52 protein-coding genes, 1 other RNA gene and 2 riboswitches (1 of these 55 only partly in view) are annotated in these 57671 nt (G+C 68.8%); of the genes, 25 read left to right on the forward strand and 28 right to left on the reverse strand.

Going from position 1 to position 57671, the window contains the following annotated elements; translation table 11 throughout:
* On the forward strand, window positions 1-193 hold the final stretch of the coding sequence (locus QAD21_RS15155; RefSeq protein ID WP_165629896.1) for an AMP-dependent synthetase/ligase. Its footprint begins 1616 nt before the window's first position; 193 of the gene's 1809 nt are visible here — the last part of the coding sequence; its start codon lies off the left edge, out of view; its stop codon occupies window positions 191-193.
* A gap of 25 nt (window positions 194-218) precedes the next feature.
* Here the strand turns inward: QAD21_RS15155 and QAD21_RS15160 are convergent, their stop codons facing one another.
* From QAD21_RS15160 to QAD21_RS15175, 4 genes are all read right to left on the reverse strand, one after another.
* The gene (locus QAD21_RS15160) at window positions 219-1343 is read right to left on the reverse strand and encodes a glycosyltransferase family 4 protein (RefSeq protein WP_065630042.1); all 1125 of its coding nucleotides are present in this window, start codon (window positions 1341-1343) and stop codon (window positions 219-221) included.
* The gene (locus tag QAD21_RS15165) at window positions 1343-2740 is read right to left on the reverse strand and encodes a hypothetical protein (protein ID WP_205333016.1); all 1398 of its coding nucleotides are present in this window, start codon (window positions 2738-2740) and stop codon (window positions 1343-1345) included. The genes QAD21_RS15160 and QAD21_RS15165 overlap by 1 nt, the downstream gene beginning before the upstream one ends.
* An 8-nt stretch (window positions 2741-2748) precedes the next feature.
* The gene (locus QAD21_RS15170; RefSeq protein ID WP_058253141.1) at window positions 2749-3786 is read right to left on the reverse strand and encodes an NlpC/P60 family protein; all 1038 of its coding nucleotides are present in this window, start codon (window positions 3784-3786) and stop codon (window positions 2749-2751) included.
* Window positions 3787-4016: 230 nt separating this feature from the next.
* Window positions 4017-4703, reverse strand: coding sequence for a C40 family peptidase (locus tag QAD21_RS15175; RefSeq protein WP_058253071.1), 687 nt, complete (start codon window positions 4701-4703; stop codon window positions 4017-4019).
* Between the two features lie 16 nt (window positions 4704-4719).
* Window positions 4720-4951: riboswitch (cyclic di-AMP (ydaO/yuaA leader) on the reverse strand.
* A 613-nt stretch (window positions 4952-5564) separates the two neighbouring features.
* Here QAD21_RS15175 and QAD21_RS15180 point away from each other — a divergent pair.
* Together QAD21_RS15180 and QAD21_RS15185 are read left to right on the forward strand one after the other, a co-directional pair.
* A complete protein-coding gene (locus tag QAD21_RS15180; RefSeq protein WP_065630044.1) occupies window positions 5565-7367 on the forward strand; it encodes a DEDD exonuclease domain-containing protein in 1803 nt (600 codons plus the stop codon).
* Between the two features lie 26 nt (window positions 7368-7393).
* Window positions 7394-7672, forward strand: coding sequence for an Lrp/AsnC ligand binding domain-containing protein (locus QAD21_RS15185; RefSeq protein WP_058253073.1), 279 nt, complete (start codon window positions 7394-7396; stop codon window positions 7670-7672).
* A 46-nt stretch (window positions 7673-7718) separates the two neighbouring features.
* On the opposite strand, the gene trpD is transcribed toward QAD21_RS15185, so the two are convergent.
* Together trpD and QAD21_RS15195 are read right to left on the reverse strand one after the other, a co-directional pair.
* Entirely contained in the window at window positions 7719-8789 is a 1071-nt protein-coding gene (trpD, locus tag QAD21_RS15190; protein ID WP_065630045.1) for an anthranilate phosphoribosyltransferase, read from the reverse strand.
* A 21-nt stretch (window positions 8790-8810) separates the two neighbouring features.
* Window positions 8811-9296 carry a hypothetical protein gene (locus QAD21_RS15195; protein ID WP_137808473.1) on the reverse strand — a complete coding sequence of 162 codons (486 nt, stop codon included), beginning with the start codon at window positions 9294-9296 and terminating at the stop codon, window positions 8811-8813.
* A gap of 153 nt (window positions 9297-9449) precedes the next feature.
* Here QAD21_RS15195 and QAD21_RS15200 point away from each other — a divergent pair, with 153 nt between their 5' ends.
* The 5 genes from QAD21_RS15200 to QAD21_RS15220 all read left to right on the forward strand — a co-directional run bounded on the left by QAD21_RS15200 (window position 9450) and on the right by QAD21_RS15220 (window position 15463).
* The gene (locus QAD21_RS15200; protein ID WP_065630046.1) at window positions 9450-10061 is read left to right on the forward strand and encodes a heme-copper oxidase subunit III; all 612 of its coding nucleotides are present in this window, start codon (window positions 9450-9452) and stop codon (window positions 10059-10061) included.
* 74 nt (window positions 10062-10135) lie between these two features.
* Window positions 10136-11032, forward strand: coding sequence for a cytochrome c (locus QAD21_RS15205; protein WP_058253076.1), 897 nt, complete (start codon window positions 10136-10138; stop codon window positions 11030-11032).
* A complete protein-coding gene (locus tag QAD21_RS15210; RefSeq protein ID WP_058253077.1) occupies window positions 11029-12186 on the forward strand; it encodes a ubiquinol-cytochrome c reductase iron-sulfur subunit in 1158 nt (385 codons plus the stop codon). The genes QAD21_RS15205 and QAD21_RS15210 overlap by 4 nt, the downstream gene beginning before the upstream one ends.
* Window positions 12183-13805, forward strand: a complete 1623-nt coding sequence (locus QAD21_RS15215) for a cytochrome bc complex cytochrome b subunit (RefSeq protein WP_065630049.1) — start codon at window positions 12183-12185, stop codon at window positions 13803-13805. The genes QAD21_RS15210 and QAD21_RS15215 overlap by 4 nt, the downstream gene beginning before the upstream one ends.
* 209 nt (window positions 13806-14014) lie before the next feature.
* A complete protein-coding gene (locus QAD21_RS15220) occupies window positions 14015-15463 on the forward strand; it encodes a bifunctional phosphatase PAP2/diacylglycerol kinase family protein (RefSeq protein WP_137808472.1) in 1449 nt (482 codons plus the stop codon).
* A gap of 114 nt (window positions 15464-15577) precedes the next feature.
* Here the strand turns inward: QAD21_RS15220 and QAD21_RS15225 are convergent, their stop codons facing one another.
* Window positions 15578-15994, reverse strand: a complete 417-nt coding sequence (locus tag QAD21_RS15225) for a cytochrome c oxidase subunit 4 (protein ID WP_058253080.1) — start codon at window positions 15992-15994, stop codon at window positions 15578-15580.
* Window positions 15995-15996: 2 nt separating this feature from the next.
* Window positions 15997-17094 (reverse strand): cytochrome c oxidase subunit II, encoded by a 1098-nt coding sequence (locus QAD21_RS15230; RefSeq protein ID WP_078112804.1) that lies wholly within the window; start codon window positions 17092-17094, stop codon window positions 15997-15999.
* Window positions 17095-17497: 403 nt separating this feature from the next.
* On the opposite strand from QAD21_RS15230, the gene asnB reads away from it, so the two are divergent.
* The gene (gene asnB / locus QAD21_RS15235; protein WP_065630051.1) at window positions 17498-19423 is read left to right on the forward strand and encodes an asparagine synthase (glutamine-hydrolyzing); all 1926 of its coding nucleotides are present in this window, start codon (window positions 17498-17500) and stop codon (window positions 19421-19423) included.
* 55 nt (window positions 19424-19478) lie between these two features.
* On the opposite strand, the gene QAD21_RS15240 is transcribed toward asnB, so the two are convergent.
* The 4 genes from QAD21_RS15240 to QAD21_RS15255 all read right to left on the reverse strand — a co-directional run bounded on the left by QAD21_RS15240 (window position 19479) and on the right by QAD21_RS15255 (window position 22750).
* On the reverse strand, window positions 19479-19793 hold the full coding sequence (locus tag QAD21_RS15240; RefSeq protein WP_068972093.1) for a multidrug efflux SMR transporter: 315 nt from the start codon (window positions 19791-19793) through the stop codon (window positions 19479-19481).
* A gap of 9 nt (window positions 19794-19802) precedes the next feature.
* A riboswitch (guanidine-III (ykkC-III) riboswitch) is annotated at window positions 19803-19869 on the reverse strand.
* Window positions 19870-19934: 65 nt separating this feature from the next.
* Window positions 19935-20912: a carbohydrate kinase family protein gene (locus QAD21_RS15245; RefSeq protein WP_189340143.1), complete on the reverse strand. Its 978-nt coding sequence runs from the start codon at window positions 20910-20912 to the stop codon at window positions 19935-19937.
* A 176-nt stretch (window positions 20913-21088) separates the two neighbouring features.
* Window positions 21089-21448 carry an iron-sulfur cluster assembly accessory protein gene (locus tag QAD21_RS15250; RefSeq protein WP_058253100.1) on the reverse strand — a complete coding sequence of 120 codons (360 nt, stop codon included), beginning with the start codon at window positions 21446-21448 and terminating at the stop codon, window positions 21089-21091.
* Window positions 21449-21664: 216 nt separating this feature from the next.
* Entirely contained in the window at window positions 21665-22750 is a 1086-nt protein-coding gene (locus tag QAD21_RS15255; protein ID WP_137808471.1) for a glycerate kinase, read from the reverse strand.
* A 226-nt stretch (window positions 22751-22976) separates the two neighbouring features.
* Between QAD21_RS15255 and QAD21_RS15260 the strand changes: the two genes are divergently transcribed.
* The 3 genes from QAD21_RS15260 to QAD21_RS15270 are packed head-to-tail and all read left to right on the forward strand — an operon-like array spanning window position 22977 to window position 26353.
* A complete protein-coding gene (locus QAD21_RS15260; RefSeq protein WP_058253102.1) occupies window positions 22977-23666 on the forward strand; it encodes a DUF3043 domain-containing protein in 690 nt (229 codons plus the stop codon).
* A gap of 3 nt (window positions 23667-23669) precedes the next feature.
* On the forward strand, window positions 23670-25538 hold the full coding sequence (gene cobT, locus QAD21_RS15265) for a nicotinate-nucleotide--dimethylbenzimidazole phosphoribosyltransferase (RefSeq protein ID WP_137808470.1): 1869 nt from the start codon (window positions 23670-23672) through the stop codon (window positions 25536-25538).
* Between the two features lie 17 nt (window positions 25539-25555).
* A complete protein-coding gene (locus QAD21_RS15270; protein ID WP_137808469.1) occupies window positions 25556-26353 on the forward strand; it encodes an adenosylcobinamide-GDP ribazoletransferase in 798 nt (265 codons plus the stop codon).
* A gap of 16 nt (window positions 26354-26369) precedes the next feature.
* Here the strand turns inward: QAD21_RS15270 and QAD21_RS15275 are convergent, their stop codons facing one another.
* Together QAD21_RS15275 and gcvT are read right to left on the reverse strand one after the other, a co-directional pair.
* The gene (locus QAD21_RS15275) at window positions 26370-27476 is read right to left on the reverse strand and encodes a branched-chain amino acid aminotransferase (protein ID WP_058253105.1); all 1107 of its coding nucleotides are present in this window, start codon (window positions 27474-27476) and stop codon (window positions 26370-26372) included.
* A 91-nt stretch (window positions 27477-27567) separates the two neighbouring features.
* Entirely contained in the window at window positions 27568-28677 is a 1110-nt protein-coding gene (gene gcvT, locus QAD21_RS15280) for a glycine cleavage system aminomethyltransferase GcvT (protein WP_068972102.1), read from the reverse strand.
* A 109-nt stretch (window positions 28678-28786) separates the two neighbouring features.
* On the opposite strand from gcvT, the gene QAD21_RS15285 reads away from it, so the two are divergent.
* The 6 genes from QAD21_RS15285 (at window position 28787) to QAD21_RS15310 (ending at window position 35948) form a co-directional block, all read left to right on the forward strand.
* On the forward strand, window positions 28787-30334 hold the full coding sequence (locus tag QAD21_RS15285; RefSeq protein WP_280359815.1) for a leucyl aminopeptidase: 1548 nt from the start codon (window positions 28787-28789) through the stop codon (window positions 30332-30334).
* Window positions 30335-30576: 242 nt separating this feature from the next.
* Complete coding sequence (gene sucB / locus QAD21_RS15290; RefSeq protein ID WP_280359816.1) at window positions 30577-32397, forward strand: 2-oxoglutarate dehydrogenase, E2 component, dihydrolipoamide succinyltransferase; 1821 nt, start codon at window positions 30577-30579, stop codon at window positions 32395-32397.
* Between the two features lie 37 nt (window positions 32398-32434).
* Entirely contained in the window at window positions 32435-33334 is a 900-nt protein-coding gene (locus tag QAD21_RS15295) for a TIGR01777 family oxidoreductase (RefSeq protein WP_280359818.1), read from the forward strand.
* A complete protein-coding gene (gene lipB, locus QAD21_RS15300) occupies window positions 33327-34046 on the forward strand; it encodes a lipoyl(octanoyl) transferase LipB (protein ID WP_280359819.1) in 720 nt (239 codons plus the stop codon). The genes QAD21_RS15295 and lipB overlap by 8 nt, the downstream gene beginning before the upstream one ends.
* The gene (gene lipA / locus QAD21_RS15305) at window positions 34043-35131 is read left to right on the forward strand and encodes a lipoyl synthase (protein WP_280359820.1); all 1089 of its coding nucleotides are present in this window, start codon (window positions 34043-34045) and stop codon (window positions 35129-35131) included. The genes lipB and lipA overlap by 4 nt, the downstream gene beginning before the upstream one ends.
* 76 nt (window positions 35132-35207) lie before the next feature.
* Window positions 35208-35948 carry a DUF4191 domain-containing protein gene (locus tag QAD21_RS15310; RefSeq protein WP_058253111.1) on the forward strand — a complete coding sequence of 247 codons (741 nt, stop codon included), beginning with the start codon at window positions 35208-35210 and terminating at the stop codon, window positions 35946-35948.
* Window positions 35949-36120: 172 nt separating this feature from the next.
* On the opposite strand, the gene QAD21_RS15315 is transcribed toward QAD21_RS15310, so the two are convergent.
* Window positions 36121-36627 carry an RDD family protein gene (locus tag QAD21_RS15315; protein ID WP_058253112.1) on the reverse strand — a complete coding sequence of 169 codons (507 nt, stop codon included), beginning with the start codon at window positions 36625-36627 and terminating at the stop codon, window positions 36121-36123.
* A gap of 322 nt (window positions 36628-36949) precedes the next feature.
* Here QAD21_RS15315 and glnA (QAD21_RS15320) point away from each other — a divergent pair, with 322 nt between their 5' ends.
* The gene (gene glnA / locus QAD21_RS15320) at window positions 36950-38383 is read left to right on the forward strand and encodes a type I glutamate--ammonia ligase (RefSeq protein WP_010841141.1); all 1434 of its coding nucleotides are present in this window, start codon (window positions 36950-36952) and stop codon (window positions 38381-38383) included.
* Window positions 38384-38524: 141 nt separating this feature from the next.
* Complete coding sequence (locus QAD21_RS15325; protein WP_068971686.1) at window positions 38525-38779, forward strand: hypothetical protein; 255 nt, start codon at window positions 38525-38527, stop codon at window positions 38777-38779.
* A 36-nt stretch (window positions 38780-38815) separates the two neighbouring features.
* On the opposite strand, the gene QAD21_RS15330 is transcribed toward QAD21_RS15325, so the two are convergent.
* The gene (locus tag QAD21_RS15330) at window positions 38816-39874 is read right to left on the reverse strand and encodes an alcohol dehydrogenase catalytic domain-containing protein (protein WP_068971685.1); all 1059 of its coding nucleotides are present in this window, start codon (window positions 39872-39874) and stop codon (window positions 38816-38818) included.
* Window positions 39875-39974: 100 nt separating this feature from the next.
* Window positions 39975-40934, reverse strand: coding sequence for a cyclase family protein (locus QAD21_RS15335; protein WP_068971684.1), 960 nt, complete (start codon window positions 40932-40934; stop codon window positions 39975-39977).
* A gap of 173 nt (window positions 40935-41107) precedes the next feature.
* Here QAD21_RS15335 and QAD21_RS15340 point away from each other — a divergent pair, with 173 nt between their 5' ends.
* The gene (locus QAD21_RS15340) at window positions 41108-41293 is read left to right on the forward strand and encodes a hypothetical protein (protein WP_065630063.1); all 186 of its coding nucleotides are present in this window, start codon (window positions 41108-41110) and stop codon (window positions 41291-41293) included.
* A gap of 41 nt (window positions 41294-41334) precedes the next feature.
* Here the strand turns inward: QAD21_RS15340 and QAD21_RS15345 are convergent, their stop codons facing one another.
* The 5 genes from QAD21_RS15345 to glnA (QAD21_RS15360) form a co-directional block, all read right to left on the reverse strand.
* The gene (locus QAD21_RS15345) at window positions 41335-41997 is read right to left on the reverse strand and encodes a biliverdin-producing heme oxygenase (RefSeq protein WP_068971683.1); all 663 of its coding nucleotides are present in this window, start codon (window positions 41995-41997) and stop codon (window positions 41335-41337) included.
* Window positions 41994-42329, reverse strand: coding sequence for an endonuclease/exonuclease/phosphatase family protein (locus QAD21_RS25370; protein WP_348534444.1), 336 nt, complete (start codon window positions 42327-42329; stop codon window positions 41994-41996). Before QAD21_RS25370 ends, QAD21_RS15345 begins: the two co-directional genes overlap by 4 nt.
* Window positions 42251-42943: an endonuclease/exonuclease/phosphatase family protein gene (locus QAD21_RS15350; protein WP_348534445.1), complete on the reverse strand. Its 693-nt coding sequence runs from the start codon at window positions 42941-42943 to the stop codon at window positions 42251-42253. The genes QAD21_RS25370 and QAD21_RS15350 overlap by 79 nt, the downstream gene beginning before the upstream one ends.
* Window positions 42944-43019: 76 nt before the next feature.
* The gene (locus QAD21_RS15355; RefSeq protein ID WP_137808467.1) at window positions 43020-46049 is read right to left on the reverse strand and encodes a bifunctional [glutamine synthetase] adenylyltransferase/[glutamine synthetase]-adenylyl-L-tyrosine phosphorylase; all 3030 of its coding nucleotides are present in this window, start codon (window positions 46047-46049) and stop codon (window positions 43020-43022) included.
* A 66-nt stretch (window positions 46050-46115) separates the two neighbouring features.
* Entirely contained in the window at window positions 46116-47456 is a 1341-nt protein-coding gene (gene glnA / locus QAD21_RS15360) for a type I glutamate--ammonia ligase (protein WP_065630066.1), read from the reverse strand.
* Window positions 47457-47781: 325 nt separating this feature from the next.
* On the opposite strand from glnA (QAD21_RS15360), the gene panB reads away from it, so the two are divergent.
* The 3 genes from panB (at window position 47782) to QAD21_RS15375 (ending at window position 51203) form a co-directional block, all read left to right on the forward strand.
* Complete coding sequence (gene panB, locus QAD21_RS15365) at window positions 47782-48627, forward strand: 3-methyl-2-oxobutanoate hydroxymethyltransferase (RefSeq protein WP_068971681.1); 846 nt, start codon at window positions 47782-47784, stop codon at window positions 48625-48627.
* Between the two features lie 31 nt (window positions 48628-48658).
* The gene (gene pip, locus QAD21_RS15370) at window positions 48659-49642 is read left to right on the forward strand and encodes a prolyl aminopeptidase (protein ID WP_068971680.1); all 984 of its coding nucleotides are present in this window, start codon (window positions 48659-48661) and stop codon (window positions 49640-49642) included.
* 67 nt (window positions 49643-49709) lie between these two features.
* Window positions 49710-51203, forward strand: coding sequence for a CYTH and CHAD domain-containing protein (locus QAD21_RS15375; RefSeq protein ID WP_068971679.1), 1494 nt, complete (start codon window positions 49710-49712; stop codon window positions 51201-51203).
* A gap of 9 nt (window positions 51204-51212) precedes the next feature.
* Here the strand turns inward: QAD21_RS15375 and QAD21_RS15380 are convergent, their stop codons facing one another.
* From QAD21_RS15380 to cobC, 6 genes are all read right to left on the reverse strand, one after another.
* Window positions 51213-52655, reverse strand: a complete 1443-nt coding sequence (locus QAD21_RS15380; protein WP_068971678.1) for an RNB domain-containing ribonuclease — start codon at window positions 52653-52655, stop codon at window positions 51213-51215.
* Window positions 52656-52681: 26 nt separating this feature from the next.
* An RNA gene (rnpB, locus tag QAD21_RS15385) (RNase P RNA component class A) lies at window positions 52682-53096 on the reverse strand.
* A 50-nt stretch (window positions 53097-53146) separates the two neighbouring features.
* On the reverse strand, window positions 53147-53839 hold the full coding sequence (locus QAD21_RS15390; RefSeq protein WP_068971677.1) for a histidine phosphatase family protein: 693 nt from the start codon (window positions 53837-53839) through the stop codon (window positions 53147-53149).
* A 4-nt stretch (window positions 53840-53843) separates the two neighbouring features.
* The gene (locus QAD21_RS15395) at window positions 53844-54581 is read right to left on the reverse strand and encodes a C4-type zinc ribbon domain-containing protein (RefSeq protein ID WP_058253125.1); all 738 of its coding nucleotides are present in this window, start codon (window positions 54579-54581) and stop codon (window positions 53844-53846) included.
* An 81-nt stretch (window positions 54582-54662) separates the two neighbouring features.
* Window positions 54663-55775, reverse strand: coding sequence for a Nif3-like dinuclear metal center hexameric protein (locus QAD21_RS15400; protein WP_137808542.1), 1113 nt, complete (start codon window positions 55773-55775; stop codon window positions 54663-54665).
* Between the two features lie 7 nt (window positions 55776-55782).
* Entirely contained in the window at window positions 55783-56925 is a 1143-nt protein-coding gene (gene cobC, locus QAD21_RS15405) for an Rv2231c family pyridoxal phosphate-dependent protein CobC (protein ID WP_068971675.1), read from the reverse strand.
* A 30-nt stretch (window positions 56926-56955) separates the two neighbouring features.
* Between cobC and QAD21_RS15410 the strand changes: the two genes are divergently transcribed.
* A complete protein-coding gene (locus tag QAD21_RS15410; RefSeq protein WP_068971690.1) occupies window positions 56956-57642 on the forward strand; it encodes an HAD hydrolase-like protein in 687 nt (228 codons plus the stop codon).
* Window positions 57643-57671 lie beyond the last annotated feature (29 nt).

Below are 57671 nucleotides of genomic sequence, written 5' to 3' on the forward strand. Positions count from 1 at the left end.
GCGCGCCGAGGTCCAGTCGGCCGTCGACCTCGCCAACAAGACGGTGTCGCATTCAGAGGCCATCAAGAAGTTCCGCATCCTGCCGACCGACTTCACCGAGGAAACCGGCGAGATGACGCCGACCCTCAAGGTCAAGCGCAACGTCGTCGTGGAGAAGTTCGCCGGCGACATCGAGGCGATCTACCAGCGGTGAGCTCCCCGCCGGCGCCGGTTGCTCCTCAGAGCAACTGGCGCAGGCGGGCCGCCATCTGGCTCCACTGCCAGTTCTCGACGACGTAACGCCGTCCGGCCCGGCCCATCTCGGCCGCGGCCGCGCGATCACCGAGGATCGCCAGGATCGCCAGGGCGACCGCGTCGACATCGGTCCCGTCGACGGCCGTGCCGGTGACCCCTTCCTCGATGGTCTCCGGCGCCCCACCGGACAACCCGGCGACCACGGGCACGCCCGACGCCGATGCCTCCAGGTAGACGATCCCCAGGCCTTCGACGTCCAGCCCGCGTCCCCTCGTCCGGGACGGCATCGCGAAGACGTCCGCGATGTTGTGGTACGCCGCGAGGTCGTCGGCGGGCACCGAGCCGGTGAAGATCACATGGTCGGCCACGCCCGTGTCGGCCGCGAGGTCGCGCAGGGTCTTCCCGTAGGGACCACCGCCGACGATGACCAGCGTCGCGTCGGGGATGGTGCGTCGGATCAGCGGCAGGGCGCGGATCAACACATCCTGGCCCTTACGGGGCACCAGCCGCGACAGGCAGAGGATCGTCGGACGCTCCCCTAGGTCGAGATGTTCGCGAAACCGCTGTCGCAGCACCGAATCCGGGGCGAACCGCTCGGTGTCGACGCCGGGGGGCAGGTGTTCCAGGGCCGCGCGGGCGCCGAAGGCCGACGCGAACCGGCCGCGGGTGTATCGGCTGACGAAGGTGATCACATCGGTGTGGCGGCCGATGTGCCCGAGCACCTGCCGCGCGCCCGGCAGCATCGACCACCCGACCTCGTGACCGTGCGTGCTGGCGATGATCCGCTGGGCGCCCGCGCGACGCATCGCCGGCGCCAGCACGGCCAGCGGCGCGGCCGCGCCGAACCACACCGTCGAGATCTGTTCGCGGCGCACGATCTCCGCGGCACGCCGCGCCACGAACGGGGTGGGGAGCATGAGCGTCGTCGGGTGCCGGTACACCCGATACGGGGCGGCCGCGTCGAACTTCTCGTGCGAGTCACCACGCCAGCGCGGCGCGTAGACGACCACGTCCTCCGGCGGCAGCAGGTCCACCAGATTCTGCAGGTAGGACTGGATCCCGCCCGGACGGGGCGGAAAGTCGTTGGTGAGCAACAACGTTCGAGACATCAACGGGCCTGCACTTCGAGCCACCGCTGCCACCCCGCGACCAGTTCGGCACGCGTCAGCCCGAGACTCGAGGCGATCGCCGTGTCCTGCGCCGCGGGCAGGGCCGACGCCGCGACCCCCATGTACATCTTCTTCAGCCGCGCCTCGTCGAATCGATCGGCGACGTAGGCGGCCAGCGACCACGCACTCTGATAAGCCACCTGTGAAGTCTGACCGTCCATCGCGAAGTCGGTGTCGGCGGGTGGCCCGGTCGGAACTCGACCGGCACGCACGGACGCGATCAGGTCGGGTGCGGCATCCGCGATCCTCGTGTGAGTCCCTTTGCGCCCGACGTATTCGGCCACGCCCTCGGTGATCCAGAGCGGCGCGTCGAGCGCGGTGTGAACGCGGGCCGCGACATGGGTCAACTCGTGCCGGAGAACCACCGCGAGCGTCGGTGCGGCGAGTTCCCGGGCCGCCGGGGTCAGGATGATGCGCTGTCCGGTCGCGGTGCGCTGGACCAGGTCGAGGCTGCTGAACACGGTCGCGGCCGCCGCGGTCCCGGTCGCCGCTCGGCCCTCGGGTACGAGGGCGGCGAACTCGTCGTCGGTCGCCGTGGCGACCACGACGGCGCGGCGATCCCAATCGTCGCCCCAGAAGTCACTGACGGCATCCACCGCCCCGGGCAGCTCCCGCTGCAGCGTCGCCACCGTCGAAGACGTTCGGGGATACGAGGCGACCACCGACGTGCCGCCTGCGGTCGCGGTGTTGGCCACCTGGAGTCCGGGCAGCTCCCACATCTGAGTGGGTGCGGATTCTCCTCCCAGGGCCGTGGCGTCTCCGACGAGGCGCCAGGCCTCGCCGTAGCGGGCGACCACGAACTGGGTGCCGACGACCACCTCGGCCTCGTCGACTCCCGGGACCCCCTCGCCGCCGAGCGCATAGCGCAACTCCACCGGAGCGACCCACGAGTCCGAACTCCCCCCGGCATCGAGGAGCACCTGCAACTCACCGGGTACGAGCACCTCCGCCTCTTCGGTGGGCGCAAGCTGATAACCGAACCGTGCGAGCCGCAGGGTGCCGCTGCCACCGTTCCGCGGCGTGAACCGGCTGGGCGCGAAACCCGCGGCGGCCGTGACGAATCTGTCCTTGAACGCCGGGGTGGCAGCGGTGTCGACGAGGGTGCCGATCGCCCGCACATCCCCGGAACGCACCGCTTCGGTGAGCGCGTCGAGCAACCGCGTCACGCCCGCCGCTCGATCACGCTCGTAGACGTTGACCGCGGCGCTCGACGACACGGGCGCGGCGGACGAGCCGGGCCCGTCGGGCACGTCGCCCGTGCCGCACGCGGTGGCAACTGCGATGACCAGAACGACCACGGCCGAGACGAGGCCGGCGCGCCCGCGCGGTGAGGTCACCGGTGGGACTAGAACCGGCGGGCAGAGTTGTACGGTCCGGCCTCGTCGAGCGGCTCGACCTTGACCGGCACACCGAAGGTCGAGGCGTGGATGACATAGCCGTCACCGACGTACATACCGACGTGATGGGCATCGGGATAGTAGATGACCAGGTCACCGGGCTTGAGGTCGTTCTTCTCGACCGGCTGACCGCCGGCCATCTGCGCCTGGCTCGATCGCGGGATGGTCTTGCCGGCCTGCCGGAACGCCCACACCATGAGTCCCGAGCAGTCGAACGAATTCGGTCCGGTGGCGCCCCACACGTAGGGGTCACCGATCCGGGTGAGGGCGGCGTGGGTGGCGATCAGTCCGGCGGCGGTGCCCTTGGGCACCAGTCGCGGATCGAAGTCGAAGGTCGGACCGCGCAGAGCCGCCAACTGCTTGCCGGTCATCGACTTGTAGATCGACCGGATCTGGATCGCCTGGAGCTGCAGGTCGGCTTGCTTCGTCTGGAGGTCACCACGGACCCGTTCGGCGCGGGAGACCGCCTCGGAGGCGGCCACCGCCGTGCGCTCGGCATCCTTCTTCGCGACAGCGGTCCTGGCCCGTACCTTCTTGATCGCGGTCAGGTCCACCGACGCCTGACGCGAGATCATGTCGAGACCCGACATCTGGTCCAGGAGCGCCTGCGGGGAGTCGCTGACCATCACGGCGTACAGTCCGCTGACCCGCGCGCCCTGATAGCTGGCGCGGACGATCGCGTCGACTCGGTTCTGGTGCACGGCGAGCTGGGCGCGGCTGGTGTCCAGCGTCTGCTGCGCCTCGGCCGCGGCTTTCTTGGCCGCCGCCACGATGCCGCGCTGCTTGTCGTACTCGATCTTGGCGTTGTGCATCGCCTCGGTGGTCTTCTCCGCGTCGATGCCCAGTTGCTTGTAGCGGTCGAGCAGCTGATCGGCCGAGCGCGCGGGCACCGCACGGGCGTCCCCGACGCCGCCGGCGACGGTCGGTGCCAGAACGGCGAACGCCGACAGGACACAGAGCGCCACCATCAGCGGACCCGAACGCATCCTCGGCCGCATCGCGCGACCACGCCCCTCCCCGATCAGCACGGTCTACTCACTCCCTCGTGTGTGCTCGTCGATCCCTGAGCATCCCGGGCCCCTGCACCCGTACCCCGCGTCCCGTCGACCACCCTAGGCGGCCGACCGGCCCCCGGGACTGGTTCGGGCGGATCGCAATCCACGCGATCCGCCCGTCCAGAGACCTTCGTGCTCAGTCTGTTCGTGTTCAGTTGTCGTCAGTACCGACGGATGCCCGTCAGGGTCCACTCCTTGACGGCGTCGCGCTTGACCGGCGTGCCGTAGTTGGACGAGTGGACGAACTGACCGTTGCCGACGTAGATGCCGGCGTGGCCGCCACCGTTGAAGATCATGACGTCGCCGGGCTTGGCCTCGGAGTACGACACCGCGCGTCCGCCGCCGAGCTGGCCGTAGCTGTCGCGCGGGATGTTCTTGCCGGCCTGCTTGTAGGACCAGTAGATGAGGCCCGAGCAGTCGAATGCGTTGGGGCCGGCGGAGCCGTAGGAGTACGGCGCACCGATCTTGCTCTCGGCGGCCTTTACCGCCTTCTGACCGGCGGTCAGCTGCGGCTGGCCCAGGGGCGCGCCGCCACCCTGCGGGCGGAACTGCTGCGGGATCTGCTCCGGCGCGATACCCGGCACGGTGAACTGCCCCAGGTTGGGGATCTCGACCGTGGCGGCGGGCGACTTCTTCACCGGCGTGGCCTCAGGCGCGGGCTTGGCCTCCGGGGCCTTCGCGCCGGGCAGGGCCGGGATCTCGAAAGTGCCCAGCGGGGTGTGGACCGGGGCGGCGAGAGCAGGGCCGGCGGCTGCGGCGAGCGAACCGAGTGTGATCGATCCAGCGATCACCGCCTTCTTGGCGACCGTGCTGCCACGATTGGGCTGTTCCAAACGATGTTTGGCCACGAAGCGAGTTCTCCTTCAGATCTTCCTCTACCGCCGACCGAGTTAGCTGTCGGGTTCGGGCCGGAAGAGTGGCCCTACACGTTTTCGCGCATGAGGTATCCACTGGACACTCATGCATGGCAACGCGATTCACCCCGATTCGGATCGGTTTCGACCGAGTCGCATCAGTGGTGATGCGCTCCGACGAGCCCGTCCGAAGGTTGTGGTTCCCCGGTTCGCCCGCGAGGGCGATTGAGCGGTGACTACTGCGGACCACTTCTGTTGAAGCGGGACGCTCCGCAAAGGTCTCAGAAAGGTTACGAAATCGGATGCGCTCTGTCCACTAAGCGACAGACAGCCAAACCTCGGCCGCTTCTCAGCCTGCCCTGAGGACGGTCACAGAAGCGCGTCGATCCGGCGCCTGAACTGCGGTTTTGGCTGATCTTGCAGATCGTGCAGCGCCGCTGGTCACCATTGCAGCAGCCTGCAGAACGTCGATGGCGAGGTCCAGTTCGGCATCCGCGTCCGAGGTGGCCGCCGTTACCGAACCTCCACCTTCGTGGGACATATCGTCCCAGCTCGGACCACCAAACAGCACTGTCATCATGCACCCGTCGCAAGCGACGGGACGAGCCGGGCAGCGCGCACAATCGACGTACATAATGTGATCTCCATCTCATCTGGCGAGGGTGGGCCGCGTCGGCCCCGTTACGGGTCGTTGTGACCGTGAGAAGACCGCATTTCTCACGTCCAGGTGGAGACTAGGGGCGCCCACCGACAAGTCCGTCGAACAGCGATCGACACAGCAGTCACACGGGTCACACGACACGATGTCGGAGCGTCGCGGTCGCGATGTCGGTGGATCGAACTAGTGTTCGCCGGGTGACGCAGACCAGCGTGGACGGCTCGCCCGCGGGGCAGCTCACCTTCGCCGACCTGGAGGCCGCCGACCAGGGGGCCACGGGTGAGACGACGAACGAATTCAGCGACCGGTCGCTCTTCGAGACGACCCTCGTCGTCGTCGACCTCGAGACCACCGGGTCCGACCCGGTCCGCGACCGGATCACCGAGATCGGCGCGGTCAAGATCCGCGGCGGCGAGGTGGTCGGCGAGTTCGCCACGCTGGTCGACCCCGGCCGGCCGATCCCCCCGCAGATCGTGACCCTCACCGGCATCACCACCGCGATGCTGACCGACGCCCCCCGGATCGAGTCGGTGCTGCCGTCGTTCTTCGAGTTCGCCCGCGGCTCGATCCTGGTGGCCCACAACGCTCGTTTCGACATGGGTTTCCTTCGGCAGAACGCGATCCGGCTCCACCTGCCGTGGACGTTCAGCCTCAGCCTGTGCACGGTGACCATGGCCCGGCGCATCCTCAGCCGTGACGAGGCGCCGACGGTCAAGCTCAGCGCGCTCGCCGACCTGTTCGACGTCTCCGTGCGGCCCACCCACCGGGCGCTCGACGATGCGCGCGCCACGGTGGAGGTCTTCCACCGGCTCCTCGAGCGCGTCGGCAATCAGGGCATCGCGACCGTCGGCGAGCTGACGTCGTATCTCCCGAAGACCGACCCGCGCCTGCGCGCCAAACGCGCACTCGCCGACCATGTCCCGGCCCGTCCCGGGGTGTACCTGTTCCGCGGCCCGTCGAACGAGGTCCTCTACGTGGGCACCGCGGTGGACCTCCGCCGCCGGGTCCGGTCGTACTTCAGTGGCAACGACCCGCGCCGCCGCATCGCGGAGATGGTGCTCCTCGCCCAACGGGTCGACGTCGTGGAGTGTTCCCACGCCCTGGAGGCCGCCGTCCGCGAACGCCGGCTCCTCGGCGCGCACGCACCGGCGTACAACCGACGATCGACCCAGCCGCACAAGGGTTGGTGGGTGACCCTGACCGAGGAACGCTTCCCCCGGCTCAAGGTCAGCCGAACACCCACCGACGAGTCGATCGGCCCGGTGGGCAACCGCAACAACGCGGCGACCGTCGCCGACGTGATCTCGGCGGCCGCCGGTCTGCGCACGTGCACGACACGGCTCGGCGCGACGGGCTACCACTGGTGTCCCGAGGCCGATGGGAGGCGGCGGCCGGGGTCCTGCCGGGCGGCCACGGCGCAGCCGCAGACGGTGCCGGACTACTCTCCCCGGGTCACCGCGGCCCGCCGGCTCATGCGAGGTGAGGCCGACGAGCTCCTCGACGGCCTCACCGCGCGCCTCACCGACCTCGCCAAGGCGCACATGTTCGAGACCGCGGCGCGGCATCGGGACCGTCTCGCGCTCACGATCGACGCCCTCGCCCGCTGCCAGCGACTGGCCGCGCTGTGCGCGATCGCCGAGATCGTGGTCGCCCGGCCCGACGGTGAACGCGGTTGGCAGTTCGCGGTCATCCGGCACGGACGGCTCGCCGCCGCCGGGCGCGCCCGACGCGGCGTCTCGCCCATGCCCGTCGTCGACGCGCTCGTCGCGGCCGCGGAGACCGTGTTACCGGGCCCCGGTCCGCTGCGGGGCGCGCCGGCCGAGGAGGTCGGCCTCGTGTACCGCTGGATGACCGAACCGGGCGCGCGCATCGTGTCGACGAGTGAGCCGGTCGCCCTGCCCGCCGGCTGCGCCGAACGCCGGCTCGGCTGGTCGCAGTCGGCGCACGACGCACGTGCGGCCAGACCCGTCGCCGACTCTCGCACACGGCAGGCGAGCTGAGGGCCACGCACCACTAGGCTGGCGGCATGATCACCGCCATCGTCCTCATCCAGGCCGACATCCACCGGATCCCGGAGACCGCCCAGGCCGTCGCCGACATCCCCGGGGTCGAAGAGGTGTACTCCTGTGCGGGCGACGTCGATCTGATCGCGAAGATCCGGGTCCGTGACCACGAACAGATCGCGACGGTCGTCACCGGCCAGATCAACCGCCTACCCGGGGTTCTCAAGAGCGCGACACACATCGCGTTCCGCAGCTACTCCAGCTCCGACGTCGAGGGCGGTTTCTCCATCGGCGAGAACTGACCCGCCGAACACTGAGCCCCACAAGGATTTCGGGACAGCGTGACCGTCAGGCGGGCGCGGCGAGCCGGCCGCTGAGCTCGGCCCACCGCTGCAGCAGGTCGGCGGCGGCACCGTTGTCGATCGCATCGGCCGCCCGCTCCTTCGCGGCGCCGAGGGCATCGGTCAGTTCCGCCGAGCTCATCGGCGCCTCCTGCTCGAACGCGACGATGGCCCCGGCCGAGTTCAGCAGCACCGCGTCCCGGACCGGGCCCGTGGTCCCGGCCAGCAACTCACGGGCGATCGCGGCGTTGACCGTCGCGTCTCCCCCCTGCAGGGCGGAGAGTTCCACGCGCGCGATCCCCAGATCCGTCGGGTCGACGGTGAGTTCGTTCACCTGCCCGGCGACGACCTGCCAGACCGTCGACGTGGTGGTGGTCGTCAGTTCGTCGAGACCGTCGTCGCCGCGGACCACCAGCGCGGAGCCGCCGCGCTCGGCGAAGGCCCGCGCCAGAACCGGCGCGAGGTCGGCGAAGGCGCAGCCGATCAGCCCCCGGCTGGGTGTCGCCGGGTTGGTCAGCGGCCCCAGCACGTTGAAGACCGTCGGGATGCCGATCTCCTTGCGCGGCGGACCGGTGAAGCGGAACGCCGGATGGAACACCGGCGCGAAGCAGAAGCCGATCCCGAGTTCCGACACGCACTGCGCGACCGCGGCGGCGTCGAGGGAGATGTCGACGCCGAGCGCCTCCAGCACGTCGGCACCGCCGCTCTTCGACGACGCCGCACGGTTGCCGTGCTTGACCACCGCGACGCCCGACGCAGCGATCACGATCGACGTCATCGTGGAGATGTTCACCGTGTGCGACCGGTCGCCGCCGGTCCCCACGACGTCGACGGCCGGGCGACCGACGTCCACGAGCGTCGCGTGGTCGAGCATCGCGCGGGACAACCCGAGGAGCTCCGCCGGTGCGGCACCTTTCATCTTCACGCCGACGCCGAACGCGGCGATCTGGGCTCCGGTCGCACTGTCGGTCATGATCTCGTTCATCGCCCACGCCGCCTCGTCGGCGTCGAGGTCGAGGCGATCGGTGACCTTGCCGAGGATCTGCGGCCAGCTGAAGTCAGACTGTGCGGTGCTCACGGGGAGTCAGCATATTCGTGTTCAGAGCGGCGGACGCTGGAGGACGGCCCACTCGCGTGCGAATCCGCCGTGCCGCGAACCGAGGCTCGCCATCCGGGACCGTTCCTGCGACAGATGCATCGCGTCGAGCATCTGGACCCGCGCCAGGACCAGGACCACGAGCCGGTCGTCGCGTGGCGCCGGCCTCGGCCCCCAGCGTTCGTCGTCGACGGACTCGTAGCCGTCGAGCGCCGCCACCGCGGCCGCATCGGCCCGCCGGGCGGGGGGCACCTCGACGACGTGCCGGAGAATCACCTCGTCCGCGGCTCGCCACGACGACGCGTCGAGCGCCACCGAACTCGCGATGGCGTCGTCGTCGGACCGCGCCACCACCTGCACCTGCTCGTGCAGCGTCAGCGGGCCGACACCGGCACGCGGGCGCAGCCGTGAGCGGAGCCGCGCCAGGCGACCCTGCTCGACGACTCGGCCGTTGAGATCACGGGGGCCGGGCGGCGCCGAACTGGACATGAACACACGGTAGCGAGCCGGGCGTCCGCCACGCCCTTCCCGGACACGCCGAGGATCACCCGATTCGCGCCCGGACCTGCGACGAGAGAAATAGTCGGAGGCAATTTCCGACCCGGGTGGCCACGGCTTACTACGAACCGTCATACTTCACTTGTGACAAGCGCTGTAGGTACCTCAGGAACAGCCATCACCTCGCGCGTGCACTCGCTGAACCGGCCCAACATGGTCAGCGTCGGCACGATCGTGTGGCTGTCCAGTGAGCTCATGTTCTTCGCTGGCCTCTTCGCGATGTATTTCGTCGCCCGTGCCAACTCCGCGGTCGGCTGGCCGCCGCCACCGACCGAGCTGAATCTCGCCCTCGCCATCCCGGTGACGACGATTCTCATCCTGTCGTCGGTGACGTGCCAGATGGGTGTCTTCGCCGCTGAGCGCGGTGACGTCTTCGGCCTCCGCCGCTGGTACGTCATCACCCTCATCATGGGAACGATCTTCGTGATCGGGCAGGCGTACGAGTACACCGTGCTGGTCGGCCACGGCACGACCCTCGCGTCGGATGCGTACGGCTCGGTCTTCTACATGACGACCGGGTTCCACGGCCTCCACGTGATCGGCGGTCTGATCGCGTTCGTGTATCTGCTCATACGGACCAAGCTGTCGAAGTTCACGCCGGCGCAGGCAACCGCGGCCATCGTCGTCTCCTACTACTGGCATTTCGTCGACATCGTGTGGATCGGGCTGTTCGTCACGATCTACTTCATCCGATGACGCCGGCCCGCTCCAGCACGACCGAGCGCAGCTCGATCTAACAACAGTCCGTCCCGCTTAGTAGAGAGTCACAGATGAGTTCATCTCCACCGCGTCCGTCGGATAGCGGCACCGAGGTCGGACCCGATGCCTCGGCCCGACGCTCCTCTGCACGCGACGCCGGCCGCCGCGCCAAGGCCCGACGCAAGCTCCGTCGGCGCGCAGGCGGCACCATCGTGCTGCTGGCCGGCCTCGTCATGGCGGGTGTGCTCGCCTCGGTGCTGACCCCCGAGCCGCAGGTCGCGGTCGCCGACGAGAGCAACGCCGCGATGATCGACGACGGTCGCAAGCTCTACGAGACCTCGTGCATCACCTGCCACGGCGCGAACCTCCAGGGCGTGCCCGAGCGCGGTCCCGCACTTCTCGGTGTCGGCGACGCCGCCGTGTACTTCCAGGTGTCGACCGGACGTATGCCGGCGGCGCGTGGTGAGGCGCAGGCCCAGCGCAAGCCGGCCAAGTTCACCACCGAGCAGATCGACCAGCTCGGCGCCTACATCCAGGCCGAGGGTGGCGGACCGCAGGTGCCGCGCAATGCCGACGGCACCGTCGCGATGGAGTCACTGCGCGGCGACAGCATCGGACGCGGCAGTGAGCTGTTCCGATTGAACTGCGCGTCGTGCCACAACTTCACCGGTCGCGGTGGCGCACTGTCCTCGGGCAAGTTCGCGCCGAACCTCGACGGGGTGAACGAGGCGCAGATCTACACCGCTATGCTGACCGGTCCGCAGAACATGCCCAAGTTCTCGAACCGTCAGCTCGATCCGGAAGAGAAGCGGGACGTGATCGCCTACGTCAAGTACGTGAGCGAGGCCAAGCCCAGTGGTGGTCTGGGCCTCGGTGGTTTCGGCCCGGTCAGTGAAGGCATGGTCATGTGGTTCGTCGGCGTCATCGCCATCGTCGCCGGCGCCATGTGGATGGGATCTCGAGCATGAGCGCGAACGACAAAGACGTCCCGTCGCGGGACGAACTCGAACAGATGAGCACCGATGAGCTCGTCAAACTCGGCACCAATCTCGACGGCGTCGAGATCATCCACCGGTCCGAGCGTTACTCGGTGCCGGGCACCAAGGTCGAGAAGCGGGCCGAGCGTCAGGTGGCCATCTGGTTCACCGTGGCCGGCGTGTCCGCCCTCGCGTGCCTCGGGATCTTCCTGTTCAACCACTGGGAATTCGCCCTCCCGGACGATCCGAACTACTGGTGGTACACGTTCAACACGCCACTCCTCGGCGTGACGTTCGGTCTGTCGGTGTTCGCCATCGGCGTTGCGCTGATCCTCATCACCAAGAAGTTCATCCCGGCCGAGATCTCGGTTCAGGATCGTCACGACGGTGGATCGACCGAGGTCGACAAGAAGACGATCGTCGGTCTGCTCCAGGACACCGGCGCCACGTCCACCCTGGGTCGTCGCAAGATGATCATCGGCTCCGCCGGTTTCGGTCTCGGCGCCTTCGCGGTCACCGGACTCGTGGCCTTCCTCGGTGGCTTCATCAAGAACCCGTGGGCCGAGGGCCCCGACTCGCCACTGTGGCATTCGGGATGGTCGCCGATCTACAACCCGCCGGAAGCGCCCAACGAGACCATCTACCTGCGGCGTGACACCGGCAACCCGTTCCAGGTCGCCCTGGTCCGGCCGGAAGATCTCGACGCCGGCGGTATGGAAACCGTGTTCCCGTGGCGTCGTTCGGACGGGTTCGGCGAGTCCGAGCACTCCCGCCATCTGCTGGAGGAGGGCCTGCACCAGGTCCGCAACCCCGTCATGCTCATCCGTCTGCGTCCCGAGGATGCGGCCCGTGCGGTCAAGCGCAAGGGTCAGGAGAGCTTCAACTACGGTGACTACTTCGCCTACACCAAGGTCTGCAGCCACCTCGGCTGCCCCGCCTCGCTCTACGAGCAGCGGAGCAACCGCATCCTGTGTCCCTGCCATCAGTCGCAGTTCGATGCGCTCGAGTACGCCAAGCCCATCTTCGGACCGGCCGCACGTGCGCTGGCACAGCTGCCGATCACGGTGAACAACGAGGGCTACCTCGTTGCCGCAGGCGACTTCATCGAGCCCGTCGGTCCGGCATTCTGGGAGCGTAAGTCATGAGCATCGCCGAACGCCTCGGCACTCAAGCCGAAGAAGTGGACTCGCGGTATCACCTCGCCGCGGGCATGCGTCGCCAGATCAACAAGGTCTTCCCCACCCACTGGTCCTTCATGCTGGGCGAGATCGCGCTGTACAGCTTCATCATCCTGCTGGTGTCGGGCGTCTACCTGTCGCTGTTCTTCGATCCGTCGATGACGCGCGTGGTGTACGACGGCGCCTACCAGCCGCTGAACGGCGTGATGATGACCAAGGCGTACGAGACGACGCTGAATATCTCGTTCGAGGTGCGCGGCGGTCTCTTCGTCCGTCAGATCCACCACTGGGCGGCACTGCTGTTCGCCGCGTCGATCATCATCCACATGATGCGCATCTTCTTCACCGGTGCGTTCCGACGCCCGCGTGAGGCCAACTGGATCATCGGTTGTCTCCTGCTGATCCTGGCGATGTTCGAGGGCTTCTTCGGTTACTCGCTCCCCGACGACCTCCTGTCGGGCACCGGCGTCCGCGCCGCCATGAGTGGCATCGTCCTCGGTATCCCGGTCGTCGGCACCTGGATCCACTGGGCACTGTTCGGCGGCGACTTCCCCGGCGTCATCATCATCCCGCGCCTCTACGTGCTGCACATCCTGCTCTTCCCGGGCATCATCCTGGCTCTGATCGGCGCACACCTCGCGCTGGTCTGGTACCAGAAGCACACGCAGTTCCCCGGCCCCGGCCGCACCGAGAAGAACGTCGTCGGCGTCCGCATCATGCCGGTCTTCGCCGCCAAAGCCGGCGCGATGTTCGCCTTCGTCACCGGCGTCCTGGCGATCATGTCGGGCGTCTTCCAGATCAACCCGGTCTGGAACATCGGTCCGTACAACCCGGCACAGGTGTCGGCCGGGTCTCAGCCCGACATCTACATGATGTGGACCGACGGTCTGATACGTCTGTTCCCGGCGTGGGAGCTCTACCTGGGCAACTACACGGTGCCGATGTCGAACTGGGTCGTGCTGATCATGACCATCATCTTCGGCCTGATGTTCGCCTACCCGTGGATCGAGAAGAAGCTCACCGGCGACGATGCACACCACAACCTGCTGCAGCGTCCCCGCGACACCCCGGTGCGCACGGCGATCGGCTCGATGGCGGTCTCGTTCTACATCCTGCTCACGATCGCATGTATGAACGACATCATCGCGTTCAAGTTCCACATCTCGCTGAACGCGACGACCTGGATCGGGCGTATCGGTCTGATCGTCCTGCCGCCGCTGGTGTACTTCATCGCCTACCGCTGGGCGCTCTCGTTGCAGCGCAGTGACCGCGAGGTACTGGCACACGGCATCGAGACCGGCATCATCAAGCGGCTGCCGCAGGGTGAGTACATCGAGATCCACCAGCCGCTCGGCCCGGTCGACAGCCATGGTCACCCGATCCCGCTCCCCTACGAGGGTGCGGCACTGCCCAAGCGGATGAACAAGCTCGGCTCCGCCGGTGCCCCGGGTACGGGTTCGATCCTCACGGCGGATCCGCCGGAGGAGCAGCTGCGCAACGTCGAACTCGAGCACGAGATCGAGGCCGGCGAGCGGAAGGCCCTCCGCGAGCTGCAGGCCAAGGGCGGCAACCCCTTCGGCGAGTAGTCACACGAGGTCGCACGACCCACCGCGGGCCGTCGAGCACCATCTGGTGCGCGACGGCCCGCGGTTCGTTGTGCATAGTGGCTCACGTCGCCGACCGACACCACTCCCCTCCCCCGGGGTGGCTGCCGGCGCGGGTCCGATGTGGCACGGTGTACCCCATGCACCGGTCACCTCCCCGAAGTTCCGGTCTGTCCCAGATCACCCGCGGGATGGGCACTCTCGATGCCGAGATCTACGATTCGATCGCCCGGTCCCCGAGCCCGCTCCTCGACGTGACGATGCCGATACTCACCCGGGCCGCCGACCATTCGAAGCTGTGGATGGCGATCGCCGCCGGGCTCGCCGTGTCCGGCCGTCCCTCGCTGCAGCGCGGTGCCGCACGCGGACTGGTCTCGCTCGCCGTGACGAGTCTGGTCACCAACCAGGGGGCGAAGCGGATCCGCAACCGCTCGCGGCCCTCCCACGGACTGATCCCGTTGTCCCGGCGGGGTCGTCGACGCCCGACGTCGAACTCGCTGCCGTCCGGACACTCGGCCAGTGCTGCCGCCTTCGCCGTCGGTGTGGCCGTCGAGAATCCGCCCGCGGGTCTGTTGTTGTCGGCACTGGCCGGGCTCGTCGGGCTGTCCCGGGTGGCGACCGGGGCACACTACCCCGGCGACGTGGTCGCGGGGCTCGGCATCGGCGCCGTCATCGCCACCATCGGTGCCCGTGTCGTGCCGCCCATCACCGAACCGTCGCTGTCCCTGGCCGCCCCGTCGGTCGTCGACGTGGGACCCAACCCCGACGGGGCAGGTCTGGTCGTCGTCGTCAACCCGGGCTCCGCGGACGGCCGTGGGCGCCGGGTCCTCGAGGAGATCCGTGGTCGGCTACCCGCCGCCGAGATCATCGAACTCGACGAGACCGACGACATGGCAGCCGTTTTCGCCGACGTGGCGGCCCGAGCGGAGATCCTCGGGGTGGCCGGTGGCGACGGCACCGTGGCATGTGCCGCCGCTCCTGCGCTGGCCGCCGACATTCCCGTCGCGGTCTTCCCGGCCGGCACGTTCAACCACTTCGCGCGTGACATCGGTTGCGGCACGGTGGACATTACGATCGACGCGATCCGTTCGGGTTCGGCGTCCCGTGTCGACGCGATGTGGCTCAACGACTCCCGCCTGATCCTCAACACCGCGAGCATCGGCGCGCACCCCGACTTCGTCCGGGTCCGCCGACGCCTGCAGCGGCGGATCAGCCGGCCGCTCGCGACCGCGGCGGCCGTATTGCACGTCCTCCGCAAAGATCCGCACGTCCGAATCGAGGTCGAGGGCCGTGTACTCGACGCGTCCCTGTTCCTCGTCGGCAACTCGATCTACCAGCCCACCGGATTCCTGCCGTCGCGACGCGTCCGGCTCGACGACGGCCTTCTCGACGTACGGATCCTCGAGACGAGCCATCGCTGGGCGACCCTGCGCCTCCTGGGTTCACTGGCGCTCGGTCGTCTCGAACGCTCTCACCTGTACCACGAGATGCAGGTCCCCGAGTTCCGCTTCACCGCGGTCGACGGCCCCGTCGCGGTGTCACACGACGGCGAGGTCGAGGAGTCGTTCTCGCAGGCCGACTTCCGCGTGGACTACCGCGTCCTGAAGGTCTTCCGGCCGGTCGGCCGGGAGCGTCCCTGACCGCTCACCGAGGGTCGCTCGGCGACGACACGAGAGCGCCCCACCGGAGATCCGGTGGGGCGCTCTCGTGGTGCGTGCGCGGCGCCGTGCGGCGTCGGCGTCAGTGCCTGTCGCTCAGTGCTTCTCGGGGCCGACGTGGTACTCGAAGACCAGTCCCGCCGCGGTGCCCATGATGACGACGGCCGCGAAGATCGCCAGCCAGAAGTTGCCGGTCGCGAAACCGACCGCGAACGTCGAGGCGCCGAGCGCGATCAGGATGGGCCACCAGGAGTGCGGGCTGAAGAAGCCCAGCTCCCCGGCGCCGTCCTCGACCTCGGCGTCCTCGTAGTCCTCGGGACGGATCTCGACGCGCCGGGCGACGAACCGGAAGAACGTGCCCGCGATGAGCGTCAGGCCGGCCGCGAAGAACAGGCCGACGACGCCGACCCACTCGATGCCCTTGCTGGTGAACGCGGTGAAGAGGGTGTATGCGACGCCCGTCAGAAAGAAGAAGGCGGTCAGCATCTCGAAGAGGCGTGCCTCGATCTTCATCGTCAGCTCACTTCCTTGGTGCAGTTGGCGAGGGTCGGGTTGTCGGGATCACCGGTGGCACCGACGGAGCCGTCGGTCGCGCGGCGGGTGTCGAACGGCACCGTGGTCACCGCTTCGGGTGCCTGGCAGATCGACGCGAGCGCTTCCGCATTGGTGGCGCTGGGGTTCGCCTCGCGGAACCGGATGTAGCTGTCGAAGTCCTCCGGCGAGACGGCGCGGACCTCGAAGTTCATCATCGAGTGGTACGTACCGCACATCTCGGCACAGCGGCCGACGAAGGCGCCGGTCCGGTCGATCGACTTGATCTGGAAGATCGGGTCGGTCGCGTTCTGCTCGGGGAACGGGAAGACGTCGCGCTTGTAGAGGAACTCCGGCACCCAGAACGAGTGGATGACGTCGGCCGAGGCGATGTTGAACTCGATGCGCTTGCCGGTCGGCAGCACCAGGACCGGGATCTCCGACGACGAGCCGACCGTCTCGATCCGGTCGAACTTCAGGTAGTCGCGGATGTCGTCGTCACGACCGCCGGCCGGACCGGGCAGCTCACCGTGCTCGCCGCCCTCGTCGCTGCCGGCGTGCTCGGTCTCGGCGCCGCTGCCGGTCTGGGCCTGGACCTCGAACGGGTTTCCGTTCTGCTCGAAGCCGTTGTAGGTGGTGCCGTCGGAGAACTCGACCTGGTTGTAGCCGAACTTCCAGTTCCACTGGAACGCGGTGACGTCGACGACGACCTTGGAGTCGTTGTTCTTGCCCTCGACGTTGTTCTGCACGATGACCGTGAAGTAGAAGAGCACGGCGATGATGACGAACGGGATCGCCGTGTAGGTGAGCTCCAGCGGCACGTTGTATGCCGTCTGGCGCGGGAACACGCCCTTCTTGGCGTCGTTCGCGCGGTGGAACGTGATCGTCCAGAAGATCAGCGCCCAGACCAGGACACCCATGACCAGCGCCGCGATGACCGACCAGGTCCACAGATCGACCATCTCTTTGCCGTCGGGCGTGACGCCCTCGGGCCAACCGAAACGCATCGCCTCACTGGCGCTGCAACCCGACATCAGCAGTGCGCCGAGGCCGAGAGCGGCGACGAATCCGAGTCGCTTCATCGTCCGCGACGCTGATGAGACACGCCTCGCTCGGGGCCGTCCACCGTGTGCCAATTTCACGCCTTCCTGCTCGCTCACCGGCGCCCTCGCGCCGAGGTGAGTGCATGCCACATGACCTGCACGGGGCAAGGTCTTGCCGTGGACACACAGCAATTCTTGCACCTAGTACTACGCAGCGTAGACCAACCCGCGGAAGCTGTCGGAATCGGGGCGCGATCGGCGTCGTGTCCCCCTCCCTCGGCCCCGCACCGGCGCCCACGGGTCGCGCGCGACAGTCGCGTTCGCTCGCACGGCCCACCGCGCCACATAGGAACTCCGCCCGCCGCTTCAGGCATACTCGGACGCGATCCGGCCCGGCGTCGGAATCGTGCGTGGACTGGCAACTGAACGGAGAGAACGAGACGTGTGTGGTCTGCTCGGCCTGCTGACATCCGACGGAACGGCCGCCGACGTCGTCGAACCGGTGGCGGTGGCCTCGCACTGCATGCGGCATCGTGGACCCGACGAGCCCGGCACGTGGCACGACGACGACATCGTGTTCGGGTTCAACCGCCTCTCGATCATCGACATCGAGCATTCGCATCAGCCGCTGCGCTGGGGCCCGCCCGAGAATCCCGACCGTTACGCGCTGGTGTTCAACGGCGAGATCTACAACTACCTGGAGATCCGCGCCGAGCTGGCGAAGGACGAGGGGGTGCTGTTCCGGACCGAGGGTGACAGCGAGGCGATCGTCGCAGCGTTCCACCACTGGGGCCCCGACGCGGTCAAACGGCTTCGCGGCATGTTCGCCTTCGCGATCTGGGACACCGAGAACCGCTCGCTCTTCCTCGCCCGCGACCCGTTCGGCATCAAGCCGCTGTTCGTCGCGTCGGGCCCCGGCGGGCTGATCTTCGGCAGCGAGAAGAAGAGCCTGCTCGAGCTGATCGAACGCGTCGGGCTGTCGACCGAGCTCGATCCCCGCGCGATCGAGCACTACACCGTGCTGCAGTACGTCCCGGAGCCCGAGACGATCCACGCGTCGATCCGGCGGCTCGAGTCGGGCTGCCACGCGACCGCCACGCCGGGCAGTCCCCTGTCGATCCGGCGGTACTTCACCCCGCAGTTCGGTGTTCGCCCGGTCACCGAGGCCACCCGGCAGAAGCGGTACGACGAGATCGCCGACGTCCTCGCCGATTCGGTCGCCAAGCACATGCGCGCCGACGTCACGGTCGGGTCGTTCCTGTCCGGCGGCATCGATTCGACGGCCATCGCGGCGCTCGCGATCCGGCACAACCCCGACCTCATCACCTTCACCACCGGCTTCGAGCGCGAGGGCTACTCGGAGGTCGACGTCGCCGCCGAGTCCGCGGAGGCGATCGGCGCTCGGCATGTCGTGAAGGTCGTCGGGCCGTCGGAGTTCATCGAGTCGATCCCGTCGATCGTCTGGTACCTCGACGATCCGGTCGCCGACCCGGCACTCGTCCCGCTGTACTTCGTGGCCGCCGAGGCGCGCAAGCACGTCAAGGTGGTCCTGTCCGGCGAGGGCGCCGACGAGTTGTTCGGCGGCTACACGATCTACAAGGAACCGCTGTCCCTCGCCGCGTTCGACCGGCTGCCCCGTGCGCTGCGTCGTGCGGCGGGCAAGGTGTCCGAGCGGATTCCGGAGGGGACCCGCGGCAAGAGCCTGCTGCACCGCGGGTCGCTCACGCTCGAGGAGCGCTACTACGGCAACGCCCGCAGCTTCGACGACGCGCGGCTCCGCGCGGTGCTGCGCGACTACCGTCCCGAATGGACCCACACCGACGTCACCGCACCGATCTACGCGATGAGCCAGGGCTGGGACCCGGTGGCCCGCATGCAACATCTGGACCTCTTCACCTGGCTGCGCGGGGACATCCTGGTCAAGGCCGACAAGATCACCATGGCCAACTCCCTCGAGCTGCGGGTGCCGTTCCTCGACCCGGAGGTCTTCGCGATCGCCGAAGGTCTCCCCCACGACGAGAAGATCGCGCACGGCACAACGAAATACGCGTTGCGCAAGGCGCTGGAGCAGATCGTCCCGGCGCACGTCCTGCATCGCAAGAAGCTCGGCTTCCCGGTCCCCATCCGCCACTGGCTGGCCGGCACCGAGATGTTCGACTGGGCGCACGACACGATCATGCATTCGCAGACCGATCACATCTTCGCCAAAGACGCGGTTGTCGCGATGCTCAACGAGCACCGAGAAGGCGTGGTGGACAACAGCCGTCGTCTCTGGACGGTCCTGATGTTCATGGTCTGGCACGGCATCTTCGTCGAGGGCACAATCGTCCCGGAGATCATCGACCACACCTACCCCGTGCGGGTCTGATTCCCCGACAACCGAAGCCGCCCACGAATCCGGGGCGGCTTCGGTGGCGACGGCGTCAGTGCGCGAGCTTGAGACCGATGACCCCGCCGACGATCATCACCAGGAACAGCGCCTTGAGCAGCGAAACCGGTTCCTCACCGGTGGCCATCGCATAGACGACGGTCAGCACCGCGCCGATACCGACCCACACCGCATAGGCGGTCCCGACCGGCAGATCGCGCATCGCATACGCCAGTCCGACCATGCTGGCGACCAGCGCGACCCCGAACACGGCCGTCGGACCCAGCTTGCTGAAACCCTCCGACTTGCCCAGCGCGGTTGCCCACACGGCTTCCAGGACACCGGACACGATCAGAACGATCCACGACATGACGCTCCCTCCGGGCCGTCTTGTCGCACACCGGGTACAGCACCCCTCGTCCGGGAGTCCTCGATCGGGACTCCGTTCCAACGTCTCACGCCGGGGCGGGGGTGGCAACGTCAGACGCGTCACCACCCCGGAGAACCGGACTCAGCCGGCGAACGCCGCCTTGATCTCCGCGGCCGCCTCGGCGCCGTAGGCGCCCTCGATCCGAGCCAGGGCCGAGTCCGGGTCCCAGGCCCAGTCCTGTGTCGAGACGGTCTCCAGCACGAGCACCGCGACCATCGAGCCGACCTGTGCGGCCCGCTCGAAGTCGAGCCCGCGCGCCAGCGCGGACAGGAACCCGGCGCGGAACCCGTCGCCGACACCGGTGGGGTCGACCTTCTCCGTCTCCGGCACGACGGGGACGTGGATGCGCGTGCCGTCGCGGTCGACGATCTCGACGCCGTCCTTGCCGAGCGTCGTGACGCGCACGCCGACCATCTCCGCGACCTGCGCCTCGGACAATCCGGCCTTCTGGCGCAGCAGTCCCCACTCGTACTCGTTGGTGAACAGGTAGGCGGCGCCGTCGATGAGCGTGCGGGTCTGCTCCCCGTCGAGGCGGGCCAGCTGCTGCGACGGGTCCGCCGCGAACGGGATACCGGCGGCCCGGCACTCTTCGGTGTGGCGGATCATCCCGGCCGGATCGTCGGCCCCGATGAGGACGAGGTCGGGCGTCCCGACCTCGGCGATGACCTCGGACAGCACGATCTCGCGGCTCTCGCTCATCGCGCCGGCGTAGAACGTGGCGAGCTGGGCCATCGTCTCGTCGGTGGTGCACATGAACCGGGCGGTGTGGTGGGTCTCCGAGACCCGCACGCCCCGGCAGTCGACCCCGTTGGCTTCGAGCCACTGGCGGTAGTCGTGGAAGTCGGACCCGACCGCGCCGACCAGAACGGGCGCACCGCCGAGCTGACCCATCGCGTAGCAGATGTTGCCGCCGACACCGCCGCGCCGCACGACGAGATCCTCCACGAGGAAGCTGAGGGAGATGTGTTCGAGGTGGTCTCCGAGCAGCTGCTCGGAGAACTTGCCCGGGAACTTCATCAGATGGTCGGTTGCGATGGACCCACACACAACGATTGCCACTGGAGATCTCGACCCTTCGATTGGTTGCCCGACGGATGTACCCAGCAGGTGGTCACCTCACCCGGACAGGTGATGACACAGACAGGTGTCCACGCTACTCACTCATCGGCAAACGACACCGGCCGCACCCCAAGTGGGATGCGGCCGGTACCGGAAAATTGCTGACGTGTACGGCGTCAGTTGAACGAATCGCCGCAGGCGCAACTGCCGGTGGCGTTCGGGTTGTCGATGGTGAAGCCCTGCTTCTCGATGGTGTCGACGAAGTCGATGGTGGCTCCCTGCACGTAGGGGGCGCTCATGCGGTCGACGGCGAGGGTGACGCCACCGAAATCGGTGGTGATGTCGCCGTCGAGAGTGCGGTCGTCGAAGAAGAGCTGGTATCGCAGGCCCGCGCAACCACCCGGCTGTACGGCGATACGCAGCGCGAGGTCGTCGCGGCCCTCCTGGTCGAGCAGCGCCTTGGCCTTCGACGCGGCTGCGTCGCTGAGGATGACGCCGGTGCTCGTGGCTGTGCCCGTTTCGTTCTGCACGGTCATGGATGCTCCTGTAAGTGGTGTGGTCCCGGTGCATCGTGGCCCGATGCCGTGGTTGGGGTGTGCCCTCACGGTCGTTCGGGATTCACCCGCTCGCCGGGAGGTCGACCGGTGTGCCCGTGCGTACAACCGTACTCCTCCCCGTGGTATTCCCGTCCAGTCGGACGGGCGTTTCCGGGAGGTCGGCACCCGATTCGGCGGCACGGCGCGACGCCGAGGTCAGCCCGGACCGTCCGCCGCCCGGAAGTCGGATGCGACCGACGTCGCGAGCGCGACGAGCTGGTTCTCCGCATCGTTCATCGCGACCTCGACCGATCCGGCGATGTCGACGATCGCATACGCGGCCGCGACACCGGCCGCTCGGATCTCGTCGGGGCCCAGTGCGACCTGCCCCGCGAGGACGATCGTCGGCGCACCCGCGCCCCGGGCGCCGATCGTCGAGGCCGCCTCGTGAAGTGCGGCGACCACCTTGCCCCGGAGCGTCTGGGCGTCGAACTTCCCCTCTCCGGTGACCACGACATCGGCCGCGGCCACCTCGGCCGCCAGCCCGGTCGCCTCCGTGACGACGGTGGCACCGGACACCCGGGTACCGCCGAGCGCGAGCAGCGCCGCACCCAGCCCGCCCGCGGCGCCGGCGCCGGGCTCATCGGCGACATCCCGGCCGGCGAGCGCACTCAACACCTGCGCCCGGTCGGCGAGGCGGGTCTCGAGCAGTTCGACCGTCTCCGGGTCGGCGCCCTTCTGCGGACCGAAGACCGCGGCCGCTCCCGACGGCCCGAGCAGCGGGTTCTCCACATCGGACGCCACCACCAGATCCACACCCCGGAGTCGCTCCCGGGCGCGGTCGCCGCCACCGAGGGCTTCCACGAGGCCGGCGCCGCCATCGGTCGTCGCACTGCCGCCGAGGCCGATCACGATCCGCTCGGCCCCGCGCGCCAGCGCCGCCGCGACGAGTTCGCCGACCCCGCGGGTATCGGCTGCCGTCGCCGTCCGCGGCGTCGGCGTCCCGCCCAGCTGGTGCAGACCGCACGCCTGGGCGCACTCGATGTATGCGGTCGACGACGCGTCGTCGAGAAGCCATCGCGCGATGACCCCCGCCCCGAGCGGACCGGACACCGGTTCGGCGATCACGGTCCCGAACCGCGAGGCGAGCACGTCGACGAAGCCGGGTCCGCCATCCGACTGCGGAGCCACGACAAGCTCGTCCCCATGCCGTGCCGCACGCCACCCTCGGGCGATCGCCCGCGCCGCGACCACTGCGGACATGGTGTCACCGAACGAATCCGGCGCGATCAGGATCCGCACCGGGATCCCGCCGTCGGCCCCGTGGGTGCTCCACCGCGCTGCGCGCCGTTCCCGGTCATGAGCACGGAGTGTAAGTGGCCGAACCCGACCCGGCAGCGCGACATCGACGCGGGACGGATCCGCGATACACCGCGCGAAGCCGCAGATGCCGAGTCCGCCGGGGTGACCACCCGAAAGCGACGACCACGCGTTTGTCTCGCAACATCGATCACCTAGGCTCTACAGCGTGAAGCTGCCATGGAAGAAGGACGACACCCAGGCGGATTCCGGCGACAGCTCGGTCTCCACCTACACCGCCGACGACGAGTCCGGCACCGACGTCGCGCCCTCCACCAAGGGCAGCAAGTACACCCCGGGCAAGGGTCGTCCGACGCCGTCTCGCCGACAGGCCGAGAACAAGCGACGCGGTCCCGTCGCACCGCCCCCGACGAACCGCGCCGAGGCGCGCGCCCGCAAGAAGGAACTGAAGTCCACGCTCTCCAAAGAGGAGAAGCGCGCACTCTCCGCCGAGCGCCGCGAGAAGCGGCTCCAGCAGCGCGAACGGATGATGGCCGGCGACGAGGCCTACCTGATGCCGCGCGACAAGGGCGCCTCGCGGCGCTACACCCGCGACATCGTCGACGCCCGACGCAACTTCGCCGGGCTGTTCATGCCGTTCGCGATCCTGCTGATCGTGTTGATGTTCCTGGTCCCGCAGGCAGCGGCGCTGACCAACCTGATCCTGGTCGCCTTCGTCGTGCTGATGGCGGCCGACGGTGTGATCCTGGGCCGCATGGTCAATCGGCGGGTCGCCGAACGTTTCCCCGAGTCCAGCGACGGCGGTTTCAAGCTGGGCTGGTACGCGTTCACGCGCGCGATGCAGCTGCGCAAGATGCGCGCCCCCAAGCCGATGGTCTCGCCGGGCGACGAAGTCTGATCGATGACCGATCGCGCAGCGCGCACCCTCGTCCTCGGCGGCGTGCGCTCGGGTAAGTCCGCGCACGGAGAGTCGTTGCTCGACGGCCACCGTCAGATCCGCTACCTGGCCACGGGCCCGCTGACGTCCTCCGACGGGGAGTGGATGGACCGGGTCCGGCTCCATCGCGAACGCCGCGACGACCGGTACACGACGATCGAGACGACCGATCTCGGCCAGGCCCTGCGCGCCGCGCCCGACATCCCGGCCCTCGTCGACGACCTGGGCAACTGGCTCACCGCGCAGATCGACGCCGTCCACGGTTGGACCTCGGGTTCGGAGATCGACCTCGACGGCCGGATCGACGACCTGTGCGATGCCCTGCGCGCGATGTCGGCCGACTTCGTGATCATCAGCCCGGAAGCCGGCCTCTCGCTCGTACCGCCCACCCCCGCCGGCCGGGTGTTCCAAGACCTGCTCGGGACCCTCAACGTCCGGGTCGCCGAGGTGTGCGAGCGTGTCGATCTCGTCGTCGCCGGCCGGGTCCTGCACCTCCCCGCCGGAGCTCCCGCCGACGAGTCCGGAATCCCGCATGCAACAGCCGGCGCGGACCCGGCCGGCAACGCGGACCCGGCGTCGGACGCCCCGGTTTCGGCCACCCCGGCATCGGACACCCCGACGACGACTCCGTCCGCCTCCGACGACCCGACCGCGACGCCGCCGAGCACAGCAGCGGCGGCCGCGGTGGCAACCACTTTCGGCGCAGCACCCGAACCTGTTGCGGGCGTGGGTGTCTCGGAACGGCCCCGGCCCGACCCCACGGACGCCGAGGTGTTCGCACCGATCGCGCCGCCGGACGAGGCGGTCGCGCAGGATGCGCGGAAACGGCAGGCGGTACTCACCAAGCCGCCGGGGTCGCTGGGCCGCGTCGAGGAGATCGGCGTCTGGATCGCCGCATGCCAGGGGCAGTGTCCGCCCGCGCCACTCATCTCCCCCACCGTCGTCGTCTTCGCCGGCGATCACGGTGTCGCACGCGGCGGCGTGTCGGCGTTCCCACCCGAGGTGACCGCGCAGATGGTCGCCAACATCGCCGCGGGGGGTGCCGCAGTGAACGTGATGGCGGGCCGTGTCGGCGCCGCGGTGAAGGTCGTCGACATGTCCGTCGACGCCGACACCCCGCCGGAACTGTCGCGGTACAAGGTCCGTCGCAGCAGCGAAGACCTCCGCACCACCGACACCATCAGCCTCGCCGAGGCACGTGAGGCGCTGGCCGCCGGACGCGCCATCGCCGACGACCTCGTCGACTCGGGCACCGACCTGCTCATCGCCGGCGAGATGGGCATCGGCAACACCACCCCGGCGACCGTCCTCATCGGCGCGCTGACCCGGCGCGAGCCGGTCGAGATCGTCGGCCGCGGCACCGGCGTCGACGACGCCGGATGGATGCGGAAGACGGCCGCGATCCGAGACGGAATGCGTCGCGCGCGCAAGGTCATCCACGACCCCCTCGCGCTGCTCGCCGCCGTCGGCGGCGCCGATCTCGCCGCCACCGTCGGCTTCCTCGCCCAAGCGGCGCTGCGTCGGACGCCGGTCATTCTCGACGGCGTGGTGATCACCGCCGCGGCGATGGTCGCCAACGAACTCGCACCGGGGGCGATGCGCTGGTGGATCGCCGGACACCGGTCGGTCGAACCCGCCCATCAGATCGCGCTGGACCACCTCGATCTCGTTCCGGTACTCGACCTCTCGATGCGCCTGGGCGAAGGCAGCGGTGCCGTCCTGGCACTGCCGATCGTGCAATCCGCCGCCGACCTGCTCGGCTCGATGGCCACCTTCGACGAGGCGGGGGTGTCCGACCGGGAGGCCGAACACGCCACCGTCCAGACGACCTGACGCCGAACCGATCCGAGATGATCTCGCCGATCCGGGCGCTGCGCACCGCGTTCAGCTGGCTCACGGTGGTACCCGTCGGTGGTCACGCAGGCGCTTCCGCACCCGACCGGGAGCTGGGAGCGGCGGTCATGGCGTCGGTCCCGGCGATCGGCGCCGCCCTGGGCGCGGCGTCGGCAGGACTGGCTTTCGGGCTCGCGCAGACCGACCTCCCGGCGGTCACGGCGGGCGTGCTGATCGTCGTGCTGCTCGGCGTCGCCACCCGGGGCATGCACCTCGACGGGCTCGCCGACACCGCGGACGGACTCGGGTGCTACGGGCCGCCCGATCGTGTCACCGAGGTCATGCGCAGCGGCACCGTCGGACCGTTCGGCGTCGCGACGCTTGTCCTCACACTCGCCGTGCAGTCGACCGGGTTCGCCGCGCTCGCGAACGGGTCTCGTTGGTACGACCTCGTTTTCGCGATCGCCCTCGGGCGGTTCGGCGCAGTCGTCGGCACCCGGCGGTCCCTGGAACCGGCCCACCACAACGGTTTCGGCGCCCTGGTCGCGGGGACCCAGCGCTCCTCGGTCGCCGCGTGGTTCGTGGTGGCCCTGCTCGCAACCGTGCCGCTCGGACTGTCCGCCAACGGATTCGACGGCGGCCACGTCGAGGTGGCCGCCGTCGTCCAGGGGTGTGCGATCGTGCTGGCCGTGACCGCCTTCGCGTGGTGGTTCACGAGGCACTGCGCTCGCCGGATGGGTGGGATGACCGGCGACGTGCTGGGCGCGACCATCGAACTCGGGGTCGCGATCGGTGTCGTCGGCCTCCTGCTCTGAGGCGTCGTGGCGCCGCTCAGCGGCGGTAGAGCTCCGTCATCCACCCGTGGGTGTCGGCGAAGGTGCCGCGCTGGATGCCGGTCAGGGTGTCACGCAACGCCTGCGTCACCTCACCGGTCTCACCGTTGTTGATGGTGTAGTCCTCGCCCTCACCCTTGACCCGGCCGACCGGGGTGATGACCGCGGCGGTGCCACAGGCGAACACCTCGGTGATGTCGCCCGACGCCACGCCCTTGCGCAGCTCCTCGGTGGTGATCTTGCGTTCCTCGACCTCGAAGCCGGCATCGGTGGCCAGCGTCAGCAACGACGAACGGGTGATGCCGGGCAGCAGTGAGCCCGACAACTCGGGGGTCACCAGCCGGGCGTCGGCGCCTGAGCCGAACACGAAGAACAGATTCATGCCGCCCATCTCCTCGATGAAGCGGCGTTCGATCGCGTCGAGCCACACGACCTGGTCGCACCCCTGCTCGGTGGCCTGCCGCTGGGCGAGGAACGCGGCGGCATAGTTGCCACCGCACTTGGCGAATCCGGTGCCGCCCGGTGCCGCGCGGACATACTCGGTGGACAGCCAGACACTCACCGGCTTGATCCCACCGGCGAAGTAGGCGCCCGCCGGCGAGGCGATGACCGAGTAGATGTAGCTGGAGGACGGGGCGTTGACGCCGAGGCTGGCCTGCGACGCGAACATGAACGGCCGGAGGTAGAGCGCCTCTTCGCCACCAGCGGCGGGCACCCACTCGTTGTCGGCCTCGAGCAGGGCCTTGAGCGAGGCGATGAAATCCTCGACCGGCAGCGCGGGCATCGCGAGCCGCTCCGCGCTGCGCTGGAGACGCGCGGCGTTCGCCTCGGGGCGGAACGCGGCGATCGAACCGTCCGGCTGCCGATAGGCCTTGAGCCCCTCGAACACCTCTTGGCCGTAGTGCAGAACCGTGGCCGCGGGGTCGAGGGCGATCGGACCGTACGGCTTCACCGTGGCGTTGTGCCAACCCACCCCTGCGTCGTAATCGATCATCACCATGTTGTCGGTGAAGTGGCGCCCGAATCCGGGGGCGGACAGGATCTCCGCGCGCCGGCCCTCAGACACCGGGTGCGGATGCTCGGTACGGTTGAACTCCAAGGTCATCACGCCATCGTACCGCCGGGCACAAAAGCATTTCCCGGCCCGGTCGGCTGACCCCCGGGGCTGCGTGGGACGTCGCGCGAGGGCCCGCAGGTCACACGTGCGACGGCACGAACGGCGGGATCACGACCTCGCACGCCAGGTCCCGCCCGCGGACGTCGACGACGACCTCGTCGCCTTTGCGCACCCCGGACGCCGTATCGAGCAGCGCCAGTGCGATGCCCTGTTTGAGGGTGGGCGAGAACGTCCCCGACGTACAGGTGCCGATCTGCTGGTCCTTCCCCGCCAGGCGGACCACGCACCCCGCACGCGGCACCCCGCGGCCGGTCGCCCGCAACCCGTACAGACGACGCGTCGGTCCGGCCTCCTTCTCGGCGAGTAGGGCGTCGCGTCCGAAGAACGACGGCTTGTCCCAGCCGACCGCCCAACTCGACCGCGCCTGCACCGGCGAGATGTCGGGCCCCAGCTCGTGGCCGTGCAGCGCATATCCCATCTCGGTGCGCAGGGTGTCCCGCGCGCCCAGGCCCGCAGGCAACCCGCCGGCCGCCGCGATCGCTTCCAGTAGGACGTCGAACACCGCACCCGCATCGTCCCACCGCGGCACGATCTCGTACCCGCGTTCACCGGTGTATCCGGTGCGGCACACGCGGACCGGTGCCACGCCGTCGGCGGTCGTCAGGTCGGCGTCGGCGAACGCCATGTACTCCATGTCGGCGGGCAGTCCGAGCCCGGCAAGGATCTCGGGCGACTTCGGCCCCTGCACCGCGAGCACGGCGAGGTCGCGGTGCTGGTCGGTGATCGAGATCCCTTCCGGCGCAACCGCTTGCAGCTGGTCGACCACGGACGCGGTGTTCGCCGCATTGGGCACCAGGAAGACCTCGTCCTCGCCGACGAGGTAGGCGATCAGGTCGTCGACGACACCACCGGAGTCGTTGCAGCACAACGTGTATTGCGCCTTGCCCGGCACGATCTTGCCGAGGTCGTTGGTGAGCGTCGAGTTGACGAAGGCGGCCGCACCTTCGCCGGACACCAGTGCCTTGCCGAGGTGGCTGACGTCGAAGATGCCCACGCTCTCCCGCACCGCGGCGTGCTCGGCGACCGTGCCGGAGTACGACACCGGCATGTTCCAGCCGCCGAACTCGGCGAAGGTGGCCCCCAGTGCGGCATGACGGTCGGCGATCGGCCCGGCGAGGAGTTCACTCATGCCGTCCACGCTATCGGGCGACCCCGCCGGCCGGGCACGGACGCGGCGTTCGTCTGCACGTCTTCCCGCTGGGACTCGGCGCCGCCGGAGCTGTGGCAGAGTTGACCGGGTGAGCAAGAACGACACCGTCGACCGCACGCGCGGCCCCGAACTCGAACTGTCCACCTCGATCGGCAAGGACGACTCCGCCCTGGTCATCGGCCTGATCAGCGCCTCGTCCCCCGACGACGCCGAGAATGCCGACCCCACAGCCGAACCGACCCTCGCCATCGGCGACGGCATCCTCGACGACGCCCAGGCCGCCGCCATCACCGCCGCTCTCACCGCCCTCGGCGCGACCGGGTCCCACGGCGAGGTCACCCGGACCGCGGCCCCGGAGTCGCTGCCCGTCGACATCGTCGTCGCCGTCGGCCTGGGCGATGCCGACAACCTCGACGACGCCGACCAGGTCCGGCAGGCCGCCGGCGTCGTCGCCCGTGAACTCGACGGTCACGAGTCGGTCGCCACCACGCTCTCGGCCGTCGACCTGGCTGCCGCCGCCGAGGGACTGTTCCTCGGCGCCTACCGGTTCGACGAGTTCCGTTCGGACAAGTCGAAGCCCAAGAAGACTCCGCCGCAACGCATCACGCTGCTGGTCGAATCGAAGTCCAAGGAGGCCAAGTCCGCTGTGGAGCGCGCGGTCGCCGTGGCCGACTCGGTGGCGATCGCCCGCGACTTCGTCAACACCCCGCCGAGCCACCTGTATCCCGAGGAGTTCGCCGCCCGCGCCCGCACCCTCGGCAGCAAGGCCGGGCTCAAGGTCGAGATCCTCGACGACAAGCAGCTGGAGGCGCAGGGTTACGGCGGGATCATCGGCGTCGGCAAGGGTTCGTCCCGGCTGCCGCGCCTCGTCCGGCTGACCCACACCGCGAAGAAGTCGCCGAAGAAGGTCGCGCTCGTCGGCAAGGGCATCACCTTCGACACCGGCGGTATCTCGATCAAACCCGCCGCCAACATGGACGCGATGACCTCGGACATGGGCGGCGCGGCCGCGGTCATCGCGGCGACGATCCTGGCCGCCCGACTCGATGTCGACGTGACGGTGATCGCCACCGTCCCCATGGCCGAGAACATGCCGTCGTCGACTGCGCAGCGCCCGGGCGACGTACTCACCCAGTACGGCGGCCGCACGGTCGAGGTCCTCAACACCGACGCCGAGGGACGGCTGATCCTCGCCGATGCCATCGTGCGGGCCTGCGAGGACGATCCCGACTATCTCATCGACACCGCGACCCTGACCGGCGCCCAGATGGTGGCACTCGGCACCCGGACACCGGGCGTCATGGGCACCGACGGGTTCCGCGACCGGGTCGCGGCCCGGTCGGCCGATGTAGGTGAGAACGCCTGGGCGATGCCGCTCCCGGCCGAGCTGCGCGCAGACCTGAAGTCCCGCGTCGCGGACCTGGCGAACGTGACCCCCCACCGCTGGGGCGGGATGCTCGCCGCGGGCATCTTCCTGAAGGAGTTCGTGCCCGAGGACGTGCAGTGGGCCCACATCGACATCGCCGGGCCCGCCTTCAACACCGGCGGCCCCTGGGGTTACACGACGAAGGGCGGTACGGGCGTCCCCGTCCGGACCATCGCGGCCGTGCTCGAGGACATCGCCGCGAACGGCTGAGAACACCTCCGGCGAGCCGCGGCCGAGACCGGTGCCGCGGCCGCCGGAGAATCGTTACCGACGAGTACGAGCCGAACCGAGTCGGCGGCTCACCGTACGGGTAGGGTTGGCCGCGGGGATGAGCGGCTGATCCGCCACTCATCTGCGCGGTCTTCCACCGCCTCCCGACCCCCGTGCCCACGGCGCACACACCACTGGGCATCACCTACAGACCACCACGTCGAGTTCAGGAGTTCACAACGATGGCCTTCTCCGTCCAGATGCCCGCCCTTGGTGAAAGTGTCACCGAGGGGACAGTCACCCGGTGGCTGAAGGAGGAGGGCGACACCGTCGAGGCCGACGAGCCGTTGCTCGAGGTGTCGACCGACAAGGTGGACACCGAGATCCCCGCCCCCACTTCGGGTGTGCTGACCAAGATCATCGCGCAGGAGGACGACGTCGTCGAGGTCGGCGGCGATCTCGCCCTGATCGGTGACGCCGACGAGGCCGGTTCCGACGACTCCGGTTCGGACGATTCCGATTCCGACGCCGCCGGCGGCGACGAGCCGACCGAGGCCGCCCCCGAACCCGAGCCCGAGCAGGCCGCCGAGGAGCCCTCCGTCGACGAGGACGCGCCCGCCGAGAAGCCCACCGCCGACACCGGCTCGGGCTCGGCCGAGGGCACCGACGTGCTCATGCCCGAACTCGGCGAGTCGGTCACCGAGGGGACGGTCACCAACTGGCTGAAGGCCGTCGGCGACGAGGTCGCCGCCGACGAACCCCTGCTCGAGGTCTCCACCGACAAGGTCGACACCGAGATCCCCTCGCCGGTCGCCGGCACCCTGCTCGAGATCCTCGCGCAGGAGGACGACGTGATCGAGGTCGGCGGCAAGCTCGCCGTCATCGGTGATGCCTCGGCGGCTCCCTCGAAGAAGAAGCCCGAACCGGAACCCGAACCCGAGCCCGAGCCCGAACCCGAGCCCGAGCAGGAGTCCGCGCCGGAGCCGGAGCCCGAGCAGGCGCCTGCCCCCGAGGAAGAGCAGAAGCCGCAGCCGAAGGCCCAGGAGTCCAAGGCCCCCGAGCCCAAGGCACAGGCCGCGGAGAAGTCCGACCCGCCGACCGTCGAGTCGACCCCGTACGTGACGCCGCTGGTGCGCAAGCTCGCCGCGGAGAACAACATCGACCTGAACGCCATCAAGGGCACCGGTGTCGGTGGCCGCATCCGCAAGCAGGACGTGCTCGCCGCGGCCGAGGAGGCCAAGGCCCCGGCGCAGGAGTCCGCCCCGGCCGCCAAGCCCGCGGCATCGTCGGCGCCGGCCGCGTCGTCGGGCTCGCCGGAGATCCGGCCCGAGCTCGCCGAGCTGCGCGGGACGACGCAGAAGATCAACCGCATCCGTCAGATCACCGCGAAGAAGACCCGCGAGTCGCTGCAGCAGAGCGCACAGCTCACCCAGGTCTTCGAGGTCGACATGACCCGCATCGCCGGGCTCCGCAAGGCGGCGAAGGAGAGCTTCAAGGCGTCCGAGGGCGTCAACCTGACGTACCTGCCGTTCATCGCGAAGGCCGTCGTGGAGGCGCTGAAGGCGCATCCCAACGTCAACGCGTCGATCGACGAGGACAAGAAGGAGATCACCTACTACGACAAGGTGCATCTCGGCATCGCCGTCGACACCCCGCAGGGGCTGCTGTCGCCGGTCATCCACAACGCCGACGACCTGTCGATCGCCGGTATGGCCCGCGCCATCGCCGACATCGCGTCCCGGGCGCGCTCCAACGGCCTCAAGCCCGACGAGCTCGCCGGCGGCACGTTCACCATCACCAACATCGGAAGCCAGGGCGCGCTGTTCGACACCCCGATCCTGGTGCCGCCGCAGGCGGCGATGCTGGGCACCGGCGCAATCGTCAAGCGACCGGTCGTCATCACCGGTGAGGACGGTTCGGAGTCGATCGCGGTGCGGTCGATGTCCTACCTGCCGCTGACCTACGATCACCGTCTGATCGACGGCGCCGACGCGGGTCGCTTCCTCACCACGGTGAAGAAGCGTCTCGAAGAGGCCGCCTTCGCCGCGGACCTGGGCCTCTAGCCCAGATCTCCTTCAGACGGCACACCGAGGACACAGAATGCGCATCGCCGTCGCCGGATCATCGGGACTCATCGGCAACGCCCTGGTCAACTCGCTGCGCGCGGCGGGCCACACGGTCACACGTCTGGTCCGCCGCGAGGCACGCGCCGATGACGAGTTCAGCTGGGATCCCGAGACGATCGGCGTCCCGCCGGAGAGTCTCGACGGCGTCGAGGCGGTGGTCTCGCTGGGCGGTGTGGGAGTCGGCAACGGTCGGTGGACCGGCCGGTTCAAACAGGAACTCCGGGACTCGCGGATCACCCCCACCGAACTGCTCGCCGAGGCCGTCCGCGATCTCGGCATCCCGACGTTCGTGAGTGCCAGCGCCACGGGCTATTACGGGAACACCGGTGGCCACGCCGCGGTCGAGACCGACGGCCCCGGCGAGGGATTTCTTGCCGACCTGGTCGTCGACTGGGAGCGCGCCGCCACCGCCGGCGTCGGTGCGGACACGCGTATTGTCCTGCTCCGCACGGCGCCGGTCCTCAGCACCCAGGGCGGCCTGCTGGGCAGACTCCGGCCGTTGTTCAAGCTCGGGCTCGGCGGACCGATCGGTGACGGCAAGCAGTACTTCTCATGGATCAGCCTCATCGACGAGATCCGCGCCATCGAGTTCCTCCTCGACTCCGACGTGTCCGGACCGGTGAACCTGAGTTCGCCGGGCGCCGTCCCGTTCGGTGAGTTCACCTCGGCCCTGGGCCGGGCCGTGCACCGCCCGACGATCCTGCAGGTACCCGCCTTCGCGGCGCGTCGGGTCGGCGGCGAGATGGCCGAGGAAATGATTCTGTTCAGTCAGCGCGTTACACCCAAGGTGCTGACCGATCACGGATTCACCTTCACCCATCCCGGTGTCGACGAGGCCCTCGCCTACGCCACCGGAACCACCAGTCATGACTGAGCGTCCGATCCGCGGGAGTGCCGAACCGGTCGAGGTCCGCCATCTCGGCGTCGTCGACTACCAGACGGCCTACGACCTGCAGCACGGCCTGGCGGCCGACCGCGCCGACGGCGTCCTCGACCACGATGTGCTGCTCCTGCTTGAGCATCCGTCCACCTACACGGCGGGCAAACGCACGGAGAACGCCGACCGGCCCACCAACGGGGCGCCGGTCATCGACGTCGACCGCGGCGGCCGGATCACCTGGCACGGACCGGGACAACTCGTCGGCTATCCGATCGTGAAGCTCGCCGAGCCGCTCGACGTCGTCGAGTACGTCCGTCGCCTCGAGGCGGCCCTCATCTCGGTCTGCGCCGGTCTCGGCGTGACCACCGGCCGCGTCGAAGGACGTTCCGGCGTGTGGATCACCGACGACGCCGGGGAACGCAAACTCGGACAGATCGGTATCCGCGTGGCACGCGGCGTGGCCCTGCACGGATTTGCACTCAACATCGACCCCGACATGTCGGCGTTCGAGGCGATCGTCCCCTGCGGGATCGCCGACGCCGGGGTCACGTCCCTGGCCCGCGAACTGGGGCGGCCGTTGTCGGTGGCCTCTCTGCTCGACGTCACCGCCGATGCCGTGCTCACCGCGCTCGACGCCACTGCGAGCCCGGTCGCGTCGGCACAGTCCTCTCCATCCACTTCTGCGAGCGTAGGATCGATCCAGTGACCGCGTCCCCCATCACCCCCGGACCCGGTGCCCCCGAAGCCACACCCTCGGCCTCGGCATCCGCACCACAGACCCCGACCCCGGCCCCTGAGGGCCGCAAGCTGCTCCGGCTCGAGGTGCGCAACGCGCAGACCCCCATCGAGCGCAAGCCGGAGTGGATCCGCACCCGCGCGACGATGGGCCCGGAGTTCACCGAACTCAAGGGCCTGGTCAAGCGCGAGGGTCTGCACACCGTCTGCGAAGAGGCCGGCTGCCCCAACATCTACGAATGCTGGGAAGACCGCGAGGCGACGTTCCTCATCGGCGGCGAGCAGTGCACCCGGCGCTGCGACTTCTGCCAGATCGACACCGGCAAGCCCGCCGAACTCGACCGCGACGAACCGCGTCGTGTCGCCGAGAGCGTCCAGGCGATGGGCCTGCGCTACTCGACGATCACCGGCGTCGCCCGCGACGACCTGCCCGACGAGGGTGCCTGGCTCTACGCCGAGACCGTCCGCGCGATCCACCGCCTCAACCCCGGTACCGGTGTGGAGAACCTCATCCCGGACTTCCACGCCAAGCCCGACCTGCTGGCCGAGGTCTTCGATGCCCGGCCCGAGGTACTGGCGCACAACCTCGAGACCGTGCCGCGCATCTTCAAGCGCATCCGCCCGGCCTTCCGCTACGAGCGGTCCCTCGAAGTCCTCACCACCGCACGTGATTTCGGCCTGGTGACGAAGTCGAACCTCATCCTCGGGATGGGCGAGACCCCGCAGGAGGTGCAGTCGGCGATCGTGGATCTACACGAGGCGGGCTGCGACATCCTGACCATCACGCAGTACCTGCGTCCCTCGCCGCGGCATCATCCGGTCGAGCGGTGGGTCAAGCCCGAGGAGTTCGTCGACCACTCCGAGTTCGCCGAAGAGATCGGGTTCGCCGGCGTCATGGCGGGTCCGCTGGTGCGGTCGTCGTACCGGGCGGGCCGCCTGTACGCGCAGGCGATGGCCCATCACGGTCGCGAGATCTCACCGGCTCTCGCGCACCTGGCGGCCGAGGGATCGGCCAGCCAGGAGGCCTCCAGCCTGATGGCACGCCTCGCCCGCTGACGCCCCGCGCGTCCGGTGATCATCGGACGGTCACCCGATGCCCCGATCGCTCGATCCACGGACGTAAACTGGCCTCATGGCAAAGGCGCAGGTGAGCAAAGAGGTCAAGGCCGAGAAGAAGAAGGCCCGTAAGGCCGCATCGAAGGAACGGCGCCAGCAGCTCTGGCAGGCCTTCCAGATGCAGCGCAAGGAAGACAAACGACTCATCCCCTACATGGTGGGTGTCATCGTCCTGTCGATCGCGGTCTTCACCGCTCTCGGATTCGTCCTCGGTTCGCCGTGGCTGCTGATCCCGCTCGGCGTGGTGCTGGGCATCCTCGGCGCCTTCATCCTGTTCGGCCGTCGCGTCCAGAAAAACGTGTACACCAAGGCCGAGGGACAGCCCGGCGCCGCCGGATGGGCACTGGGCAACATGCGCGGGCAGTGGCGGGTCAAGCAGGCGGTGGCCGGCACCTCCCAGCTCGACGCCGTGCACCGCGTCATCGGCAAGCCGGGCATCATCCTGGTCGCCGAGGGCTCCCCGACCCGCATCAAGTCGCTGCTCGGCCAGGAGAAGAAGAAGGTCGCGCGGGTCGTCGGCGACACCCCGATCTACGAGATCATGGTCGGCAACGACGACGGCCAGGTCCCGCTGTCGAAGCTCGAGCGGCACCTCAACAAGCTGCCCAGCAACATCGACCGCAAGCGGATGGAGACCCTGGAAGGCCGACTGTCCGCCCTCGGCAGCAAGGCCCCCGGCCCCGGCATGCCAAAGGGTCCCCTGCCCGCGAACGCCAAGATGCGCAGCATGCAGCGCACGGCGCGCCGCCGCGGCTGACGCTCCCGCCCCATCCCGTCGACCGTGCACCCGATCCCGTTGACGGTGCATCGATTTACGTTGACTGTGAACCGGGTTCGCCGGGCCACGACCTACGACAAAACCCACCACCAATGACGATTCGGTGGTGGGTTTCGTCGATGAGTGGCTTGTGCGCCGGATCGGCCGCTGCTCAGCGGGTCCGGACGAGCGCGGTGCCGGTTGCGCGGTCGTGCAGGGCGCGTCCGTTGTAGTCGTTGATCAGGGCCGGGACGAGGAAGATCATCAGCAGCTGGCGGAAGAAGGCCCGGACGATCCCGACCGCCGCCGGGCTCTGCTCGCCGGTCGCTTCGGCGGTGTTGCGCTCGACGCCGTAATCCACACGCGCCACGCGCATCCCGATGACGAGCTGGCCCGGGGTGAACCCGAACAGCGTCACCGCGAAGATGCCCATGACGAACCACACGCCCATCTGCGCGGTGCCCAGATGCGGCGAGTTGAAGCCACCGAAGAACGCCATCGCGAGCCCACCGGCGATCAGCCAGTCGACGAGCAGGCCGGCCACCCGCGGCCAGCCGGTGGCCAGCGACCCGGGACCGCTCTCCGGCAGGCCGAGATCCTGTCCCCGGTACTCGTTGTCCACGCCGTTCTCGGGACCGATCTGCGGTCCCGACAGCCAGGAACCCGTGACTCGTCCCATCGGTGATGACTCCTCTCACGCGACCGCGCAACCCCCTCGGTCCGCGTCGTCGCCGCACTGGGAACCATCGTAGTCGCTGGTTGTCGTGACCCGTCCCGCCCGTTGGCCCCTGCCGCTAGGGTTGGGATGCGCCGAGTGCGACGGCCCCCGATCACGCTGTGTAGCCAACACCACTGCGCGTGTAACACGGGGGAAACACGGACTTGACGCATGGGCAACTTCGCCTCCATACGGTTGCCGCTGAGATCCGCTGCTGTTTCTCAGTGGCGGATGTGGCGTGTCCCCATACACGGACCACCGATCACGAAGGAGTCACCGCACGGTGTACAGCAGTAAAGAAGAACTACTCGAGGGCATCAAGAAGGAAGGTGTCGAGTACGTCGACATCCGTTTCTGCGACCTGCCCGGTGTCATGCAGCACTTCTCGATCCCCGCGTCGGCCTTCGACGAGGACGTCTTCGAGGACGGGCTGGCGTTCGACGGATCGTCGGTGCGTGGCTTCCAGTCGATCAACGAGTCGGACATGATGCTGCTGCCCGACCCGGCCACCGCGCGGATCGATCCGTTCCGCAAGGCCAAGACGATGAACCTCAGCTTCTTCGTCCACGACCCGTTCACCCGCGAGGCCTACAGCCGCGACCCGCGCAACGTCGCCCGCAAGGCCGAGGACTACCTCGCCTCCACCGGCGTCGCCGACACCTGCTTCTTCGGTGCCGAGGCCGAGTTCTACATCTTCGACTCGGTGTCCTTCGGTTCCGAGATGAACGGCACCTTCTACGAGGTCGAGTCCGAGTCCGGCTGGTGGAACACCGCGTCGCCGACCGATCCCGACGGCAGCCCCAACCTCGGCTACAAGGTCCGCCCGAAGGGTGGGTACTTCCCCGTCGCACCGTACGACCACTACGTCGACCTGCGTGACGAGATGTCCACCAACCTGCAGAACTCGGGCTTCGAGCTCGAGCGCGGCCACCACGAGGTCGGCACCGCGGGCCAGGCGGAGATCAACTACAAGTTCAACACTCTGCTCCACGCAGCCGATGACGTGCAGCTGTTCAAGTACATCATCAAGAACACCGCATGGCAGAACGGCAAGTCGGTCACCTTCATGCCGAAGCCGCTCTTCGGCGACAACGGTTCGGGCATGCACGCCCACCAGTCGCTGTGGAAGGACGGCAAGCCGCTGTTCCACGACGAGGCCGGCTACGCGGGCCTGTCGGACCTGGCGCGCTACTACATCGGTGGCATCCTGCACCACGCACCGTCGCTGCTGGCGTTCACCAACCCGACCGTGAACTCCTACAAGCGTCTGGTGCCGGGCTACGAGGCCCCGATCAACCTGGTCTACAGCCAGCGCAACCGGTCGGCCTGTGTGCGTATCCCGATCACCGGCAACAACCCGAAGGCCAAGCGCCTCGAGTTCCGTTGCCCGGACAGCTCGGGCAACCCGTACCTGGCGTTCGCCGCGATGATGATGGCCGGCCTGGACGGCATCAAGAACAAGATCGAGCCGCACGAGCCCGTCGACAAGGACCTCTACGAGCTCCCGCCGGAAGAGGCCAAGAGCATCCCGCAGGCCCCGACCTCGCTGGCCGCGGTCATCGACCGTCTCGAAGAGGATCACGAATACCTCACCGCCGGTGGCGTGTTCACCGAGGACCTCATCGAGACCTGGATCGCGCTCAAGCGTGAGAACGAGATCGAGCCGGTGCAGATCCGTCCGCACCCGTACGAGTTCTCGCTGTACTACGACTGCTGAGCCCAGGCTCCGACGTCGACTCGGCCCGCTCCGCGATCGCTCTCCGATCGCCGAGCGGGCCGTTTCGTTGTCGGCCGGTTCGATCCATCAATCCGCGCGAGCAGCCGTGTCCGACCGTCCCGCCGTGCGACGATGAGCCGCATGGGCACACTGCTGACGTCCGACGAGTTCGAGATCCGCCTGCTGTTCGCGGAGTCGGTCCCGGAGGTGATGCAGTTCGTCCGCGACGTGGTCCGGCAGCGCGAACCGATCGCCCTCGAGCTCGAGGGGTCGGCGCACATCGTGAATCTCGCCAACGTCCGGCACTTCTCGTTGGTCGACGAGACCGACGACGTCGTAGCGGATTCCGACGAGCGGACCACGGTCGTTCTCTCCATCGCCGAGGCCAAGGAGTGACGACCCGAGCCAGCGCCGCCGGACCAGGCCGGACCGTCAGTCGCCGGCGGCGATGATCACCTTGAGCGCGTGCTCGTCGGCAGCGTTCGCGAACGTGTCGTACGCCTCGTCGAACTGATCGAACGTGAACCGGTGGGTGATGAACTTCTCCGGGGAGATGTCCCCGCGTTCGATGCTCTCCAGGAGTTCGGGTGCGGTCGTGGCGTTGACCAATCCGGTGGTGATCGTGAGGTTGTTGATCCAGTCCCGCTCGATCGGGAAGGTGACGCTCTCCCCGTGCACGCCGACGTTGGCGACATGACCGCCGGGACGGACGGAATCGAGCGCGACGCCGAACGTCGCGGGCACCCCGACCGCCTCGATCGCCACGTCCACCCCGAGCCCGCCTCGGCTGAGTTCCTTGAGTTGCGCGACCACGTCCCCGCCTGCGTTGACGTCGATCGTGTCGGTCGCACCGAAGTCGCGCGACTGCTCGAGCCGGAACTTGTTGCCGTCCACGGCGATCACCTTCGACGCGCCGGCCGCCGACGCCGTCATCACCGACGCCAGCCCGACCGGCCCGACCCCGACGACGGCGACGACGTCGCCCTCTGCGACGGCGCCGTAGAGCACCCCGATCTCGTAGCCGGTCGGCAGGATGTCGCTGAGCATCGTGCCCTGCTCGGGAGTCACCTTCTCGGGAAGCGCGATCAGACCGTTGTCCGCGAACGGAACCCGGACGTACTCGGCCTGGGTGCCGTCGATGAGGTGACCGAAGATCCAGCCGATGCCGCCCACCGTCTGGCAGTGCGACGTCAGGCCGGCCTTGCAGAACTCGCATGTTCCACACTTGCTCACGCACGACACGATCACGCGGTCCCCGACCTTGACCCGTTCGCAGCCGGGACCGACCTCGGTGACCACTCCGACGCCCTCGTGCCCGAGGATCCGACCCGGCGTGACCGCCGGTACGTCGCCCTTGAGGATGTGCAGATCTGTTCCGCAGATGGTGGTCACCTCCATCTTGACGATGGCGTCCGTCGGTTCCAGCAGGACCGGATTCGGAACGTCCTCCCAGGCCTTCTGACCTGGACCGTGATACACGAGAGCTTTCATGGCCGACTCCTTGTGGTTGCGGGTCCTCGCGCGAAGAGTAGGCATGGGTGCGCTCGCAGAACGTCTCACCTTGAGACGACTGCCCGGCCGGGAAGAAGTCTCACTTGATGGCGACAGGGTTGACAGGAGAACCGGTGGCCTCGTTGATCTTCAGCGGCGCGGCCACGTAGAAGAACGTGTAGACCCCGTCGTCGGCGCAATCGGCGGCGAGCTTCTCGAGGTCGCAGATCTCGGTGAACGCCACGCCGAGGTTGCGCATGAGCGCGTTGTGCAGCACCAGAGCGGCGCCGTTGTTCGGGTCCACGGTCACCTCGTTCGCGATGGTGTCGGTCACGAGATTCGGTATCTCCATCTCCTGGAACCAGGACACGAGTTCGCGGGAGTAGACGAGGCCGGATTCGCAGAAGTCGCTGTAAAACTCGACGGCGTTCTCGAAGAACAGTTGCAGGTGATTGGTTCGGATCACCACGATGTCGCGCGGCTGGATCTCCGTGCCCTGGTACTCGGCACACGCGATCAGATCCTCGTGGTCGAACGTCTCGTACGGCTCCAGGTAGGCCTTACCCCGGTGACGTGCGATGTCGAGGAGCACGGCGCGACCGACCACTCCACGCTCGGCGATCGGCGCGACGCTGGCCCTCGACAAGCCCCCGATCGTGGTCCTCGAGTCGTACCCGTTCCAGATCTGGCCGTCGTACCAGACGTGGCCGAGCGCGTCGTACTGCGTGGAACCCTGGAGCGATGCGGTGAGCTTGTCGTCGGCGCAGTGCATGCCTCCGGGGAAAGCAGGCCCTTTGCCGTCATCCCAGTGCGATTCGTCAAGGGTCATCTCGCGAGTGGCAGGGCTACGACCCGGCCACACGGGGTCACCGTGGGGATCACCGATCAGGCGCTGAAGCGTGAACACCGCGCCCCGCCTGATCTGCGCCGCGCCCGCCAAGACCTGTGCGGCCGTCAGATGGTTCAGGCTGCCCACCTCGTCATCGGGTCCCCATCTGCCCCAATTGGTGGGCGAGTCGGCGAGGATCTCGCTGAGATCGGGCACGGCGGCATCTGCCATCGATTCACCTTCCGCAGGGTGTCAGCGCGCGACGCGCGCTGGATGTGCAATCGGGTGCCGAACGGCAACGCTGACGTGCGTCGAAACAGCACCCGCAATACGGCATGTGATCCGTACCACTTTTGGGACTTGTTACCCTGCCGACTCACCGAATACGACCGTAGTTTGGACGAATGACCCGTGATGTATACGTCGAAGACCTCGTACCCGGTGACCGCATCCGCCTGGAGGGCACCCCGCGAGTGGTTCGGACCACCAGTCGTCTCGACGACAACCAGTTGCGCATCGAACTCGTGAAGGGCCACGACGACCTGAGCGAGGTCGTCCTGGACCGCACCGTCAAGCTGCAGGTCAACTGACGCCTGATTCGACGATCCCGTCGTTCGGGCGGACCTATGGGTCAGGCCGCCCGGGCGCCGTCGAGATCGCCGAACACCGCCTGATTGTGGTCGAAAGCGGCGATGGCCTCGTCGACGAGCCGGTCGATCCCTGTGGCGTCGAGCGGTAGCGCGTCGAGCCGCGCCCGGTAGGCGTCCTTGTAGCGCTTGAGCTTGTCGATCTCGTCGAACGAGTAGAAACTCAGCGCCGCGTCCTCGACCCCGTAATGCTCTCGCATGCGGTGGGCCACCACCTGGCCACCGCTGAGGTCGCCGAGATAGCGCGTGTAGTGATGAGCCACGTAGCGCGCCGGGTCGGTGCGGGTTGATTCGATCGCCGCTACATACCGCGCCACTGCCGGCAGCGGCGACGCCGTCGACGGGTCGATGCCGAAGGAGGCGAGGTCGGCGCCGAGGCGTTGCAGGCGAAGCAGTTTCGGGTCCAGCACGGCGTCGGCCACCGGGTCCCCCGCCAGGTCGGCACCGACACGCTCGAGCGCCTCGTAGACGAAGTACAACTGGACCGCCAGGCGCTGATACTCGCCGGAGTCCAACCGGCCCGACATCAGATCGTCGATGAACGGCGCATGCTCGGCGCGTTCGTGCGCCACCGCGGTGGCCGAACGCAGACGTTCGGAGATACTCGGGCGGTCGTGTGGTCCGACGTTCTGGGGATCGGGCGTCATGATGCCACCAGTGTTACCACCAGAGTCCGGTGATCGGAACCCGGCAGGTAGTGGGTGTCCATCGACGTGGCCACGAAACCGCGCAGGATGACCCGGTCGATGGCGACCAGCGGCCGGTTGCCGAGCTGCTTGTCGGTGGGATAGCTCGGCAGGAACCCGGCACCGGCCATGTCGGTGCCGTCGACGAGCCCGTTGGTCAGCAGGCTGCGATACTTCGCGTGATTCCAGGTGGAGTTGTAGTCCCCGATCGCGATCACCGGCCGGGTGGGAGCTCGGCGAAATGTGTGGCGAGCGTGTCCATGTCGTCGTGCCAGTCCCAGTTGCGACCCCACAGCGGCGCCGCCGGGTGGATGGCCAGGACCTGGGTCCCGGCGGCGCCCGGCAGGTCGGTGCGGGCCTGCAGGTTGTGCAGCACCGTCCCCGGGATGTTGTATCGCTCGTCCAGCGGGCGCTTGCTGAACATCGCGGTGCCGGCCGCGTAGGTGTACGGGATCGCGAACTCGTGCGGCAGGGTCCGGCCGATCTCACTGCGCCGCAGACGTTCCAGCGCCTCGGGGGTGACCTCTTGGAGGGACACGAGGTCCGGATCGGCGTCGGCGACGATCTTCTCGAGCGCACCCAGGTCGCCCCCGCCAAAGAGCAGGTTGGCCGACACGACGGTGAACCGCTCGCCGGACGGCGCCGCGTTGGCGATGACCAGCGGCACCTGGGTGTAGGCCAGACCGCCGACGGCCACGATCGCAATCGCCAGCATGAACCAGCGCCGCAGGACCGCGAAGACGACGATGGCGATCACTCCGGGGATCAACGCGAACTGCACGGCGCTCGTGAGGTACAGCGCGACGTCACCGCGGGACGGGTAAAAGTGCAGGAACACGCCCAGCACCACGCCGGCGAGCATCGCCCACCCCAGGACGTACGCGGCCGCCCACAGAAATCTCGTCATCGCTCCCCCATGTGATCCGGTGTTCCCCCGCCGGAGTCAGCTGCGCCCTTCCGCGCCCGTCCGCATCTCTCCGCGCTCAGGCCCCGAAGACCTTGAGCACCACGGCCTTGGCCCGGCGCGTCACCCGGAGATAATTCTCCAGGAACTCGTTGGCCTGGTCCTCCGGCCACCCCGCGGCAAACGCGATCTGGCGCAGTTGTGCACCCGGCCCAGGTAGTTGATCGATCGGCTTGCCACGCACCAGGACCAGCGCGTTGCGCGCCTTCGTCGCGGTCGTCCAGGCGTCCTTCAACAGCGCGACGTCGTTCTCCGACAACAACTCCGCCGCGCCGATGGCATCCAGTGAGTCCAGCGTCGACGTGTTGTGCAGGCTCCGATAGCGGTGCGCATACTTCAGCTGCAGGAGCTGCACCGTCCACTCGATGTCGGCGAGGCCACCGCGGCCGAGCTTGGTGTGGGTGGCCGGGTCGGCGCCGCGCGGCAGACGTTCGGCGTCCACGCGGGCCTTGATCCGGCGGATCTCCCGAACGGCGTCGTTGCTGACACCGCCGGCCGGATACCGCACGTGGTCGATCATGTGCAGGAAGTCGATGCCGAGGGCCTCGTCGCCCGCTACCTGATGCGCCCGGAGCAGCGCCTGGACCTCCCACGGTTGCGCCCACTGCGCGTAGTAGGCGGCGTAGGACGCGAGGGTCCGCACGATCGGACCGTTCCGGCCTTCGGGTCGCAGCCCTGTGTCGACCTCGAGGGGTGGATCCGCGCTCGGGCTCCCCAGCATCGACCGCACGTTCTCGGCGATCGTCTGCGCCCACTTGAGCGCCTCGGACTCCTCGGCGTCCCGATCGGGCTGACACACGAACATCACGTCGGCGTCGGATCCGTAACCCAGCTCGCCACCGCCGAGCCGGCCCATCCCGATCACCGCGATGCGCGCCGGCGCCCGGCTCCCCCGTTCTCGCTCGGAGATGTTGATCGCGACGGTGAGCGCTGCGTTCAGGACCGCCGCCCACACACTGGACAGCGCCTTGCAGACGGCCGGTACGTCCAGCAGTCCCAGCACGTCGGCAGAGGCGATGCGGACCAGCTCGGCCCGACGGTGCGAACGGGCCACGGCCACTGCGCGTTTCATGTCCTGCTGGCGGACCGTCGAGGCGACGAGGCCCTTGGCGACGTCCTCGGGGCGCACGTTGCACAGCTTGGGCCCGTCCGGCCCGTCGGAGTACTGGTGGATCACCTCGGGCGAACGCATCAGCATGTTCGCGATGTACTCCGACGTCCCGAGCACCTTCATCAGCCGCGCCGCCACCACGCCGTCGTCGCGCAGCAGTCGCAGGAACCAGTCGGTGTCCTCCATCACGTCGCACAGCCGGCGGTAGTTCAGCAGGCCGGCATCGGGATCCGGTGTATCCCCGATGTGTTCGAGCAACTGCGGCAGGATGAGCAGCTGGATCTGACCGCGGCGTCCCGGCGCGTTCGACAGCGCGCGGATATGACTCAGTGCCCGATCGGGTTTCGCGTAACCCAGTGCGGCCAGCCGCCTCTCGGCGGAGGTGTCGGTCAGGGTCAGCTCGTCGGTCTTGAAGCGCGTGACCGCCTCGAGCAGCGGGCGGTAGAACAGCTTCTGGTGCAGCCGCCGGACCCGCAGGCTCTGGTGGCGGATCTGTTCGCGCAGCACCCCCGTCGCGTCGAGTTCGCCCTCTCGCCGGATGTGTGCGGCGCGGGCGAGCCAGCGCAGCGCCTCGTGGTCGTCGGGCTGCGGCAGCAGATGCGTCCGGGACATGCGCTGAAGCTGCAGCCGGTGTTCGAGGAGACGCAAGAACTGGTACGACGCACTGAGATTCGCGGCGTCGTCGCGTCCGACGTAACCGCCCGCGGTGAGCGCGGCCAGCGCGTCGACGGTCGGCATCACGCGCAGGTTCTCGTCCACCCGGCCGTGCACCATCTGCAGGAGCTGGACCGCGAACTCGACGTCGCGCAGACTGCCGCGCCCGAGTTTGAGGTTGCGCTCGCGCTCGTCCTCGGGGAGCAGGGATTCGACGCGGCGTCGCATCTTCTGCACCTCGGGCACGAAGTCGGGCCGCTCGGCCGCCTTCCACACCATCGGTTTGACCGCGGCGATGTAATCGTCGGCGAGATGCATGTCGCCGGTCATCGCCCGGGCCTTGAGCAGCGCTTGGAACTCCCAGGTCTTGGCCCACCGTTCGTAGTAGGCCACATGCGATTCCAGGGTTCGGGTCAGCGCTCCGGACTTCCCCTCGGGCCGTAGCGCGGCATCGACCTCGAAGAACGCGAGCGAACCGATGCGCATCATCTCGCCCGCGATCCGCGCCGCGGTACCGTCGGCCGGGTCACTGACGAAGATGACGTCGACGTCGCTGACGTAGTTCAGTTCGCGCGCACCGCATTTGCCCATCGCGACCACGGCGAGCCGGACCGGGATGGGATCGTCCCCGCAGACCTCGGCGAAGGCGACGGCGAGGGCGGCGGTCATGGCGGCGTCGGCGCAGTCGGACAGGTAGGCACCCACCTCGGGCAACCACATCACCGGTTCGTCCTCGACGGTCGAGGCGACGTCGTGGGCCGCGAGTTGCAGGATCAGGTTGCGGTAGGCCAGGCGGAGTGCGATGACGGCCTTCGGGCCGGTGAGCGCCGACCGGTACACCCGGTTGCCCTTCTCGACCTCGCCCGGAACGGGCTCGGCACCGACGGAGGCGAGCATCAGACGGTCGACCTCGGCACGGTCGGGCAACTCGTCGGCGAGCAGGAGCCGCCAGCTCGACGGTTCGGCGACCAGGTGATCGGCGAGCGCGTCCGACGAACCGATGACCGCGAACAGGCGCCCACGGAATGCGCGCTCCGCGCGCACCAGGCCGTCGATCTCGGACCACTCGTCGCCGACGGCGCTGCGCAACCGCACGAGCGTACGGAGGGCCAGGTCGGCGTCGGGAGACCGCGACAGGGCCCACAACACGTCGACCGATTCTGGCGTGTTCCACCCGAGATCGGCGAGGTTCCGGGGTGCGGAGTCGTCGAGCAGACCCAGCCGGCCCGCGCTGGGGACGGTGCTGCGTCCGGCTCGCCCCGGGGGGCCCGATCGTGTTGTCACATCACAAAAGTAGCGACCGGATCCGATCGGCACGACATCGCGGTCCCGGACCGGGCAAGGCCGCCCTTACAGCGGCAGGTAGTTCTGCAGCTCGAACGGGGTCACGAGGCTGCGGTAATTCGTCCATTCCGTCCACTTGTTTCGCAGGAAGTAGTCGAACACGTGCTCGCCGAGGGCCTCGGCGACCAGCTCCGAGTTCTCCATCTCCTTCAGCGCGTCGGCCAGGCTGCCGGGGAGTTCCTTGTAGCCCATCGCCCGACGCTCGGCCGAGGTGAGCGCCCAGACGTCGTCCTCGGCCTCGTCGGGCAGCTCGTAGTCCTCGTTGATGCCCTTGAGCCCGGCGGCCAGCAGCACCGCGAAGGTCAGGTACGGATTGCAGGCGGAGTCGGGGCTGCGGACCTCGATGCGGCGCGACGACGCCTTGTTCGGCGTGTAGAGCGGGAGTCGGATCAGCGCCGAGCGGTTGGCGCCGCCCCAGGTGGCCGCGGTCGGCGCCTCACCACCGTGGATGAGCCGCTTGTAGCTGTTCACCCACTGGTTGGTGACCGCACTGATCTCCGAGGCGTGATGCAGGATGCCGGCGATGAACTTCTTTCCGGTGGCCGAGAGCTGCATCGGGTCGTCGGGGTTGTGGAAGGCGTTGAGGTCGCCCTCGAACAGGCTGAGGTGGGTGTGCATCGCCGACCCGGGATGCTCACTGAACGGCTTGGGCATGAACGTCGCCCAGACGCCCTCGTTGATCGCGACCTCCTTGATGAGGTAGCGGAACGTCATGACGTTGTCGGCCATCGACAGCGCGTCGGCGTAGCGCAGGTCAATCTCCTGCTGACCGGGCGCACCCTCGTGGTGGGAGAACTCGACCGAGATGCCCATCGACTCCAGGGCCTCGATGGCATGCCGCCGGAAGTTGGGCGCGGCGTCGTGGACGGCCTGGTCGAAGTACCCCCCGGAGTCCGCGGGAGTCGGCACCGACCCGTCCAGGGGCGCCTCTTTGAGCAGGAAGAACTCGATCTCGGGGTGGACGTAGCAGCTGAAGCCGAGGTCGGCGGCCTTGTTGAGCTGCCGGCGCAGCACATGCCGTGAGTCGGCCCAACTGGGAGTGCCGTCGGGCATCGCGATGTCGCAGAACATGCGTGCGGAATGGTGCCGACCGGCCGAGGTTGTCCACGGCAGCACCTGGAAGGTCGACGGATCAGGCTTGGCCACGGTGTCGGCTTCCGAGACCCGGGAGAATCCCTCGATGGACGAGCCGTCGAAGCCGATACCCTCGGCGAACGCGCCCTCGAGTTCGGCCGGGGCGATCGCCACGGACTTCAGATAACCGAGGACGTCGGTGAACCACAGTCGGACGAAGCGGATGTCGCGCTCCTCGAGGGTCCGCAGCACGAATTCCTTTTGGCGATCCATGGTCGCCGACATTAGAAGTACGCTGTTAAATCCGTGTTACACGCGCAATTCCAACTCGATGTGCTGCAGTTTTACGGACTCAATCCCACATCGTGAGACGTCCGACCAGTAGCTGGGACGCGGGGCCGGGCACGAAATCCCAAGTGAACTGCCGACAGAGTCGCACACGGCGCTCTCGACCCCGTCCGCGCGTGTGACCAATCGCATAAACATGGCAGGTCACAACAGGTCGTCCTAGTGAAACAATGGCCTACGTCCGTGTTCAACCCGGGTACCCGCCGCGCCTCTCCGGCCAGTCGGGACTCGAGGCAGAAAAGAGACAACGATGTCCGATTCCTCGGTTTACGGCGCGTCCGCCCCCGCCCAGTCCGCCAAGCGACGCGTGACCCGCATCCACCATCTCGCGCAGATGAAGGCCGAGGGCGAGAAGTGGTCGATGCTCACCGCATACGACTACTCCTCCGCCCGCATCTTCGACGCCGCCGAGATCCCCGTCCTGCTCGTCGGCGACTCCGCCGCCAACGTCGTCCTGGGCTACGACACCACCATCCCGGTCACCGTCGACGAGATGGTCCCGCTCATCCGCGCCGTCGTACGCGGCGCACCGCATGCACTCGTCGTAGCCGACATGCCGTTCGGCAGCTACGAGATCGGCCCGCAGCACGCCCTCGAGAACGCATTCCGGATCTTCAAGGAGACCGGTGCGCACGCGGTGAAACTCGAAGGCGGTGAACGCGTCGCCCCGCAGATCGCGGCGCTGACCGCGGCCGGCATCCCGGTCATGGCCCACATCGGGTTCACCCCGCAGAGCGTCAACGGGCTCGGCGGCTTCCGTGTCCAGGGCCGCGGGGACGGCGCCGATCAGCTCGTCGCCGACGCCATCGCCGTCCAGGAGGCGGGCGCCTTCGCCGTGGTGATGGAGATGGTGCCGGCCGATCTCGCCGGTCAGATCGCCCGCAAGCTGACCATCCCGACCGTCGGCATCGGCGCGGGCAACGAGACCGACGCGCAGGTCCTCGTGTGGCAGGACATGGCCGGACTCTCCCACGGCAAGACCGCGAAGTTCGTCAAGCGCTTCGCCGATGTCGGAGGCGAATTACGCTCGGCCGCCGAGCAATACGCCGACGAGGTGCGCCGCGGAGTGTTCCCCGGCCCCGAACACAGCTACTGAGAGCCCGGACGTCAGCACTACGCTGACGTCCATGCGGAACTTCTACCCGGAGATCGAGCCCTACGCCTCCGGCCATCTCGACGGCGGCGACGGCCAGCAGATCTACTGGGAGACCTCCGGCAACCCGGACGGCAAACCCGCCGTGTTCGTGCACGGCGGGCCCGGGGGCGGGACGTCCCCGGCGCAGCGCCGGTTCTTCGACCCGGCGAAGTACCGGATCGTCCTGTTCGACCAGCGCGGCTGCGGACAGTCCCGGCCCCACATCGCCGACGGCGCGAACCTCACCGTCAACACGACACCGCACCTCATCGCCGACATGGAGCGCCTCCGTACTCATCTCGGGATCGACCGCTGGCAGGTCTTCGGCGGTTCCTGGGGTTCGACACTCGGTCTCGCCTACGCGCAAGCCCATCCCGACCGCGTCACCGAACTCGTGCTGCGCGGCATCTTCCTGCTGCGGCGCAGCGAGATCGACTGGTACTACAACGGCGGGGCCGCCCACATCTACCCCGACCTGTGGGAGAGCTACCTCGAGCCCATCCCCGTCGACGAACGCGACGGCGACCTCGTCGCCGCCTATCACCGCCTGCTCACCTCCGGGGACGCCGCGACGGCCCGCGCCGCCGCCCGCGCCTGGACGGGTTGGGAGCAGGCGACCAGCTATCTCCTCCCCCGCCCCGACGAGGAGTCGGACGGTTCCTCGGCGGACGACCCCCAGAAGAAGGACACCGACCGCTTCGACCTCGCCTTCGCATCGATCGAGAACCACTACTTCGTCAATCACGGATTCCTGCGCGACGGTCAGCTCCTCGACGAGATCGACACGATCGCCTCCATCCCCGGCGTGATCGTGCAGGGCCGCTACGACGTCGTGTGCCCGATGCGCAGCGCCTGGGACCTGCACCGCGCCTGGCCGGCTGCCGATCTCCGCATCGTCGCCGACGCCGGGCACGCATCGTACGAGCCGGGTATCAGACACCACCTGATCGAGGCCACGGACCGGTTCGCGCGGTAGCCGACGCCAGTACTCCGCACGCACCACTAAGCTCGACGGACAGCCGTCGAGAAACCAGGAGGAACAGGTGGCCGCATCCGAGCAGGTCGAGGTGGAGCTGAAGTTCGACGTGGACGCCGGACACGTGGCCCCCGACCTGCGGGTGCTGCCCGGTGTCGTGTCGGCGACGACCCCGGAGACGTTCTCACTCGACGCCACCTATTTCGACACCGAGAACCTCGACCTCGCCGGCAACAAGATCACCATGCGTCGGCGTACCGGCGGAAGCGACCAGGGCTGGCACCTCAAGCGCCCCACGGGCATTCCGGGAACCCGGCGAGAGCTGCACGTGGGCTTCGACGAGGCGCCCGCGGACGGCGACGTCCCCGACGCGCTGTCGACACCGGTCCTGGCCCACATCCGCGAACGCACCCTGATGCCGGTCGCCGTCATCTCCACGACGCGCACCGTGACCCGGTTGCTCGGCGCCGACGACGAGCCGCTCGCCGAACTCGCCGAGGACCTCGTCACCGCCCAGTCGCTCCTGCCCGGCGGTCACAGCCAGCAGTGGGCGGAGTGGGAGTTCGAGCTCCTCGCCGGTGGCACGCCGAAGCTCCTGAAGGCCGCCGACAAAGCGCTGCGTGCCGGGGGCGGCCGCGAGGCGTCGAGCGCGTCGAAACTCGCCCGTGCGATCGGCGCCACCCCGACCGTGCACGAACCGCGCCTGTCCAAGCGACCCACCGCACTCGAACTCGTCGTCACCGACATTGCGCTGCACCGCAATTCGCTGGTCGCCTACGATCCCCTGGTGCGCGTCGACGCCCCCGACGCGGTGCACCAGATGCGCGTGGCGTGCCGCCGCCTGCGCAGCGTGTTGTCGGGCTTCCCCACCGTCCTCGACGCCGAGCGCACCGCCCACATCGGCGCCGAGCTGAAGCTGCTCGCCCAGATCCTCGGCGACGCACGCGATTCAGAGGTGCAGCTCGAGTTGAGCGAATCACTGCTGCGTGGCGAGAACGCCTCGCCGGAGCTGCTCGCCGAGCTCGCCGGCACCGAGGTCACCGCCCACGATCGCGCCCTGCGCGCGGCACACGCCGCGATGTCGTCGAAGCGGTACTTCGCCCTGCTCGACAGCATCGACGGCCTGATCGCGTCGCCCCCACCGGGCCCCGACGCCGACATCCCGGCGACCACGGTCGTCGACAAGGCGATCGCCCGCAGCCGCAAGCACATCCACCGCGCACAGGCTCGTCTCGCCGGCTTCGCCGAGGGTTCCGACGAGTGGGAGGAGCAGCTGCACACCATCCGCAAGCGCGCCAAGCGGCTGCGCTACAGCATCGACGCGACCGAACCGCTCGGGAAGAAGAAGTATCGCGAGGTCGGCGTGGCGGCCAAGAAGATCCAGTCCGCGCTGGGCGATTTCAACGACACCCGGATCAACCGGACGCGACTCGCACAGATCGCCTCGGCCGGCACCCTCGGCGGCCCCGACATGTTCGTACTCGGCCGGATCGACGCCCGGCTCGAGGCCGACGGGCACCGCGCGATCGCCGCGTACCGCCGAGTCGCCAAGGAACTCTGACCGAACACCTCACACCTTGCGGAACTCCACCGTCCGGGTCACTTCGTCGGCTTTGGTGAGTTCGACGACCACGCGGTCGCCGGGGCGTAGATCACCCGCGCAGCGCGCGACCACCGGCGGATCGGACAGGAAGATCTGCGCCTGCCTGCGCTCGGTCGCGCCCGACATCACCAGCGCGTCGAACCGCTCACCCACCCGTTCCCGCAGAATCACCGCTTCGGCGAGGTCGATGCTCGCGCGATCCGCGGTGGCGCCGAGCGTGTCGGCCGACCGCAGGATCTTGGGCAGCGTCGGCAACGCGCGGTGCACCCAGTCCGGTACCGGCGTACCGGATGCGATCGCCAGACACACCTCGGTGGCGAACCGGTCCCCGAGCCGCCGCAGCGGTGCGGTGACATGGGCATAGAGCCCACCGATCGCCGAATGCCGCATCAGCGCGTCATCGACGGGCTCGTCGGGTCCGGTGAGGGCGAGGTAGTTGGCACCCCGCATGAGCCCGGCCGCGGCCGATTGCAGGGCGAGCGTGCTCGGTTCGCCACCCGGTAGCCCCGCCAGGAACCGGCCCACCGGCAAGCCGGCCGGCCACTGCACCCCGAGGGCCCGGGCAGCGGCGCGCAGATCCTCGATCGCGTCCTCCTCGGCCGGCGGCAGGGTGCGCAGCAGCCCGACACCGGCCTCGACCATGATCGTGCCCGCGCACATCCCGGCCAGCAGCGACACCTGCGAGTTCCACATGTCGGCGGGTGTGTGTGCCTCGAGATCAAGACGCCACCCGTCGGCCGTGCGGACGACCGTCTGGTCGGGCAGGTCGAGTTCGACCGCGCCCCGCGCCAGCGCGACCTCGCGTCGCAGTTCGCCGAATGCGGGCAGGGCGGCGATGGCGGGATGCAGCCGGCCGGCGGCGGCATCGGCCGAGACCCCGGCGTAGTCGAGGCGCGCAACCGAGGCGATGCGGGACCGCCGCACCCGGACATCGGTCACCGATCCGTCGCCGGCCACCCGGATGGTCCACAGCACACACAGTCTGACCTGCTCCGGCAGAAGGGAACCCGCGCCCTCGGACAGTGCGCGAGGGTGCAACGGGACCGACCCGTCCGGGAAGTACACGGTCGCGCCGCGTCGCCGGCTCTCCTGGTCGAGAGCACCTTCGGGGGTGATGAGTGCCGCGACATCGGCGATCGCGTAGTCGACGACGAACCCGTCGCCGTCGGCGGTGAGGTGCACCGCCTGGTCGAGATCTCGGGAGGTCGGCGGGTCGATCGTGACGAAGGGGACGCCGGTGTGGTCCTCGCGGACGTCGGCGTACCGGTCGGCACCCGGAGCGCCGGAGTCGATCATCTGCGCGGTGGCCCGGGCTTCGGCGAGGGCATCGTCGCCGTACTCCTCGTCGACGCCCAGTTCGGTGCGTATACCGGCGAAGTCGATGTCGGGGGCGGAGAGGATGCGCTTCACTCCCCCAACCCTAGAGAAGAGTGAGGCGAACGAGTCGGCACGTAAGCCGGATCCTGTTCCCGCACGGTCGTGAGACCGCGTGGGCGGCGACCATCCATCTGGGCACACCGTCGCCGGGTACCTCGAGCGGCCCACCCGCGGGCTGGGGCGAGCAGCCCTCGTGACGCCCGCGCACACGCACCGCGAGGTGCGTGCTTCGGCCTTGCTCCGGGTGGGGTTTACCGAGCCGGCACGGTCACCCGTGCCGCTGGTGCGCTCTTACCGCACCGTTTCACCCTTACCGACCTCGCGGCCGGCGGTCTGTTCTCTGTGGCACTGTCCCGCGGGTCACCCCGGGTTGCCGTTGACAACCACCCTGCTCTGCGGAGTCCGGACTTTCCTCGATGCGCGGCGTGACGGGAGACCGCCCGTTCCGCGCACCGCGGCCGCCCGGCCGACTCGTTCGCGCACCCAGGATACGGCAGGCGTCGGGCGGACCCTCGACGGCGGCGTCAGACGCGCCAGTGCGCGGCGTCGTTGACGAGCCGCACGACGGAGCCGCCGTCGTCGAAGTACTCGGCGATCGACACCGACGCGAGGTCGAGGTGCAGCCGGAACAGCAGTTCGGGTCCGACGCCGAGCGCGTCCTGCAGCAGCGTCTTGATGGGCGTGACATGCGAGACCAGCACCACGGTCTGACCCGGATACCTCTCCAGCAGTTCGGCTTTCGTCCGCGAAATGCGTTCGGCGACCTGCGCGAAGCTCTCCCCGCCGGGCGCGGGCACGGTGATGTCGGACAGCCACGCGCGGTGCAGATCCGGGTCACGCTGCGACGCCTCGGTGAACGTCAGACCCTCCCAGTCACCGAAGTCGTTCTCGATCAGCCCGGGATGTTCGACGACGTCGATCCCGGTCAGGGCGGCGACCTCCTCGGCCGTCGACCGTGCACGCCGCAGCGGCGAGGTCACGATCGCGGCGATCCCCTCCTCGCGCACCACGCGCGCGGCGGCGGCGCGGGCCTGGCGTCGGCCCTCGTCGGTGAGGTCCGGGTTGCCCCGCCCGGAGTAGCGCCGCTCCACCGACAGCGGCGTCTGGCCGTGCCGGAGCAGGATCAACCGGGTCGGATCGCTGCGCCGACCCTGCCACGACGGCGCCTTGGTCGCCGAATCATGCTCGGGGACTGACTCTTCGGCGGTCGCGGTCACGAATCTAGATCCCGGACTCGGCGGTGCGCACGAGGATCGCGCCGCACTCTTCGCACCGGATCACCTCGTCGGACTGTGCCGCGGCGATGGTGGCGATGGTCCCGCGGTCGAGTTCCATCCGGCATGCACCGCATCGGCGTGCACGCAGCAGGCCGGCGCCGATGCGGCCGCCGGCGCGTTGCTTGTCGTACATCGCGAGCAGCGGCGCATCGATCTCGGCTTCGAGGGTCTCGCGGCGCTCCCGCGCGCGCGACAGGTCCTCGTCGATGGTCTCGAGGGACTTGTCGCGCCGGACCTGTGCTTCGGCGACCTTCTCCTCGAGGTGGCTGATGGTCGCCGCGGCGCGGGTGCGTTCGGATTCGACGGCCTCCTGCTGCTCCATCAGCGACAGCATCTCGTCTTCGAGCACCGCTCGCCGGCGACCCAGGCCCGCGAGTTCGTGTTGCAACTCCGACAACGCTTTCGGCGCCAGGCCACCGGCGGTCAACAGGGCCGAGTCCTTGGCCTCACGGTTGGCCATACCGGTCACCTCGGAGTCGATCCGGCGGTACTCGCGTCCGAGGTCCTCGGCGGCGATCTCCGCGCGCACCAGATCGTCACGGGCGGCATCGATCGCGGAGTTGTGTTCGGCGATCTCGGCGTCCTCCGGCAGGGTCTTGCGGCGATGGACGAGACGATTGATCTCGGCATCGGAGTCCGCGAGATCGAGCAGCAGTCGCTGCACGGCGGCGTCGACTTTCATTGCGGTCTCCTCTTCGGCGAAAGTCCCCCCACCGTACGCGGGGGGCGCGCGAGTGCCGGCGGCGGCTCGGTTTCTCCCGAGTCAGCCCGCACTGTGCAGCGCGAACGGATCGGTCGGCGCCTCGAAGACACTCACCGGCGTGCCCAATTCGGCCTCGAGCAGCGCATCGACCTGCGCACACCACGGGAACTCGGTCGCCCAGTGTCCGGCGTCGACCAGGGCCGGCCCGCCGTCGCGCAGACTCTCGTCGACCGGATGATGACGGAGATCACCGGTCAGGTAGACGTCGACGCCGAGACCGCGGACACGTCCGAGCAAGGAGTCCCCGGCTCCGCCGCACACCGCGACGGTCCGTACCAGCGCGTCCGGGTCTCCCGCGGCGCGGACACCCGCCGGGGTGCGCAACACCCGGGCGGCCTCGGCGACGAAATCGCGCAACGTCATCGGCTCGGTGAGCGACCCGACGCGGCCCAGCCCGACATCGCTGCCCAGGTCGGCCAGTTCGAACACGTCGAAGGCCGGCTCCTCGTACGGGTGCGCGTCGCGCAGAGCGCGCAGGACGCCGGCCCGCAGTCCGCGCGAGGCGACCATCTCGACCCGGGCCTCGTCGACGTGGGTGCGCATCCCGATCTCGCCGATGGTCGGTGAGGCGTCCTCGCCGGCCTCGAATTGCCCGGTTCCGACGACCGTCCACGAGCAGTCCCGGTAGTCGCCGATCGCCCCCGCACCCGCGGCGAACATCGCCTCGCTGACCTGCTCGACGTTGCCCTCCGGCACCATCACGACCCACTTGTCCATTGCCGCAACCGGTTTCGGGTCGATGGGGACGGTGCCGCGCAGCCCGAGCCGGTCGGCCAGCGCGTCGGAGACGCCGGGCCGCGCACTGTCGGCGTTGGTGTGTGCGCACAACAGCGCGATCCCGTTGCGGATCAGCCGATGGACGATCCGGCCCTTGGGGGTGTCGGCGGCCACGGTGGTGACACCGCGCAGGAGGAGCGGGTGATGGGCGACGATGATCCCTGCGCCGGCCGCGACCGCGGCGTCGACCACCGCATCGGTGACGTCCACGCACACCAGCACGCCGCGCGCCGGGTCGGCCCGGTCGCCACACACCAGACCGACCGCATCCCACGATTCGGCGAGGGCGGGCGGATAAGCCCGCTCCACGACGTCGACCACGTCGCCCACCGTCACAGTCGCGTCAGACGCGTTCGCCGGTTCCACTGTCGATCTCCTCTCGTACCAACTCGATCGCCCGCGTGAGCGCGCGGACCTGCGGAAGTGCCCGGACGGCAAGACGAAGATGCGAGTCGCCGAGGCCGACGAAATTGGCGCAGCTGCGCACCGCGAATCCGTGGCGGATCAGCCGCTGCTTCACCTCGGTGGCGTGGGCCATCTCGACGAGCAGGAAGGGCGCCGCGGGCTCGGCCGCCACTCGGAGCCCGATCCGCGTCAGCTCGGCGACCATCTCGCTGCGCTCGTCGGCGACCCGCCGCGCGACCGCGGCGCAGTATCGCTGCCCCTGTTGCTCGACACAGGCGGTCAGCGCGGCCAGCGCGGGGGTCGACACGGCCCACGGTCGTCGGCCGGCACGGAGTCGATCGAGCAGGTCGACCGGCCCGAGCAGATAACCCGCGCGGAGTCCAGCGAGACCGAAAGTCTTTGTCACACTGCGGATCACGAGAAGGTCGGGCCAGTCGACCGAGGCGAGGGACTGGGGTTCGAGTGACCCGTCGGCGCCCAGGGTGAGGTCGGCGAAGGCCTCGTCGACGACGAGGATCCGTCCCGGCCTGCGCAATGCGGCGATGGCCTCGACCGGGTGCAGCACCGACGTCGGGTTCGTGGGATTGCCCAGGATGACGAGATCGGCGTCGTCCGGCACGGCGGTCCCGCTGTCTCCCGGACCGGGCAGCTCCCAGGGTGCGGCCAGCGCGACCTGCGTGATCGGGATGCCCGCGGCGCGGAGCACGACCTCCGGCTCGGTGAACGACGGTTGGATCAGGGCCGCGTGACGAACCCCCAGCCGCGGGAGCATCTCGAACCCGTCGGCGGCTCCGGAGAGCAGCAGCACTTCCTCGGGGCGACGGCCGTGTGCCGCGGCGATCGCGTCGACGGCTCGTCGCTCCTGCGCTCCGGTCGGATATCGCGCAAGATCGTCGAGTCCCGACCGGATGGCGTCGAGGACGAACGCCGGAGGTGTACCGCGGACGTTCACGGCGAAGTCGACGAGCCCCGGCGTGGCGTCCTGGTCGCCGTGACGTTCCGGGTCGGTCAGATCGGCGCGCGGCGGCGGTGTCCCGGCCGGGCCGGTCTCGACGTCGAGCGCGTCGTACCCAACTGTCATGTGTTCAGACCTTACGTGCACGATGGAGAGGTGACGACGACGCCGGATCCCCGCCATCCCGAGACCGTCCTACTCGTCGACCTCGACGGCACGGTCACCGACAGTTTCGCAGGTATCGAGAACAGCTTTCGGCATGCTCTCGCCGTGGTCGGGGCGCCCGAGCCCGACCCGCGCATCGTGGCCGGCATCGCCGGGCCGCCGATGATCGACACGCTGAATGCCCTGGGCCTCTCCCCCGAGACGGCCGACAAGGCGATGCGCGCGTACCGAGAGCGATACACCGAGGTGGGCTGGCTGGAGAACTCGGTGTTCGACGGGATGGCCGAGCTGCTCGCCGATCTGGCCGCCGGCGGCCGGACCCTGGCGATCGCGACGTCGAAGAACCAGACCACCGCGCGTCGGATCCTCGAGCACTTCGATCTGGCCGGACACTTCCGCTACATCGCCGGGGCCAGCGACGACGGTACCCGCCGCGAGAAAGCCGACGTGATCACCTCCGCCCTCGCCGAACTCGGACTGCCCACCGACCCGCAGACCGGGCACGTGACCACTCCGGTCGTGATGATCGGCGACCGCAGCCATGACGTGCTGGGCGCGGCCGAATTCGGCATCTCAGCGATTCTCGTGCGGTGGGGTTACGCTCTGGGCGGGGAGGACCAGGGTGCGACCTGGGTGGTCGAGTCCGTGGCCGAACTCCGCGACGTCCTGGGTGCGTGACCTCGTACCCGACGACCGGCTGAGGCGCA

Source organism: Gordonia sp. SMJS1 (assembly GCF_029866425.1).
GTDB classification, from domain to species: Bacteria; Actinomycetota; Actinomycetes; order Mycobacteriales; family Mycobacteriaceae; genus Gordonia; species Gordonia hongkongensis.

Excerpts from the sequence above, each read along its gene's own strand:
- QAD21_RS15395 (WP_058253125.1), bottom strand. The coding sequence starts at position 54,581 with ATGAAAGTCGACGCCGCCGTGCAGCGACTGCTGCTCGATCTCGCGGAC.
- QAD21_RS15170 (WP_058253141.1), bottom strand. The coding sequence starts at position 3,786 with ATGCGTTCGGGTCCGCTGATGGTGGCGCTCTGTGTCCTGTCGGCGTTC.
- QAD21_RS15340 (WP_065630063.1), top strand. The coding sequence starts at position 41,108 with ATGACCCGTGATGTATACGTCGAAGACCTCGTACCCGGTGACCGCATC.
- sucB (WP_280359816.1), top strand. The coding sequence starts at position 30,577 with ATGGCCTTCTCCGTCCAGATGCCCGCCCTTGGTGAAAGTGTCACCGAG.
- QAD21_RS15310 (WP_058253111.1), top strand. The coding sequence starts at position 35,208 with ATGGCAAAGGCGCAGGTGAGCAAAGAGGTCAAGGCCGAGAAGAAGAAG.
- QAD21_RS15195 (WP_137808473.1), bottom strand. The coding sequence starts at position 9,296 with ATGTCCAGTTCGGCGCCGCCCGGCCCCCGTGATCTCAACGGCCGAGTC.
- QAD21_RS15215 (WP_065630049.1), top strand. The coding sequence starts at position 12,183 with ATGAGCATCGCCGAACGCCTCGGCACTCAAGCCGAAGAAGTGGACTCG.
- glnA (WP_065630066.1), bottom strand. The coding sequence starts at position 47,456 with ATGGATCGCCAAAAGGAATTCGTGCTGCGGACCCTCGAGGAGCGCGAC.
- QAD21_RS15350 (WP_348534445.1), bottom strand. The coding sequence starts at position 42,943 with ATGACGAGATTTCTGTGGGCGGCCGCGTACGTCCTGGGGTGGGCGATG.
- QAD21_RS15225 (WP_058253080.1), bottom strand. The coding sequence starts at position 15,994 with ATGAAGATCGAGGCACGCCTCTTCGAGATGCTGACCGCCTTCTTCTTT.
- QAD21_RS15240 (WP_068972093.1), bottom strand. The coding sequence starts at position 19,793 with ATGTCGTGGATCGTTCTGATCGTGTCCGGTGTCCTGGAAGCCGTGTGG.
- QAD21_RS15325 (WP_068971686.1), top strand. The coding sequence starts at position 38,525 with ATGGGCACACTGCTGACGTCCGACGAGTTCGAGATCCGCCTGCTGTTC.
- lipB (WP_280359819.1), top strand. The coding sequence starts at position 33,327 with ATGACTGAGCGTCCGATCCGCGGGAGTGCCGAACCGGTCGAGGTCCGC.
- QAD21_RS15295 (WP_280359818.1), top strand. The coding sequence starts at position 32,435 with ATGCGCATCGCCGTCGCCGGATCATCGGGACTCATCGGCAACGCCCTG.
- QAD21_RS15205 (WP_058253076.1), top strand. The coding sequence starts at position 10,136 with ATGAGTTCATCTCCACCGCGTCCGTCGGATAGCGGCACCGAGGTCGGA.
- QAD21_RS15160 (WP_065630042.1), bottom strand. The coding sequence starts at position 1,343 with ATGTCTCGAACGTTGTTGCTCACCAACGACTTTCCGCCCCGTCCGGGC.
- cobT (WP_137808470.1), top strand. The coding sequence starts at position 23,670 with ATGACCGATCGCGCAGCGCGCACCCTCGTCCTCGGCGGCGTGCGCTCG.
- QAD21_RS15345 (WP_068971683.1), bottom strand. The coding sequence starts at position 41,997 with ATGACGCCCGATCCCCAGAACGTCGGACCACACGACCGCCCGAGTATC.
- QAD21_RS15250 (WP_058253100.1), bottom strand. The coding sequence starts at position 21,448 with ATGACCGTGCAGAACGAAACGGGCACAGCCACGAGCACCGGCGTCATC.
- QAD21_RS15335 (WP_068971684.1), bottom strand. The coding sequence starts at position 40,934 with ATGGCAGATGCCGCCGTGCCCGATCTCAGCGAGATCCTCGCCGACTCG.
- panB (WP_068971681.1), top strand. The coding sequence starts at position 47,782 with ATGTCCGATTCCTCGGTTTACGGCGCGTCCGCCCCCGCCCAGTCCGCC.
- QAD21_RS15210 (WP_058253077.1), top strand. The coding sequence starts at position 11,029 with ATGAGCGCGAACGACAAAGACGTCCCGTCGCGGGACGAACTCGAACAG.
- pip (WP_068971680.1), top strand. The coding sequence starts at position 48,659 with ATGCGGAACTTCTACCCGGAGATCGAGCCCTACGCCTCCGGCCATCTC.
- QAD21_RS15230 (WP_078112804.1), bottom strand. The coding sequence starts at position 17,094 with ATGAAGCGACTCGGATTCGTCGCCGCTCTCGGCCTCGGCGCACTGCTG.
- cobC (WP_068971675.1), bottom strand. The coding sequence starts at position 56,925 with ATGACAGTTGGGTACGACGCGCTCGACGTCGAGACCGGCCCGGCCGGG.
- QAD21_RS15315 (WP_058253112.1), bottom strand. The coding sequence starts at position 36,627 with ATGGGACGAGTCACGGGTTCCTGGCTGTCGGGACCGCAGATCGGTCCC.
- QAD21_RS15220 (WP_137808472.1), top strand. The coding sequence starts at position 14,015 with ATGGGCACTCTCGATGCCGAGATCTACGATTCGATCGCCCGGTCCCCG.
- QAD21_RS15185 (WP_058253073.1), top strand. The coding sequence starts at position 7,394 with ATGATCACCGCCATCGTCCTCATCCAGGCCGACATCCACCGGATCCCG.
- QAD21_RS15330 (WP_068971685.1), bottom strand. The coding sequence starts at position 39,874 with ATGAAAGCTCTCGTGTATCACGGTCCAGGTCAGAAGGCCTGGGAGGAC.
- gcvT (WP_068972102.1), bottom strand. The coding sequence starts at position 28,677 with ATGAGTGAACTCCTCGCCGGGCCGATCGCCGACCGTCATGCCGCACTG.
- QAD21_RS15275 (WP_058253105.1), bottom strand. The coding sequence starts at position 27,476 with ATGACCTTGGAGTTCAACCGTACCGAGCATCCGCACCCGGTGTCTGAG.
- QAD21_RS15270 (WP_137808469.1), top strand. The coding sequence starts at position 25,556 with ATGATCTCGCCGATCCGGGCGCTGCGCACCGCGTTCAGCTGGCTCACG.